General features: G+C 63.5%; 53 protein-coding genes (2 of these 53 running past the window's edge). 33 read left to right on the forward strand and 20 right to left on the reverse strand.

The window, feature by feature from the left end; translation table 11 throughout:
• A protein-coding gene (locus tag ACIPZ8_RS19840) for a nitrous oxide reductase family maturation protein NosD (protein WP_400726527.1) crosses the window boundary here: on the reverse strand, positions 1-135 show its 5' end (the start). 1,335 nt of this gene lie to the left of the window's left edge; the window shows 135 of its 1,470 coding nt (coding positions 1-135); it begins with the start codon at positions 133-135; its stop codon lies beyond the left edge, outside the window.
• Positions 136-357: 222 nt separating this feature from the next.
• Here ACIPZ8_RS19840 and ACIPZ8_RS19845 point away from each other — a divergent pair, with 222 nt between their 5' ends.
• The 3 genes from ACIPZ8_RS19845 (at position 358) to def (ending at position 2,169) form a co-directional block, all read left to right on the forward strand.
• Positions 358-537: a CsbD family protein gene (locus ACIPZ8_RS19845; protein WP_274906786.1), complete on the forward strand. Its 180-nt coding sequence runs from the start codon at positions 358-360 to the stop codon at positions 535-537.
• 145 nt (positions 538-682) lie between these two features.
• Complete coding sequence (locus ACIPZ8_RS19850; RefSeq protein WP_400726530.1) at positions 683-1,636, forward strand: YihY/virulence factor BrkB family protein; 954 nt, start codon at positions 683-685, stop codon at positions 1,634-1,636.
• A complete protein-coding gene (gene def / locus ACIPZ8_RS19855) occupies positions 1,633-2,169 on the forward strand; it encodes a peptide deformylase (protein WP_400726533.1) in 537 nt (178 codons plus the stop codon). Before ACIPZ8_RS19850 ends, def begins: the two co-directional genes overlap by 4 nt.
• Here def and ACIPZ8_RS19860 read toward each other — a convergent pair.
• Positions 2,124-2,573 (reverse strand): GNAT family N-acetyltransferase, encoded by a 450-nt coding sequence (locus ACIPZ8_RS19860; protein WP_400726535.1) that lies wholly within the window; start codon positions 2,571-2,573, stop codon positions 2,124-2,126. The two genes, def and ACIPZ8_RS19860, sit on opposite strands and share 46 nt — an antisense overlap.
• A 276-nt stretch (positions 2,574-2,849) precedes the next feature.
• Here ACIPZ8_RS19860 and ACIPZ8_RS19865 point away from each other — a divergent pair, with 276 nt between their 5' ends.
• A complete protein-coding gene (locus ACIPZ8_RS19865; protein WP_054885703.1) occupies positions 2,850-3,107 on the forward strand; it encodes a DUF2790 domain-containing protein in 258 nt (85 codons plus the stop codon).
• Between the two features lie 65 nt (positions 3,108-3,172).
• Here ACIPZ8_RS19865 and ACIPZ8_RS19870 read toward each other — a convergent pair whose 3' ends face one another.
• Entirely contained in the window at positions 3,173-4,534 is a 1,362-nt protein-coding gene (locus tag ACIPZ8_RS19870) for a PLP-dependent aminotransferase family protein (RefSeq protein ID WP_400726537.1), read from the reverse strand.
• 76 nt (positions 4,535-4,610) lie between these two features.
• On the opposite strand from ACIPZ8_RS19870, the gene ACIPZ8_RS19875 reads away from it, so the two are divergent.
• The 7 genes from ACIPZ8_RS19875 (at position 4,611) to ACIPZ8_RS19905 (ending at position 9,444) form a co-directional block, all read left to right on the forward strand.
• Positions 4,611-5,570 carry a threonine dehydratase gene (locus tag ACIPZ8_RS19875; RefSeq protein ID WP_400726540.1) on the forward strand — a complete coding sequence of 320 codons (960 nt, stop codon included), beginning with the start codon at positions 4,611-4,613 and terminating at the stop codon, positions 5,568-5,570.
• Between the two features lie 78 nt (positions 5,571-5,648).
• Positions 5,649-6,296, forward strand: a complete 648-nt coding sequence (locus tag ACIPZ8_RS19880) for a LysE family translocator (protein WP_400726542.1) — start codon at positions 5,649-5,651, stop codon at positions 6,294-6,296.
• A 10-nt stretch (positions 6,297-6,306) separates the two neighbouring features.
• Complete coding sequence (locus ACIPZ8_RS19885) at positions 6,307-6,783, forward strand: GyrI-like domain-containing protein (protein ID WP_400726545.1); 477 nt, start codon at positions 6,307-6,309, stop codon at positions 6,781-6,783.
• A gap of 102 nt (positions 6,784-6,885) precedes the next feature.
• Positions 6,886-7,311: a YybH family protein gene (locus tag ACIPZ8_RS19890; protein WP_400726548.1), complete on the forward strand. Its 426-nt coding sequence runs from the start codon at positions 6,886-6,888 to the stop codon at positions 7,309-7,311.
• Between the two features lie 43 nt (positions 7,312-7,354).
• Positions 7,355-7,699: a YciI family protein gene (locus tag ACIPZ8_RS19895; protein WP_400726551.1), complete on the forward strand. Its 345-nt coding sequence runs from the start codon at positions 7,355-7,357 to the stop codon at positions 7,697-7,699.
• 21 nt (positions 7,700-7,720) lie between these two features.
• Positions 7,721-8,206, forward strand: coding sequence for an SRPBCC family protein (locus tag ACIPZ8_RS19900; RefSeq protein WP_400726554.1), 486 nt, complete (start codon positions 7,721-7,723; stop codon positions 8,204-8,206).
• Entirely contained in the window at positions 8,206-9,444 is a 1,239-nt protein-coding gene (locus tag ACIPZ8_RS19905; RefSeq protein WP_400726557.1) for an RNA polymerase sigma factor, read from the forward strand. The genes ACIPZ8_RS19900 and ACIPZ8_RS19905 overlap by 1 nt, the downstream gene beginning before the upstream one ends.
• Before the next feature lie 82 nt (positions 9,445-9,526).
• Here the strand turns inward: ACIPZ8_RS19905 and ACIPZ8_RS19910 are convergent, their stop codons facing one another.
• Positions 9,527-9,997: a MaoC family dehydratase gene (locus ACIPZ8_RS19910; protein ID WP_294338182.1), complete on the reverse strand. Its 471-nt coding sequence runs from the start codon at positions 9,995-9,997 to the stop codon at positions 9,527-9,529.
• Positions 9,998-10,031: 34 nt separating this feature from the next.
• A complete protein-coding gene (locus ACIPZ8_RS19915) occupies positions 10,032-10,976 on the reverse strand; it encodes a lysophospholipase (protein ID WP_400726560.1) in 945 nt (314 codons plus the stop codon).
• Between the two features lie 210 nt (positions 10,977-11,186).
• Here ACIPZ8_RS19915 and fadD2 point away from each other — a divergent pair, with 210 nt between their 5' ends.
• Together fadD2 and fadD1 are read left to right on the forward strand one after the other, a co-directional pair.
• Positions 11,187-12,875: a long-chain-fatty-acid--CoA ligase FadD2 gene (fadD2, locus tag ACIPZ8_RS19920; RefSeq protein WP_400726562.1), complete on the forward strand. Its 1,689-nt coding sequence runs from the start codon at positions 11,187-11,189 to the stop codon at positions 12,873-12,875.
• 295 nt (positions 12,876-13,170) lie between these two features.
• A complete protein-coding gene (fadD1, locus tag ACIPZ8_RS19925; RefSeq protein WP_400726565.1) occupies positions 13,171-14,868 on the forward strand; it encodes a long-chain-fatty-acid--CoA ligase FadD1 in 1,698 nt (565 codons plus the stop codon).
• A 63-nt stretch (positions 14,869-14,931) separates the two neighbouring features.
• Here fadD1 and ACIPZ8_RS19930 read toward each other — a convergent pair whose 3' ends face one another.
• Both ACIPZ8_RS19930 and ACIPZ8_RS19935 read right to left on the reverse strand, forming a co-directional pair.
• On the reverse strand, positions 14,932-16,239 hold the full coding sequence (locus ACIPZ8_RS19930) for an NAD(P)/FAD-dependent oxidoreductase (RefSeq protein WP_400726566.1): 1,308 nt from the start codon (positions 16,237-16,239) through the stop codon (positions 14,932-14,934).
• 30 nt (positions 16,240-16,269) lie between these two features.
• Positions 16,270-17,634, reverse strand: coding sequence for a glutamine synthetase family protein (locus tag ACIPZ8_RS19935; RefSeq protein WP_400726568.1), 1,365 nt, complete (start codon positions 17,632-17,634; stop codon positions 16,270-16,272).
• Positions 17,635-18,058: 424 nt separating this feature from the next.
• On the opposite strand from ACIPZ8_RS19935, the gene hrpA reads away from it, so the two are divergent.
• On the forward strand, positions 18,059-21,964 hold the full coding sequence (gene hrpA, locus ACIPZ8_RS19940; RefSeq protein ID WP_400726571.1) for an ATP-dependent RNA helicase HrpA: 3,906 nt from the start codon (positions 18,059-18,061) through the stop codon (positions 21,962-21,964).
• 215 nt (positions 21,965-22,179) lie between these two features.
• Positions 22,180-23,301 carry a beta-ketoacyl-ACP synthase III gene (locus ACIPZ8_RS19945; protein ID WP_400726573.1) on the forward strand — a complete coding sequence of 374 codons (1,122 nt, stop codon included), beginning with the start codon at positions 22,180-22,182 and terminating at the stop codon, positions 23,299-23,301.
• Between the two features lie 117 nt (positions 23,302-23,418).
• Here the strand turns inward: ACIPZ8_RS19945 and ACIPZ8_RS19950 are convergent, their stop codons facing one another.
• The gene (locus tag ACIPZ8_RS19950; protein WP_400726576.1) at positions 23,419-24,663 is read right to left on the reverse strand and encodes a putative porin; all 1,245 of its coding nucleotides are present in this window, start codon (positions 24,661-24,663) and stop codon (positions 23,419-23,421) included.
• 261 nt (positions 24,664-24,924) lie between these two features.
• On the opposite strand from ACIPZ8_RS19950, the gene ACIPZ8_RS19955 reads away from it, so the two are divergent.
• Complete coding sequence (locus ACIPZ8_RS19955) at positions 24,925-26,052, forward strand: GNAT family N-acetyltransferase (RefSeq protein ID WP_400726579.1); 1,128 nt, start codon at positions 24,925-24,927, stop codon at positions 26,050-26,052.
• 61 nt (positions 26,053-26,113) lie between these two features.
• On the opposite strand, the gene ACIPZ8_RS19960 is transcribed toward ACIPZ8_RS19955, so the two are convergent.
• The 4 genes from ACIPZ8_RS19960 to ACIPZ8_RS19975 form a co-directional block, all read right to left on the reverse strand.
• Positions 26,114-27,946 carry an ABC transporter ATP-binding protein gene (locus ACIPZ8_RS19960; protein ID WP_400726582.1) on the reverse strand — a complete coding sequence of 611 codons (1,833 nt, stop codon included), beginning with the start codon at positions 27,944-27,946 and terminating at the stop codon, positions 26,114-26,116.
• Between the two features lie 62 nt (positions 27,947-28,008).
• Positions 28,009-28,566: a peptidylprolyl isomerase gene (locus tag ACIPZ8_RS19965; RefSeq protein WP_400726585.1), complete on the reverse strand. Its 558-nt coding sequence runs from the start codon at positions 28,564-28,566 to the stop codon at positions 28,009-28,011.
• A complete protein-coding gene (locus tag ACIPZ8_RS19970) occupies positions 28,560-29,372 on the reverse strand; it encodes an alpha/beta fold hydrolase (protein ID WP_400726588.1) in 813 nt (270 codons plus the stop codon). Before ACIPZ8_RS19970 ends, ACIPZ8_RS19965 begins: the two co-directional genes overlap by 7 nt.
• A 13-nt stretch (positions 29,373-29,385) precedes the next feature.
• Positions 29,386-30,309 carry a LysR family transcriptional regulator gene (locus ACIPZ8_RS19975; RefSeq protein WP_186603403.1) on the reverse strand — a complete coding sequence of 308 codons (924 nt, stop codon included), beginning with the start codon at positions 30,307-30,309 and terminating at the stop codon, positions 29,386-29,388.
• 47 nt (positions 30,310-30,356) lie between these two features.
• On the opposite strand from ACIPZ8_RS19975, the gene ACIPZ8_RS19980 reads away from it, so the two are divergent.
• The 4 genes from ACIPZ8_RS19980 to ACIPZ8_RS19995 all read left to right on the forward strand — a co-directional run bounded on the left by ACIPZ8_RS19980 (position 30,357) and on the right by ACIPZ8_RS19995 (position 33,881).
• Positions 30,357-30,671 carry a 3-phosphoglycerate kinase gene (locus ACIPZ8_RS19980; protein WP_400726591.1) on the forward strand — a complete coding sequence of 105 codons (315 nt, stop codon included), beginning with the start codon at positions 30,357-30,359 and terminating at the stop codon, positions 30,669-30,671.
• Positions 30,672-30,781: 110 nt separating this feature from the next.
• Positions 30,782-31,381 carry an FMN-dependent NADH-azoreductase gene (locus tag ACIPZ8_RS19985; protein ID WP_085675798.1) on the forward strand — a complete coding sequence of 200 codons (600 nt, stop codon included), beginning with the start codon at positions 30,782-30,784 and terminating at the stop codon, positions 31,379-31,381.
• Between the two features lie 184 nt (positions 31,382-31,565).
• A complete protein-coding gene (locus tag ACIPZ8_RS19990) occupies positions 31,566-32,441 on the forward strand; it encodes a carboxylate/amino acid/amine transporter (RefSeq protein WP_400726594.1) in 876 nt (291 codons plus the stop codon).
• 78 nt (positions 32,442-32,519) lie between these two features.
• Positions 32,520-33,881 (forward strand): purine-cytosine permease family protein, encoded by a 1,362-nt coding sequence (locus ACIPZ8_RS19995; protein WP_400726596.1) that lies wholly within the window; start codon positions 32,520-32,522, stop codon positions 33,879-33,881.
• Positions 33,882-33,935: 54 nt separating this feature from the next.
• Here the strand turns inward: ACIPZ8_RS19995 and ACIPZ8_RS20000 are convergent, their stop codons facing one another.
• The gene (locus ACIPZ8_RS20000; protein ID WP_400726599.1) at positions 33,936-35,237 is read right to left on the reverse strand and encodes a mechanosensitive ion channel family protein; all 1,302 of its coding nucleotides are present in this window, start codon (positions 35,235-35,237) and stop codon (positions 33,936-33,938) included.
• Between the two features lie 105 nt (positions 35,238-35,342).
• Here ACIPZ8_RS20000 and ACIPZ8_RS20005 point away from each other — a divergent pair, with 105 nt between their 5' ends.
• Entirely contained in the window at positions 35,343-36,704 is a 1,362-nt protein-coding gene (locus ACIPZ8_RS20005) for a DEAD/DEAH box helicase (RefSeq protein ID WP_400726602.1), read from the forward strand.
• Between the two features lie 155 nt (positions 36,705-36,859).
• Here ACIPZ8_RS20005 and ACIPZ8_RS20010 read toward each other — a convergent pair whose 3' ends face one another.
• Positions 36,860-37,132 carry a hypothetical protein gene (locus ACIPZ8_RS20010; protein WP_400726605.1) on the reverse strand — a complete coding sequence of 91 codons (273 nt, stop codon included), beginning with the start codon at positions 37,130-37,132 and terminating at the stop codon, positions 36,860-36,862.
• A gap of 156 nt (positions 37,133-37,288) precedes the next feature.
• Between ACIPZ8_RS20010 and ACIPZ8_RS20015 the strand changes: the two genes are divergently transcribed.
• The 7 genes from ACIPZ8_RS20015 (at position 37,289) to ACIPZ8_RS20045 (ending at position 42,444) form a co-directional block, all read left to right on the forward strand.
• Complete coding sequence (locus ACIPZ8_RS20015) at positions 37,289-38,053, forward strand: SDR family NAD(P)-dependent oxidoreductase (RefSeq protein ID WP_400726608.1); 765 nt, start codon at positions 37,289-37,291, stop codon at positions 38,051-38,053.
• A 98-nt stretch (positions 38,054-38,151) separates the two neighbouring features.
• Entirely contained in the window at positions 38,152-39,384 is a 1,233-nt protein-coding gene (gene eutH, locus ACIPZ8_RS20020) for an ethanolamine utilization protein EutH (protein ID WP_400726611.1), read from the forward strand.
• 86 nt (positions 39,385-39,470) lie between these two features.
• On the forward strand, positions 39,471-40,271 hold the full coding sequence (locus tag ACIPZ8_RS20025) for a LuxR C-terminal-related transcriptional regulator (protein WP_400726614.1): 801 nt from the start codon (positions 39,471-39,473) through the stop codon (positions 40,269-40,271).
• A gap of 156 nt (positions 40,272-40,427) precedes the next feature.
• Positions 40,428-40,706, forward strand: a complete 279-nt coding sequence (locus ACIPZ8_RS20030; RefSeq protein ID WP_400726617.1) for a BrnT family toxin — start codon at positions 40,428-40,430, stop codon at positions 40,704-40,706.
• Positions 40,684-40,938, forward strand: a complete 255-nt coding sequence (locus ACIPZ8_RS20035) for a BrnA antitoxin family protein (protein ID WP_400726620.1) — start codon at positions 40,684-40,686, stop codon at positions 40,936-40,938. The genes ACIPZ8_RS20030 and ACIPZ8_RS20035 overlap by 23 nt, the downstream gene beginning before the upstream one ends.
• A 77-nt stretch (positions 40,939-41,015) precedes the next feature.
• The gene (locus tag ACIPZ8_RS20040; RefSeq protein WP_400726622.1) at positions 41,016-41,411 is read left to right on the forward strand and encodes a transcriptional regulator; all 396 of its coding nucleotides are present in this window, start codon (positions 41,016-41,018) and stop codon (positions 41,409-41,411) included.
• Positions 41,412-41,517: 106 nt separating this feature from the next.
• Positions 41,518-42,444 (forward strand): DMT family transporter, encoded by a 927-nt coding sequence (locus ACIPZ8_RS20045; RefSeq protein WP_400726625.1) that lies wholly within the window; start codon positions 41,518-41,520, stop codon positions 42,442-42,444.
• On the opposite strand, the gene ACIPZ8_RS20050 is transcribed toward ACIPZ8_RS20045, so the two are convergent.
• Positions 42,441-43,616, reverse strand: a complete 1,176-nt coding sequence (locus ACIPZ8_RS20050) for an MFS transporter (protein WP_400726628.1) — start codon at positions 43,614-43,616, stop codon at positions 42,441-42,443. The two genes, ACIPZ8_RS20045 and ACIPZ8_RS20050, sit on opposite strands and share 4 nt — an antisense overlap.
• 106 nt (positions 43,617-43,722) lie before the next feature.
• Between ACIPZ8_RS20050 and ACIPZ8_RS20055 the strand changes: the two genes are divergently transcribed.
• Positions 43,723-44,616: a LysR substrate-binding domain-containing protein gene (locus tag ACIPZ8_RS20055; protein ID WP_400726631.1), complete on the forward strand. Its 894-nt coding sequence runs from the start codon at positions 43,723-43,725 to the stop codon at positions 44,614-44,616.
• Positions 44,617-44,740: 124 nt separating this feature from the next.
• The gene (locus ACIPZ8_RS20060) at positions 44,741-44,869 is read left to right on the forward strand and encodes a PA1414 family protein (protein ID WP_256215799.1); all 129 of its coding nucleotides are present in this window, start codon (positions 44,741-44,743) and stop codon (positions 44,867-44,869) included.
• A gap of 64 nt (positions 44,870-44,933) precedes the next feature.
• On the opposite strand, the gene ACIPZ8_RS20065 is transcribed toward ACIPZ8_RS20060, so the two are convergent.
• Positions 44,934-46,313, reverse strand: coding sequence for a sodium:solute symporter (locus ACIPZ8_RS20065; protein WP_400726633.1), 1,380 nt, complete (start codon positions 46,311-46,313; stop codon positions 44,934-44,936).
• Between the two features lie 132 nt (positions 46,314-46,445).
• Positions 46,446-47,396 carry an agmatinase gene (gene speB / locus ACIPZ8_RS20070; protein ID WP_400726635.1) on the reverse strand — a complete coding sequence of 317 codons (951 nt, stop codon included), beginning with the start codon at positions 47,394-47,396 and terminating at the stop codon, positions 46,446-46,448.
• 225 nt (positions 47,397-47,621) lie between these two features.
• On the opposite strand from speB, the gene ACIPZ8_RS20075 reads away from it, so the two are divergent.
• From ACIPZ8_RS20075 to ACIPZ8_RS20085, 3 genes are all read left to right on the forward strand, one after another.
• On the forward strand, positions 47,622-48,515 hold the full coding sequence (locus tag ACIPZ8_RS20075) for a LysR family transcriptional regulator (protein ID WP_400726638.1): 894 nt from the start codon (positions 47,622-47,624) through the stop codon (positions 48,513-48,515).
• Between the two features lie 132 nt (positions 48,516-48,647).
• The gene (locus ACIPZ8_RS20080; protein ID WP_400726641.1) at positions 48,648-50,213 is read left to right on the forward strand and encodes a methyl-accepting chemotaxis protein; all 1,566 of its coding nucleotides are present in this window, start codon (positions 48,648-48,650) and stop codon (positions 50,211-50,213) included.
• A 154-nt stretch (positions 50,214-50,367) separates the two neighbouring features.
• Complete coding sequence (locus tag ACIPZ8_RS20085; protein WP_400726644.1) at positions 50,368-50,967, forward strand: tRNA-uridine aminocarboxypropyltransferase; 600 nt, start codon at positions 50,368-50,370, stop codon at positions 50,965-50,967.
• Positions 50,968-50,983: 16 nt separating this feature from the next.
• On the opposite strand, the gene ACIPZ8_RS20090 is transcribed toward ACIPZ8_RS20085, so the two are convergent.
• The 3 genes from ACIPZ8_RS20090 to ACIPZ8_RS20100 all read right to left on the reverse strand — a co-directional run.
• A complete protein-coding gene (locus ACIPZ8_RS20090; RefSeq protein WP_400726647.1) occupies positions 50,984-52,336 on the reverse strand; it encodes an HlyD family type I secretion periplasmic adaptor subunit in 1,353 nt (450 codons plus the stop codon).
• 9 nt (positions 52,337-52,345) lie between these two features.
• Positions 52,346-54,481, reverse strand: a complete 2,136-nt coding sequence (locus ACIPZ8_RS20095; protein ID WP_400726665.1) for a type I secretion system permease/ATPase — start codon at positions 54,479-54,481, stop codon at positions 52,346-52,348.
• A 75-nt stretch (positions 54,482-54,556) separates the two neighbouring features.
• Positions 54,557-55,076: the 3' portion of a TolC family outer membrane protein gene (locus tag ACIPZ8_RS20100; RefSeq protein WP_400726649.1), read on the reverse strand. It continues 854 nt past the right edge of the window; 520 of the gene's 1,374 nt are visible here — the last part of the coding sequence; the start codon falls outside the window, past its right edge; the stop codon is at positions 54,557-54,559.

Below are 55,076 nucleotides of genomic sequence, written 5' to 3' on the forward strand. Positions count from 1 at the left end.
GGCCCAGCGCAAGGTGCCGGGTTGGCCATCGTCGGCATAACGCTCGACCTTCAGGGTTTCGCTGGCCGGTGCGGCAGCCAGGGCAGGCAAGGGCAACAACGGCAACAAAGCCGCAAGCAGGGGCATCAGACGCATGGGGCAAATATCCGGAAACTGTTGTTTTTATACGCAGGTTGGCAGCGATTTTAGGGCAGCCGTCGGGCCTTGAGCAGTGAGCTTGGCCTAATCGGTGCGGTATTCGCCCGCTGATTCGCCGTTCGGCTTGGGCCAGGCAAATTGATTGAAACTCTTTCGCAAGGTCCCCAGTCCACCGACTGTCGACACGGTCCACGTGTCTCCATTTGCAGGAGATTTGCCATGAGCGGCACCAAAGACAAAGCAAAAGGCCTGGCCAACGAAGCAATTGGTAACGTCAAGCAGGGCATCGGCAAGGTCACCGATAACGACAAGCTGCGGGCAGAAGGCAAGGCCCAGGAACTCAAGGGCGAAGCGCAGCAGATCAAGGGTAACGTGAAGGATGCGGTGAAGAAGCCTTGATGTGAAACGGCCTGTTCCTGCCTCTTCCCGGGGCCGGAACAGGTTCAGGCATTTTCTTCTGGTATGTCCGGGAGCAGTACATCACCGGCGTGGTCTATTAGACTTACCCGTTGTACTCAAGAATCAAGCGGCGAAAGGAGACGCTATGATTTTCCCCGACCTGCGCGGCCTGCCCCTGCACCGCGTGCTGGTACGCACCGTCAAGGAATTCCTCGACGACGAGATGTCGACCTATGCGTCCGCGCTGGCCTACCAGATGCTGTTTTCGCTGTTCCCTTTCCTGCTGTTCCTGATCGCCCTGATCGGCTTCCTGCACCTGCCGGACTTCTTCTCCTGGTTGCGCCTGCAATCGGAACTGGTGCTGCCGCCTCAGGCGCTGGAGCAGGTGAACCCGGTCATCGACCAGTTGCAGCAGTCCAAGGGCGGGCTGCTGTCGGTGGGTATCGTCATCGCCCTGTGGACCGCCTCGGCCGGCGTGCGCCTGATGATGAGCGCCATGAATGCCGCCTATGACGTGCCTGAGGGGCGCCCGGTGTGGAAGCGTATTCCGCTGTCGATCATCTACACCGTCGGTATCGCCGGCATGCTGCTGGCAGCGGCCGCGTTGATGGTGCTGGGGCCGCAGGTGATGGAGTGGATCGCCTCCCAGGTCGGCCTGCAGGAAGTGATCGTCACTGTATGGACCGTGCTGCGCTGGCCGGCGATCATCATCCTGATGATGGTCGCGGTGGCGTTGATCTACTACGTGATGCCGGACGTGAAGCAGAAGTTTCGCTTCATCACCCCCGGTTCGGTGCTGGCGGTAGTAGTATGGATCATCGCCTCCCTGGGCTTTGCCTACTACGTCAAGACCTTTGCCGACTACAACGCCATGTATGGCAGCATCGGTGCGATCATCGTGCTGTTGCTGTATTTCTACATCTCTGCCGCCGTGCTGTTGCTGGGCGCGGAAATGAATGCAGTGATCGAGCACATGTCGAGCGAGGGCAAGAACCCGGGCGAGAAGGATTTCAAGGGCGCCAGACCCCAGGAAACCATCACCGTGCTCGGCCATGAACACCCGGTCGAGCCTGAACCGACCGAGCCGAACCCGCGATGATCCGTGACATTCTCAAGATGGGCGACGAGCGCTTGCTGCGCATCGCACCACCGGTGCCTGAACATCTGATCGGCAGCAGCGAACTGCAGCAGTTGATCGACGACATGTTCGAAACCATGCACCACGTCGGTGGCGTAGGCCTGGCCGCGCCGCAGATCGGTATCGACCTGCAACTGGTGATCTTCGGCTTCGAGCGCAGCGAGCGTTACCCGGATGCCGAGCCGGTGCCGCAGACCATCCTGCTCAACCCGGTGATCACGCCGCTGACCACCGAAGTCGAGGACGGTTGGGAGGGCTGCCTGTCGGTGCCCGGCCTGCGTGGTGTGGTGCCGCGCTTCAAACACATCAGCTACGAAGGCATCGACCCGCAGGGTAATCCGATCAACCGCTTTGCCGATGGCTTTCATGCGCGGGTGGTGCAGCACGAGTGCGACCACCTGATCGGCCGCCTGTACCCCTCGCGTATCCAGGACTTTGCCCGGTTCGGCTACACCGATGTGCTGTTCCCCGGGCTGGATGACAGCGACGACTGAGGCCGCACCATGGCCAGCAGGTTTTTGCTGCGCTGGTAGCGTTGCAGGCGCGAGGCCAGGGCTTCGGGCAGGTGCTCAGTGATGCTGAAGCCAAGGCGCTGGTAGTAGGCCGTGAGGTCGGGGTGGCAGAACAGCCAGGTCGGGCCACTGTGCCCGGCCAGCGCCGCCTTGACCAACTGCGCGGCAATGCCACGCTTGCGCTGCTGCGGGGCGACGAACAGGCCGGTGAGCCAGTGGCCGTCGGCGATGGCACTGAGGCAAAGGCCGGCAACGATGCCGTCGCTGCGTGCCACCCACGATTCACCATCATTGGCTGCGCGCATGCGCGAACCCTGCTGTTTGTAGAAGTGCTCGAGCAATCGGCGTTCGGGGCCGGTGAGCAGGGCGCAATGCAAGGAATTCATGGGGTATACCTGGAACGGATGGCTCTAGCCCGGTAATTTCAGGCCATCGAGCCGTTTGGCTTTGTCGCAGATTGTTGCAAATCCTGCAAGGGTGAATGTCCGAGTTCAGGGTTCAACTATTCCCGGCCAGGAGTAGAATTTTACCTATTCCCACTGGCAGTAGACGAAGCGGGATCGGTACTTCGTGTCATCTTCGCAGTTGATGACAACTTCTCCGCGCCATTGACGGCATCAGAAGTCACGCGATCAGCTGGATTGCTTTAAAGGCCAAACCCCATGAAACCATTACTGATTCTTGCACTGGTCGGTATGTCCTCGTTCGCCCTCGCCGATGAGGCCAAGCCGGTCTCCAGCGAGCCTGTGGCCCAGCAGTACGACTATTCCATGAACCTCGACATCAAACGGGTGATCAACCTGTCGACCATCCCCAATGTCTGTGAAGTGGTGCCTGCGACCATGACCTATGAAGACCATCATGGCCAGGTGCATACCATTCAGTACCGGGCGATGGGCGAAGGTTGCCAGCAGGGTTGATCGTCCTACGTCAGCGGCCTCTTCGCGTTGAGCCGTAGCGAAGAAGCTGCTTTCGTCCCGCCGGTTCAGCGGCCCGACAATACCTTCTGTACTACCTCCAGGCCTTGTTTCAGTTCAGCCCGGCTACCTGCTGCCGACAGGCTGATGCGCACGGCCTGCACTTCGATCGCGCCAATGGCAAACACACTGGCCGGGACGATTTCCACACCTTGCTCGCGACATTGCCTGACCACCGCCTCGGCCCCCTGCGGCGTGCCCAGCCACGCGTGGGGCGAAGGTTGCCCGGTATTGTGCAATCCATCACCCAGCAGTCTGCGTGCCAGGCGCCATCGCTCGGTAATTTCCGTTTTCTGCCAGGCAAGCCGCTGCGCAGCGGTGCCGTCCTCGATCCATTGGCACGCGATATCCAGGCTCAATGGCGACACCGACCAGTGGCTGGCCTGGGCATGCGGGTCAACCTGTGCCAGCAGCTTCGGGTTGGCCGCAATCCATCCCAAGCGCAAGCCAGCAGCCACCGTCTTGGACAGGCTATTGATGTAGACCGCTTGATCGCCCAGTAGCGGATAGAGCGGCGCTTGGTCGCTGAATGCGCCATACACATCATCCTCGATCAGCAACAGCCCCAGGCGTTTGACTACCTCAGCAATGGCCGCGCGGCGAGTATCCGTCATGCAGGCACCTGTGGGGTTGTGCAGGGTCGGTGTGGTCACCAGCACGCGGGCACCGCTGGCGCGCGCCACACGGTCCAGGTCATCGGGCCGCAGGCCTTGGTTGTCCAGTGCCACACCATGCACGGGCAGACGCAGTTGCCGACAGGCCGCCTTGATACCCGGTGCGGTCAGGGCCTCGAGCATGACCGGCTCGCCAGCCTGACAGAACGACTGCAGCACCAGTGCCAGCGCTTGCTGGGCTCCGCCACACAGCAACAGCTCGTCCGCTGAAAGAGCCAGGCCGCGGTTGGCCATCCACTGGGCGCCGCGAATCCGCCCTTGCAGCAACTGCTCGGGGCCCAGGTAATGATCGAGCAAGTTGCTATCGGGGCGTTTCAGCAGGCTGCGCAAGCTGTCTTGCAAGTCATGATTATGCGGATCGGCTACCGGAACGTTGGTCGACAGGTCGATCAGCGGGCGCTGCCCGTCGTGATGCTTGATGCGAAACAAGGTCGCTTCCTTGCTGCCCGCCAGCACGTAAGTGCCTCGGCCCACTTCGCCAGCCACAAGGTGGCGCGCGGCCGCTTCGCGGTAGGCCTGCTGGGTGGTACTCGGGTTGAGGCCCAGTTTCCAGGCCAGCCGGCGTTGCGGGGGCAGGCGGTCACCCACCTTGAGGACGCCGCTTTCGATGGCGTGGGCAATCGCATCGACCAAGGCCAGGTATCGGGGTTGGTCATCGTCGACCAGCTGCGGGATCCACACGAAATTGCTACCCATGCAATATAAGGTTGTACCCATACAATGCCCGGCGCTTAGGATCGGATCAACCACCTACCGAAGAGGGATGATCGCCATGTTCGACCTTGTTGCCCTGCGCGAAGCCGCCGATTTCGTTCACCAGCACGTGCCGCCGACACCTCAGCGCATCTGGCCGCTGCTGGCCGAGCGGGTGGGCTGCAAGCTTTGGGTCAAGCACGAAAACCACGCCCCCACCGGCGCCTTCAAGGTGCGCGGCGGGTTGGTGTATGTGCGTTCGCTGCTGGCCGCCGGCAAGCCCCCGCGCGGGCTGGTCACCGCCACCCGTGGCAATCACGGCCAGAGCATGGCGCTGGCTGCGAGCCAGGCCGGTGTGCCGCTGGTGATCGTGGTGCCCGAAGGCAACTCGAAAGAGAAGAACGCCGCCATGCGCGCGCTTGGCGCCGAGCTGGTGGAGCATGGTGTCGACTTCGACGTGGCCCGGGAAGAGGCGGCCCGCCTGGCGGATGAGCTGGGCTATGACATGGTGCCGTCGTTTCATCCTGAACTGGTGCGCGGCGTGGCCACCTATGCCCTGGAGCTGTTCGAGGCCGTGGCCGACCTGGATTGCGTGTACGTGCCGATCGGCATGGGCTCGGGCATCTGCGGGCTGATTCAGGCGCGCAACCTGCTGGGGCTGAAGACCGAAATCGTCGGCGTGGTGTCCAGTGCGGCCGATGCCTATGCGCAGAGTTTCGAGCAGGGCCGCATCGTCACCACGGCCACCGCCGATACCTTTGCCGACGGCATGGCCTGCCGGGTCCCGCACCCGGATGCCTTTGCCCTCGTTCGCGAGCATGCCGCGCGCATCGTGAGGGTCACCGACAGCGAAGTGGCAGCGGCCATGCGCATCTATCATGAAACCACCCATAACACCGCTGAAGGTGCCGGTGCTGCGGCGCTGGCGGCGTTGCTGCAGGAGCGCGAGCGCCAGGCCGGCAAGCGCGTGGCCGTGGTGTTGAGCGGAGCAAATGTGGATCGCGAGCGTTATGCGCAGGTGCTGGCAAACAGCAACTAACTTGAGGCGTTGCCCTTCCAATCCCTGGATTACTCGTGGCAGGCTCTACGGCGCCAGTTAGCCTGCCATGAGTAGTCCATGCCATTTTCCAACGGTTTCCTCCTCAGCCTGTCGTTGTGCCTCGATATCGGCGTGGCCAACATCGCCATGATCACCCTGGCCATGCAGCGTGGCTTCCTCCAGGGTTTCTGGCTCGGCCTGGGGACTTGCGTGGGCGACCTGATCTACGCCATTGCGGCGCTTGCCGGCATGACCGTGCTGCTGCAGTTCGACAGCGTGCGCTGGACCTTGTGGCTTGGCGGTTCGGCGTTGCTGGTGTGGTTCGCCATCAAGATGCTGCTGGCCGCCTGGCGTGGCGGGCATATGCAGGCCAGCGCGCAGGTGGTGGTGGAGTCGGGCTGGCGCGAGTTTCTGCGGGGCATCTTCCTGGCCATGTCGTCGCCCAGCGCCATCCTCTGGTTCGCCGCGGTCGGCGGCGTGCTGATATCCCGCGCTGGCGGTGGCAGCCTGCTGGACGCCGGGCTGTTCCTGGGTGGCTTTTTCGCCGCCGGGATGCTCTGGTGCATGGGCATTTGTGGCATCGCCAGCCATGGCGGGCGCTTGCTGGGGGACCGTCTGCTGACCTGGTCGTACCTGCTGTCGGCGGCGATTTTCTGCTATTTCGCGGTGTATGTGATCATCTCGGGCTACCGTGAATTCATTCTCGCCAGCGCACCGCTTACCTGAGGCAACGGTCATGACCCTGCAACCCATCTCCCCAGTGCGTTACGAAGACGGCCGCAGGCTCAACCTGGCCGGTTTTGCCGAACGTTTCAGCATGAGTGACCTGAGCGGGTTGCCGTTGCTCTGGCAACGCTTCGCTCCGCACCTTGGGCATGTGCCCGGGCAGCACGATCATGACAGTTACGGTGTCTGCTACAACCCCGACGCGCAGGGCGGGTTCGACTACCTGGCAGGTGTGGAAGTCCATGCCGGCCAACCCTTGCCCGACGGGTTCAGTGCCTTGACGCTGGCCCCGCAGCATTACGCAGTGTTCGAGCACCATGGCAGTTTGCAGTGCCTGAAGGCAACCTTCGATGGCATTTTCCGGTGGCTGCCACAGTCGGGTGAGCAGCAGGCCGATGCGGCCCTGTTCGAGCGCTACCCGGCAGGGTTCGATCCTGCCGACCCTCAGGCGGTCATGGAGATCTGGATTCCTCTGCAGCGGAAATAATTCCGCCAGCCTGTCGATCTATGCGACTACCGTTCGACCATGAGCTGAAGGTACACGACATCCTTGTACCGAAACGCTCATGAGCGATCGGAGGAACACCCGATGAACACGGCAGCCGAAAACGAAATCCGTCAGCTGATCGAACGCTGGATGCAGGCCGTGCGTGACCGTGACATCCCGGCCATCACCGCGCCCTACGCCGACGACATCGTCGCCTTCGATGCCATCCAGTCACTGCAGTTCAAGGGCAAGGCCGCCTACCAGGCCCATTGGGAAATGTGCATGAGCATGTGCCCCGGGCCCATGGTCTTCGAGCTCGCCCAGCTGACCGTGCATGCTGACGGTGAGCTGGGCCTGGCTCACTGGCTGAACCGCTGTGGCCCTGGCGATGACGAAAGCCAGTGCGGCTTCATGCGCGCCACCGTCGGTTACCGCAAGGTCGGCGGCCGGTGGCAGGTGATCCACGAACACTGGTCGGCGCCCTTCGACATGGAAACCCAGAAAGCACTGTTCGATCTCAAGCCTTGATCGGCTATCGCCAAATGCACGTTGCCAACGCCTGGAGACGACCATGAAATACCTGTGCCTGGTCTATTGTGACGAAGGGCTGCTGCACAGCCTGCCCGACAGCCCGGAAGACGCCGAATGCATGGCCTACGCCGAATCGCTGCAGAACTCCGGGCGCATCATCGCGGCCGAGGCGCTGAAAACCGTGCAGACCGCCACCACCGTGCGCATGCGCGGTGGGCGAATGAGCATCACCGATGGTCCGTTCGCCGAAACCAAAGAGCAGCTCGCCGGTTTCTACCTGGTCGATGCCCGTGACCTCAACGAGGCGCTGACCATCGCCAAGGGCATTCCGGCGGCGCGGGTCGGCAGCGTGGAAGTGCGGCCGGTGCGCGAACTGCAACCCTGACAGCAACGGAGAACAACAAGCATGACCCTTGCCCAACCCGCGCACGCGCAGCACGAGCTGTCCATCAGCCGCCTGATCGATGCCCCGCCTGCCAAGGTGTTCCGTGCCTGGACCGAGCCCGAATGGCTGATGCAGTGGTGGGGGCCGCACGGCATGACCACCCCGGAATGCGAGATGCAGCTGTGGGTCGGCGGCCTTTTCCGCACCCTCATGCGTGCCCCGGATGGCTCCGAGTACCCGACCCAGGGCGTGTTCCTGGACATTGCCGCCCCGCGCCGGCTGGTGTTCACCGATGCCTTCGGGCCGGGGTGGGTGCCGTCGGACAAGGCCTTCATGACTGCAGTGATCAGCTTTGATGAAGAGCACGGCAAGACCCGCTACACCGCCCGTGCCTGGCACTGGAACGCTGCCGACAGCCGCGCCCATGAAGAAATGGGCTTCCATCAGGGCTGGGGGGAGAGCCTGGACCGCCTGGTGGAGGTCGTGACCCAGCGGATGCCTGACTGATGGCGGAGCTGGCGCAGGTACGTGCCGAAGTCGAAGCGGTGTACCGGCGTGATTCGCGGCGCATCCTGGCGACGCTGATCCGCCTGCTGGGGGATTTCGACCTGGCAGAGGAGGCCCTGCACGATGCCTTCTTCATCGCCGTCGAGCGCTGGCAGCGCGATGGCATCCCGGACAACCCGCGGGCCTGGCTGGTCTCCACCGGGCGGTTCAAGGCGATTGACGCATTGCGCCGGCGTGCCCGCTTCGACCGCTCCCAGGCTGACCTGATCATGTTGATCGAAGGCCAGGGGCAGGACCCCAGCAAAGAAGAATTGCTCGCCGACGATCGCCTGCGGCTGATCTTCACCTGCTGCCACCCGGCCCTGGCGGCCGATGCCCAGGTGCCACTGACCTTGCGCGAAGTCTGCGACCTGACCACCGAGCAGATCGCCCGGGCCTTTCTGCAAAGCCCCGCGACCATCGCCCAGCGCATCGTCCGCGCCAAGGCCAAGATTCGTGATGCCGGCATTCCCTATCAGGTCCCGGAGCTGCATGAGCTGCCCGAGCGCCTGGAGAGCGTGCTGCGGGTGATCTACCTGGTTTTCAACGAAGGCTATTCGGCGTCTTCGGGCGAGGCATTGCTGCAGCAGGAGCTGAGTGACGAGGCGATCCGCCTCGGGCGCCTGCTGGTGCAACTGCTACCGGATGCCGAGGCGGTGGGTTTGCTGGCGTTGATGCTGTTGCAGGCATCGCGGCAGCGCGCGCGCAGCGATGCCGAAGGCAATCTGGTGCTGCTTGACCAGCAGGATCGCAGCCTGTGGGACCGTGAGCAGATCGCCGAAGGTTGCGAGCTGGTGCGCCTGGCCTTGGGCAGCCGGGCTTTTGGTGCCTACACCGTGCAGGCGGCGATCGCGGCGGTGCATGCCGAGGCAGCGACGGCTGAAGAGACCGATTGGGCGGAAATTGTCGGGCTGTACGATGTGCTGCAGCGGCACTGGCCGTCAGCCGTGGTGGCGCTCAACCGGGCGGTGGCGCTGGCCAAGCGCGACGGGGTGCAGGCGGGGCTGGACGCGGTGGAGGGGATTCTGGCGGCGGGGGAGTTGCGCGACTATCACCTGGCCCATGCGGCGAGGGCAGAGATGCATCAGCAGTTGGGGAATGTCGATGAGGCACGGGTGGCCTGGCAACAGGCGCTGGAGTTGACCCGGCAGGAGCCGGAGCGGCGGCATATCGAGCGGCGGTTACGCGAACTGAAGTGATAGCTTTTTGCGGCCCATTCGCGGGCAAGTCGGATCGCCGAACCGCCGCTCCGACTTGCCCGCGATGAATCCAGCGCCAATGTCAGCTGGCGACGAAGTTCGGCGGCGATACCAGCTCGACGGTCTGTTGCTTGCGCGGCGCCAGGATCTCGGCCACGCCCTCGACCACCAGCTCATCGTTCTGGTTGTACACGTTGGTGGCGATACGCACCTTGAACTTAGGCAGTTTCTCGAGGATTTCCAGGCGCACGGTCAGGGTGTCGCCGATCTTCACTGGCTTCTGGAAGCTCATCTGCTGGCCCAGGTAGATGGTGCCAGGGCCAGGCAGGGTGCAGGCCACTGCGGCGCTGATCAGGGCGCCGCTGAACATGCCGTGGGCGATGCGCTCGCGGAACATGCTCTTGGCGGCAAATTCGGCATCCAGGTGCACCGGGTTGTGGTCACCGGACATGGCGGCGAACAGCTGGATGTCACGTTCTTCGACGGATTTCTCGTAGGTGGCCTTCTGGCCGACTTCAAGGGCTTCGTAAGGCGTGTTGGTGACCTGGGTCATCGGGGCTTCCTTAAGGGGCGGGCGAGGGCGCCTATCATTCACTGCGAGCAGGGCGGCCAAGGGCCAGTGCTTGCTCCAGCCAAGCGAGGATATCAGCGGTGACCTCGTCGCGGTTGAGTTCGTTGAGTACTTCGTGCCGGGCCTCAGGATAGACGCGCAGCTGTACATGTCGATTGCCGGTCGCGCGAAGGGCGTCGGCCAGATGGGTGAGACGCTTGCCGGCACTCACCGGATCACATTCACCGCCAATCACCAGCATGGGCAGGTTCGGGTCGATCTGCGCGAGGTTGTGCGCCTGGCTGATTTGCGTCAGCCCGTGCAGCAGGTCGAGCCACAGCTGGTTGCTGCAGCGAAAGCCGCACAGCGGATCGTTGACGTACTTGTCCACTTGCGCCGGGTCACGGCTGAGCCAGTCGAACGCCGTGCGGGTGGGCTTGAAGGCGTTGTTGAACGAGCCGAACGACAGCCACTCGATCAGTGCGCTCTTGCCCAGTGGCCCCTGGCGCCAGGCTTCCAGCCGGGCAATCAGGCGCGCCGCCCGATACAACGTGGCGGGTTGGAAGTTGGAGCCGCTGAGGATCGCCCCCTGCAGGCTGGCGCTGTGGTGGGTGAGGTAGGCCTGGGCAATGTAGCTGCCCATGCTGTGGCCGAACAGGAACAGCGGTGTGCAAGGAAACTGCTGGCCGATGTGCTGGGCCAGCAGGCCAAGGTCGTTGACCACGGCATTCCAGCCATGTTGCCGGGCGAACAGGCCGAGGCTGCCTTGCTCGGCGGTGCGCCCGTGGCCGCGCAGGTCCGGGGCCAGCAGGGCGTAGCCGGCATCGCTGAGGGCCTGGCCCAGACGCTGGTAGCGCCCGGCATGCTCGGCCATGCCATGGGCCAGCAACACCACGGCCTTGACCGGTGTGGCCGGCAACCATTGGTGCACGTACAGCCTGCAATGCTCGCTGGCAGGCAGCCAGAAGGCGTCATGGGGCATGGCGAATCCTTTGCGCGAAGGTGACCCGCACAGTGTATGCACAACCGGTCGAATTGCAGGAAGGGCACAAATAAGATTCACAATGTTAATGGCGGCACTTGGCGTATATGCCACCTCGGGCATACCTGCTAACGTCGGTTCAACGCCTTTTTGCCATCAGGCAAACGGGACAAGGAATTCGTACGGGCTCAGGCAGAGGAACAATAATAAATGCAAGCCGACTTCTGGAATGACAAGCGCCCCGAAGGCGTGCCTTCCACCATCGACCTTCACGCATACGCTTCGGTCGTCGAGGTGTTCGAACGCTCCTGCAAACGCTTTGCCGAGCGTCCGGCGTTCAGCAACCTGGGCCTGACCCTGAGCTACGCCGAGCTCGAACGCCACTCGGCAGCTTTCGCCGCCTGGCTGCAGCAGCACACCGACCTCAAACCGGGTGACCGCATCGCGGTGCAGATGCCCAACGTCCTGCAATACCCCATCGCCGTGTTTGGCGCCCTGCGTGCCGGGCTGATCGTGGTCAACACCAACCCGTTGTACACCGAGCGCGAAATGCGCCACCAGTTCAAGGATGCCGGGGCCCGGGCACTGGTGTACCTGAACATGTTCGGCAAGCGCGTGCAGGAAGTGCTGCCCGATACCGGCATCGAGTACCTGATCGAGGCGAAGATGGGCGACCTGCTGCCCGCAGCCAAGGGCTGGCTGGTCAATACCGTGGTCGACAAGGTCAAGAAGATGGTCCCGGCCTACCATCTGCCCCAGGCCATCCCGTTCAAGCAGGTACTGCGTGAAGGCCGCAGCCTGGTGCACAAGCCGGTGCCGCTCTCGCTCGATGACATCGCCGTGCTGCAGTACACCGGCGGTACCACGGGCCTGGCCAAGGGGGCCATGCTCACGCACGGCAACCTGGTGGCCAACATGCTGCAGGTGCTGGCCTGCTTCTCCCAGCACGGCCCGGACGGGCAGCGGCTGATCAAGGAAGGCCAGGAGGTGATGATTGCACCGCTGCCGCTGTACCACATCTATGCCTTCACCGCGAACTGCATGTGCATGATGGTCACCGGCAACCACAACGTGCTGATCACCAACCCGCGCGACATCCCGGGCTTCATCAAGGAGCTGGGCAAGTGGCGTTTTTCGGCATTGCTGGGCTTGAACACCTTGTTCGTCGCGCTGATGGACCATCCAGGTTTCCGTCAGCTGGACTTTTCGGCACTGAAAGTCACCAACTCCGGCGGCACGGCGCTGGTCAAGGCCACTGCCGAGCGTTGGGAAGCACTCACCGGCTGCCGTATCGTCGAGGGCTATGGCCTGACCGAAACCTCGCCGGTGGCCAGCACCAACCCCTACGGCAAGCTGGCGCGGCTGGGTACCGTGGGCATCCCGGTGGCGGGCACGGCATTCAAGGTCATCGATGACGACGGCAATGAACAGCCACTGGGTGAGCGCGGCGAGTTGTGCATCAAGGGCCCGCAAGTGATGAAGGGCTATTGGCAGCAGCCGGAGGCCACGGCGCAAGCGCTGGATGGCGAGGGCTGGTTCAAGACCGGCGATATCGCGGTGATCGACCCGGACGGCTTCACCCGCATCGTCGACCGCAAGAAGGACATGATCATCGTCTCCGGCTTCAATGTGTATCCCAACGAAATCGAGGATGTGGTGATGGGCCATCCGCAGGTGGCCAACTGTGCGGCCATCGGCGTGCCGGACGCGCGTTCGGGGGAAGCGGTGAAGCTGTTCGTGGTAGCGCGTGAGGGTGGGGTGAGCGTCGAAGATCTGAAGGCATACTGCAAGGCCAACTTCACCGGCTACAAGGTGCCCAAGCACATCGTGGTGCGCGAGTCGCTGCCGATGACACCGGTGGGCAAGATCTTGCGGCGCGAGTTGCGCGATATCGCTTGATGACGGGTCTGCTTCTTCGCGGGCTTGCCCGCGAATGCCTTGAACAGCTCTAACGTGTGATTTACAGCCCGACTTGCGACATTTTGGTCAATTACTCTAAAAATGACTTGTATCGTTCATTGAGTCATTTTAGTGACTAAGAGGACTGTTTTGGCCCCTAGGCGACCCCAATCAAAGCTGTTACTCTCGGCGCGCTTCCAGATGATTCGGTTTGCAACGAACCGCCATCGCATATCAATAATAAGCGCATCGACGCGTGAATCGAACTTCGCTGTTGCTGAAGGAGTGGGCTTCCATGATCGAAAATTTTTGGAAGGATAAATACCCAGCCGGGATTACGGCGGAAATCAATCCTGACGAATTCCCCAATATCCAGGCGGTACTCAAGCAATCCTGCCAACGCTTTGCCAATAAACCGGCCTTTAGCAACCTGGGCAAGACCATCACCTACGGCGAGCTCTACGCGCTGTCAGGCGCTTTCGCGGCCTGGCTGCAGCAGCACACCGACCTCAAGCCGGGTGACCGCATTGCCGTCCAGCTGCCCAATGTCCTGCAATACCCGGTAGCCGTATTTGGTGCCATGCGCGCCGGCCTGATCGTGGTCAACACCAACCCGCTGTACACCGTGCGGGAGATGGAGCACCAGTTCAACGACTCCGGCGCCAAGGCCCTGGTGTGCCTGGCCAACATGGCGCACCTGGCCGAGAAGGTGGTGCCCAAGACCCAGGTCAGGCACGTCATCGTCACCGAAGTGGCCGACCTGCTGCCGCCGCTCAAACGCCTGCTGATCAACAGCGTGATCAAGTACGTGAAGAAAATGGTGCCGGCCTACAACCTGCCGCGCGCCGTGCGCTTCAACGATACCCTGGCGCTGGGCAAGGGCCAGCCGGTCACCGAAGCCAATCCGCAAGCCAACGACGTGGCGGTGCTGCAGTATACCGGCGGTACCACCGGCGTGGCCAAGGGCGCGATGCTGACCCATCGCAACCTGGTGGCCAACATGCTGCAGTGCCGGGCACTGATGGGCTCCAATCTGCAGGAAGGCTGCGAGATCCTCATCACCCCGCTGCCGCTGTACCACATCTATGCCTTTACCTTCCATTGCATGGCGATGATGCTGATCGGTAACCACAACGTGCTGATCAGCAACCCACGCGACCTGCCGGCCATGGTCAAGGAACTGGGCAAGTGGAAGTTCAGTGGTTTCGTCGGCCTCAACACGCTGTTCGTTGCGCTGTGCAACAACGAGGCATTCCGCGCCCTGGATTTCTCGGCGCTGAAGATCACCCTGTCCGGTGGCATGGCCCTGCAGCTGAGCGTGGCCGAGCGCTGGAAGAGCGTCACCGGCTGCGCCATCTGCGAAGGCTACGGCATGACCGAGACCAGCCCGGTGGCGGCGGTGAACCCGGCCGAGGCCAACCAGGTGGGCACCATCGGCATCCCGGTGCCATCGACCCTGTGCAAGGTCATCGACGACGCAGGCAACGAGCTGCCGCTGGGCGAAACCGGCGAGCTGTGCGTCAAGGGCCCGCAGGTCATGAAGGGCTACTGGCAGCGTGAAGACGCCACTCGCGAGATCCTCGACAGCGAAGGCTGGCTGAAGACCGGCGACATTGCGCTGATCCAGCCAGATGGCTATATGCGCATCGTCGACCGCAAGAAGGACATGATCCTGGTCTCGGGCTTCAACGTGTACCCCAACGAGCTGGAAGACGTGCTCGCTGCCTTGCCGGGTGTGCTGCAGTGCGCGGCCATCGGTGTGCCGGACGAGAAGTCGGGTGAAGTGATCAAGGTGTTCATCGTGGTCAAGCCGGGCATGACCGTGACCAAGGAGCAGGTGATGGAGCACATGCGTGCCAACGTCACCGGCTACAAGGTGCCGCGTTACATCGAGTTCCGCGACGCGTTGCCGACCACCAACGTCGGCAAGATCCTGCGCCGTGAACTGCGTGATGAAGAGCTGAAGAAACAGGGCTTGAAGAAGATCGCCTGAACAAAGCCTGCGCTGTCGTTGTAGGAGCGCCCCGGCAAGGCCGCTCCTACAGAGACCGCGCTATCAGCGCAGTTTTTCCAGCATCTGGTAGTACCACATCCCCGCCGCCAGCAGCGGATTGCCCAGCAAGTCCCCCATCGGCACTCGCACGTGCTTGCACTGCGCGAAGGTGTCGAACTTCTCCAGCGTGCCGGTCAGTGCCTCAGCCATGATCTCGCCCATGATGTGGCTGGTGGCGATGCCGTGCCCGGAATAGCCCTGGCAGTACCACACGTTGTCCGACAGCTTGCCCAGTTGCGGGATGCGGTTGACCACGATGCCCATCGCGCAGCTCCACTGGAACTCGATCGGCACGCCCTTGAGCGCCGGGAAGGTGCGCTCGATGCACGGGCGCAGCTCGCCTTCGATATCACGCGAATCCTTGCCCGAGTAGTTGGCGCCGCCGCCGAACAGCAAGCGCTTGTCGGCCGTCAGGCGGTAGTAGTCGAGGACGAAGCGGCAGTCGTACACCGCCAGGTCCTGCGGGTTGATCTGCTCCGCCAGTTCGCCCAGCGGGGCGGTGGTGACGATGCCGCCCATGGCCGGGAAGATCTTGCCCTTGAGCTGGCGCTTTTCCAGCTTGTGGTAGACGTCACCGGCGAGCATCACCTGGCGTGCTTCGACCCGACCGTGGGCGGTGACGACCGCCGGGCGCGGGCCATGGACGATGTCCAGCACTTCGGAGTTCTCGAAGATCAACGCGCCCAGGCTGTGGGCGGCGCGCGCTTCGCCCAGGCACAGGTTGAGCGGGTGCAGGTGCAGGTTACGCAGGTTCTTCAGCGCGCCCAGGTACAGCGGGCTTTGCAGGTGCTCGGCGACACCGTTGCGGTCGAGCAACTGTACCTGGTCGCCCATTCCTCGGCGTTCGGCTTCGGCCTGGAAACTGCGCAACTCCTCCATGTGTGAAGGTTTCATCGCCGCGTGCAGGTGGCCGCGCTTGAGGTCGCAGTCGATGCCATAGCGCTCGACCCTTTGCTCGATGACCTGGTGGCCACGCCAGCGCAGGTGCCAGATGAAATCATCGACCTCGGCGCCCAGGTGGTTGCGCATCTGCGTGCGCATGGCCTCGTCACCCGACAGGCTACCGGTGACCTGCCCGCCGTTGCGCCCGCTGGCACCCCAGCCGATACGGTTGGTCTCGACGATCGCCACCTTCAGGCCGCGCTCGGCCAACTCCACCGCAGTGGCCACGCCGGTGAAACCACCGCCGATGATCGCCACGTCGACCTGCACTGTGCCCTTGAGCTGCGGGTACTCGGTGTGGTCGTTCAGCGAGGCGCTGTAATAGGACGGCGCGCGCTGGGCCAGGCCGTTGTTCAATGCTGCGTTCATGGGTGTTCCTTGTTCTGAATGGGGTAAGGCTCAGGCCTGGTGCAGGTACCAGCGCCAGTCCTGTTCACTGACTTCGGCCATGAACTGGCGGTACTCGGCGCGCTTGACCTTCAGGTAGACGCCGAGGAACGCCTCGCCGAGCGCTTCCCGCGCCCACTGCGAACGCTCCAGTGCATCGAGGGCGGTCAGCCAGTCGGTGGGCAGGTGCTCGGTGGCCTGGGCATAGCCGTTGCCTTCGACCGGCGCACCTGGGTCCAGCTGCTCGCGGATGCCACGATGGCTGGCGGCCAGGATGGCAGCGGCAGCCAGGTACGGGTTGGCATCGGCGCCACAGATGCGGTGCTCGACATGCCGGCTGTTGGCCGGGCCGCCGGGGACGCGCAGGCTGACGGTGCGGTTGTCGACACCCCAGGTCGGCGCCAGCGGGGCATAGCTGTTGGCCTGGAAGCGACGGAACGAGTTGGCGTTGGGGCAGAACAGCAACAGCGAGTCGCGCAGGTGGCGGAGCATGCCGGCAACCGCCTGGCGCAGCAGTGGCGTGCCCGCTTTGTCTTCGCTGGCGAACAGGTTGTTGCCGGCGCTGTCGGCCAGGCTCAGGTGCATGTGCATGCCGGTGCCGGCCAGTTGTGCGAACGGCTTGGCCATGAAGCAGGCCTGCATGCCGTGGGCATGGGCCACGCCCTTGACCAGGCGCTTGTAGCGCACAGCCTGGTCCATTGCTTCGAGGGCATCGCCATGCTCCAGGGTGATTTCCACCTGGCCCGGGGCGTATTCCGAGATCGCCGTGCGTGCCGGAATGCCTTGGGCCTTGCAGGCGGCATACAGGTCGGCGAGGAAGGGTTCGATCTGTTCCAGTTCGCGCAGGCCGTAGACCTGGGTAGTGCGCGGCCGGCCACCGTCGTTGTCCAGTGCCGGTTGCGGACGGCCCTGGGCATCGCGCTGCTGGTCGAGCAGGTAGAACTCCAGCTCGCAGGCCATCACCGGGTGGTAGCCGTCAGCCTTCAGCGCTTCGATGGTGCGCAGCAATACATGGCGCGGGTCGGCGACACTGGCTGGCAGGCCTTCGCTCGGGTGCATGCTGACCTGCACGGCGGCCGTTGGCACACGGCGCCAGGGCAGGCGCACCAGGCTGCCTTCCAGCGGGTAGGCGCGGCAGTCGATATCGCCGACATCCCAGACCAGGCCGGAGTTTTCCACGTCGTCGCCATTGAGGGTGAGGCCGAGGATGGTGCTGGGCAGCGGGCGGCCGCTCTGGTACACCGCCAGCAGTTCCTCGCGATGCAGCAGCTTGCCGCGTGGCACACCGTTGGCGTCGAGGATGAACAGTTCGAACAGTTCGATATCAGGGTTTTCTGCCAGGAAACGGCTGGCGTGTTCTACAGGTGCAAAGTGCATGATGGATTCGCTCACAGGCGCACGGGACCGGCGCGCAGGCGCGGTCCAGCTGAGTCAAACGGCCGTACGGCGGCCGGGTCTGGTCACAAAGGCGTGAGCGGGAAATCCGGTGGGCGTGCGTGGCGGCAGTGCCACAGGGCCCAGAAGGCGAGAATGACATGGACCAGCGGATTTTCACCGGCGCGGGACCGGGCCTTCGCTAGCGAAGGGCGGGACGACGGTGGGGCGATGGTCTGGACGGGAGTCATGCCTTTGATACTCACATGCGGCGTAAGGTTGATTAAAGCAGTGAATGGCAACGTTCACATCGCTCCTGGCTAAACATTTGTCCAGCCAGCAGAGAGCCGGCAAATCTGCGACAATCGCGCATCCTTCGAATGCCGATCATGAAAAAGCAGGCCCACCTGCATCACTAAAAAGCCCCATGACTGACCAAGCCATCGACAAACTGCTGCAAAACCTCGACCACGCCATGATCGCCGAGCGCCATCGCCTGCGCCGGCAGCTGCATGAGCTGCGCAAGCGCCCCGACGAGGCCAAGCTGGCGCAATGGGTGGAAAAGGTCCAGGCATCCTGTGCCCAGGTCACCGCACGCCAGAACAGCGTGCCGCAGATCCGCTACGACGACAGCCTGCCGATCGCCGCCAAGCGCGACGAGATCAAGAAAGCCCTGGCGGAAAACCAGGTACTGGTGATCGCTGGCGAAACCGGTTCGGGCAAGACCACCCAGTTGCCGAAGATCTGCCTGGAACTGGGCCGCGGCAGCCATGGCCTGATCGCCCATACCCAGCCGCGGCGGATCGCCGCCCGCAGCGTTGCCGCCCGGGTTGCCGAAGAACTCGGCACGCCGCTGGGCGGGCTGGTCGGCTACCAGGTGCGTTTCGAAGACCAGAGCGATGCCAACACCCTGGTCAAGCTGATGACCGACGGCATCCTGCTGGCCGAAACCCAGCACGACCGCTTCCTCGAACGCTACGACACGATCATTGTCGACGAAGCCCACGAGCGCAGCCTGAACATCGATTTCCTGCTCGGCTACCTGAAAACCCTGCTGCACCGGCGCCCGGACCTGAAGCTGATCATCACCTCGGCGACCATCGACCTGGAGCGTTTTTCCAAGCACTTCGACAATGCGCCGATCATCGAGGTGTCCGGCCGTACCTTCCCGGTGGAAACCTGGTACCGCCCGCTGACCAGCGAGCAGGACGAGGAGGGCAACCAGGTCGAGGATGACCTGACCGTCGACCAGGCGATTCTCGCCTCCCTCGACGAGATCGCCCAGCACGAACGCAGCGTGGGCAAAGGCCCCGGCGATGTGCTGGTGTTCCTCCCCGGCGAGCGGGAAATCCGCGATGCCGCAGAGATCCTGCGCAAGGCGCAACTGCGCCACACCGAGATCCTGCCGCTGTATGCGCGCCTGTCGCCGGCCGAGCAGCAGCGTATCTTCCAGTCGCACACCGGGCGCCGCGTGGTGCTCGCCACCAACGTTGCGGAAACATCGCTGACCGTGCCCGGCATCCGTTATGTGATCGACACCGGTACCGCGCGCATCAGCCGCTACAGCTACCGCGCCAAGGTCCAGCGCCTGCCGATCGAAGCCGTGTCCCAGGCCAGTGCCAACCAGCGCAAGGGCCGCTGCGGCCGGGTCGAGCCGGGTATCTGCATTCGGCTGTACAGCGAAGAAGACTTCAACGGCCGCCCGGCCTTCACCGACCCCGAGATCCTGCGCACCAACCTGGCGGCGGTGATCCTGCAGATGCTGCACTTGCGCCTGGGCTCGATCGACGCCTTCCCGTTCATCGAGCCGCCGGATGGCAAGGCCATCAGCGACGGCTTCAACCTGTTGCAGGAACTCTCGGCGGTCAACCGCGAGAATCAGCTGACGCCGATCGGGCGCCAGCTGGCGCGCCTGCCGATTGACCCGCGGCTGGGCCGTATGCTGCTCGAGGGCGCCCGTCAGGGCAGCCTGCAGGAGGTGCTGATCGTCACCAGCGCATTGTCGGTGCAGGACCCACGCGAGCGCCCGCCGGAGCGCCAGCAGGCTGCCGACCAGGCCCATGCCCAGTGGAAGGACGCCGATACCGACTTCGCCGCGCTGGTCAATCTGTGGCGGGGTTTCGAAGAGCAGCGCCAGGCGCTGACGGCCAGCCCGCTGCGCAACTGGTGCCGCAAGAATTTCCTGAACTATCTTCGCCTGCGCGAGTGGCGCGATGCCCATCGCCAGCTGTCGCTGATCTGCCGTGAGTTGCAGCTGCCGGTCAACAAAGAGCCGTCCGACTATCAGAAGGTGCACAAGGCGATCCTCAGCGGCCTGCTCAGCCAGATCGGCCAGAAAACCGAAGAGGGCGATTACCAGGGAGCCCGCCAGCGGCGCTTCTGGGTGCATCCGTCTTCGGGCATTGGCCGCAAGCGCCCGCAGTGGGTGATGGCCGCCGAGCTGGTGGAAACCACCAAGCTGTATGCACGCATGGTCGCCAAGATCGAGCCTGACTGGATCGAGCCGCTGGCGACCCACCTGATCAAGAAGAACCACTTCGAGCCGCACTGGGAGAAGAAGCGCGGGCAAGTGGTGGCCTATGAGCAGATCACCCTCTACGGCCTGATCCTGGTCGGCCGTCGCCCAGTGCACTTTGGCCCGATCGACCCGGTTACCTCGCGTGAGCTGTTCATTCGCGAGGGCCTGGTTGGCGGTGAAATCCAGTCGAAGGCCAAATGCCTGGCCGCGAACAAGCGCCTGCTCGAAGCGCTCGACGAACTGGAGGCCAAGGCCCGTCGGCGCGACATTCTGGCCGATGAAGAAACCCTCTACGCCTTCTACGAAGCACGCCTGCCGGCGGAAATCCATCAGACCGCGACCTTCGATGCCTGGTACCGCATGACCAGCCAGAAGGACCCGAACCTGCTGATCATGCGCGAGGAAGACGTGCTGGCCCGCGAGGCCAGCGAAGTCACTGCCGCGCAGTACCCGGACAGCATGCAGGTGGGCGAACTGCGCCTGCCGCTGACCTACCACTTCGAGCCGGGTCACCCGCGTGACGGGGTGACCGTGCGGGTGCCGGCGCCGCTGTTGCCGAACCTGCCTGGCGAGCGCCTGGAATGGCTGGTGCCGGGCCTGCTGGAGGCCAAGTGCGTGGCCCTGGTACGCAACCTGCCCAAGGCGCTGCGCAAGAACTTCGTGCCGGTGCCCGACTTCGTCAAGGCCTCGCTGGCGCGCATGACCTTCGGCCAGGGCGCGCTGCCCCAGGCCTTGGGCCAGGAGTTGCTGCGCATGACTGGCGCGCGGGTTTCCGATGAGGCCTGGGCCGAGTCGGTCAACCTGGTCGAAGGCCACCTGCGCATGAACATCGAAGTGGTCGATGGCCAAGGCAAGTTCCTCGGCGAAGGCCGCGACCTGGCCGAGCTGACCGCGCGCTTTGCTGCCGCCAGCCAGGCGGCGTTGGCCGTGCCGCGTACCGAGAAGAGCGAGCAGCCGGTGCAGGCCAAGGCCTTCAGTGAGGTCAAGCAGACCGCCCAACAGAAGATCGCCGGCCTGTCGATGACCGTGTACCCGGCGCTGGTCGAAGAAAACGGCACCGTGCGCGAAGGGCGTTTCTCGACCCAGGCCGAAGCCGAGTTCCAGCACCGTCGCGCCTTGCAGCGCCTGTTGTTGCAGCAGCTGGCGGAGCCCGCCAAGTTCCTGCGTGGCAAGCTGCCGGGGTTGACCGAGCTGGGCCTGTTGTACCGTGAACTGGGCCGGATCGAAGCACTGGTCGAAGACATCCTGTTGGCCAGCCTCGACAGCTGCATCCTCGACGGTGAAGCCACGTTGCCGCGTGACGGTGCAGCCCTGGCCGGGCTGGCCGAGCGCAAGCGTGGCAGCTGGGCCGAGCATGCCGAACGCCTGGCCCGCCAGACGCTGGAAGTGCTGAAGCTGTGGCACGGTTTGCAGAAGCGCTTCAAGGGCAAGATCGACCTGAGCCAGGCGGTGGCGCTGAACGACATCAAGCAGCAGCTGGCCAACCTGGTCTATCCGGGCTTCGTGCGCGAGACCCCTGCCGTGTGGTTCAAGGAGTTGCCGCGCTACCTCAAGGCGGTGGAATTGCGCCTGGAAAAACTGGGCGCCCAGGTGCAGAAGGACCGCGTGTGGAGCGGCGAGCTGGGCAACCTGTGGGCGCAGTACAAGGCGCGGGCCGACAAGCATGCCCAGGAAGGCAAGCGCGATGAGCAGCTGGCCTTGTACCGCTGGTTGCTGGAGGAGTATCGGGTGTCGCTGTTTGCCCAGCAGCTGGGCACCAAGATGCCGATTTCCGACAAGAGATTGAGCAAGCAGTGGAGCCAGGTGGAAGGATAAACTTCCGCAGATGTGGCAATATTGATGCAATTTGAGCCGCTTTGCGGCTCATCGCGGGTAAACCCGCTCCTACAGGGATTGCACACGTCCGTAGGAGCGGATTTATCCGCGATCGAGGGCACAGCCCTCGCCGTGAAATTGGTACTAAAGTGCCATTATTCTGTCATATTCCCAGCCAGCGCCTATGGCGATGGCCTTTGAGCAGAGGATCGATCGTGCATAACGTCGTGATCAGCGGCACCGGCCTGTATACCCCGGCCCAGAGCATTTCCAACGAAGAACTGGTGGCCTCCTTCAACGCCTGGTCGCAGCAGTACAACCAGGACAACGCCGCCGCCATCGAGCGTGGCGAGATCGAGGCGGCACCGCTGTCCGACGCCGCCTTCATCGAGAAGGCCTCGGGCATCAAGAGCCGCTTCGTGATGGACAAGGCCGGCATCCTCGACCCGCAACGCATGAAGCCACGCCTGCCGGAGCGTTCCAATGACGAGCAGTCGATCCTCTGCGAAATGGGCGTGGCCGCTGCACGCCAGGCGCTGGAACGCGCCGGTCGTACTCCGGCGGATGTCGACGGCGTGATCGTGGCCTGCTCCAACCTGCAGCGCCCTTACCCGGCCATCGCCATCGAAGTGCAGCAGGCGCTGGGTATCGACGGCTTCGCCTTCGACATGAACGTGGCTTGCTCGTCGGCCACCTTCGGCATCCAGACCGCTGCCAACAGCGTGCAGCTGGGCCAGGCCCGGGCGGTGCTGGTGGTCAGCCCGGAGATCTGCACCGGGCACCTGAACTTCCGTGATCGCGACAGCCACTTCATCTTTGGTGATGCGGCCACTGCAGTGCTGGTCGAACGTGCCGACCTGGCCACTTCGGCACACCAGTTCGACATCGTGGGCACCAAGTTGCAGACCTCGTTCTCCAACAACATCCGCAACAATTTCGGCTTCCTCAACCGTGCGGCGGAAGAGGGGATCGGTGCGCCGGACAAGCTGTTCGTGCAGGAAGGGCGCAAGGTGTTCCGCGAAGTCTGCCCGATGGTCGCCGAGCTGATCGGCAAGCACCTGGGCGAGAACGAGCTGCAACCTGCTGACGTCAAGCGCTTCTGGCTGCACCAGGCCAACCTGAGCATGAACCACCTGATCGTCAAGAAGCTGATGGGGCGTGAGGTGAGCGAAGAAGAGGCACCGGTGATTCTCGACCGTTATGCCAATACCAGCTCGGCAGGGTCGGTGATTGCCTTCCACCTGTACCAGGATGACCTGGCGCAGGGGTCGCTAGGGGTGTTGAGCTCCTTTGGTGCCGGGTATTCGATTGGTAGTGTGATTCTGCGCAAGCGCTGATCTCTAGATTGCTGGGGCTGCAAGGCAGCCCCAGCTTTCTAACAGGCAAAAAAAGGCGGGAAATGCCGGATGGGGTCGGCATTTCCCGCCTCAGCGTGAAGCAGAGGAGTGTGTCGCTTAGAACTTGGCTTCCAGGTCCACCTGCAGGGTGTCTACGCTGGCGTTGCTGTCCGGCAGGTTGGAGTAGTCGGTCTTGGCCATCATGTAGGCCGCACCGAGGGTGAAGTTCTTGTCGATTTCGTAACCGACCTTGAACTTGTGGCCGCGCGAACCGGTGAAGCCGTTACCGAAGTCAGAGTCGGTGAACAGGCTGACTACGCCGTTACGCTGCACGTCGCGGTAGTTGTAGTCCAGGCTCCAGGCGCCGATCTTGGATTTCAGGCCGGCCAGCCAGGCGGTGTCCATGCCATCGGTGCTTTCGGTGTTCTTGACGTACTGGCCGTAAGCCGACAGTGGGAGGGCGAAGCCGGTGAAGTCGACTTGGCCGAAACCTTCAACCAGGTTGAACTCGTCGGTGGTGTTACCCAGCGAACGCAGCAGTGCCGAGGCCTTGTCGTTGTCGTAGCCGTAGAGGCTGGCACCGACGGTGACCTTGACGGTGTCAGCCGCGTTGAACTTGGTACCCAGCTGGGCCGCGTACAGCTGTGCGTCGTGCTTGTACTGCACGCCGTCGCCGTCGACGTTGTCCTTCAGGTTGTAGTGGCCGATGCTGCCGAACACTTCGGCCGGGCCGGCGTTGGTCTTGTAGGTGACGGCCACGCCTTCCGGGTTGATGTCGCTATCCCAGATGATGTCGCCCATGCTCACCCATGGCTGCAGCATCTTGCCGCCGATCAGGTGCAGGTTAGGCACGGCAGTCGGGTGCCAGTCGAGGTAGGCCAGGTCGACCCACAGGGCTTTCTTCTCGAAGTAGTTGTCCAGGCTCTGGTTGGTCGAGCGGGCGTCGGCGCTGCTGCCGGTGGCCACACGCACGCCAGCATCAACCTGCGGGTTGATCTCGCTGTAGAAGCCGACACGGGCACGAACGCGCTCGCGGTCCTGGTTAGGGCTGCGGGAGATCGGGTTGTCGACGTTGACGTCTTCGTAACGCAGGCGCACATCACCCTTGATCTGGGTCTTGGCGGCCCATGCCACTTTTTGTTCGAAGGAGCTCATCCGGTCGGACTGAGCTTTCTGAGCGGCCTTTTCCTTGGTTTCCTGAGCCAGGTCGCCCTGCAGTTCGTTGTACTGCGCCTGGTTGATCGAGCCATTGGCGCGGAGCATTTCGAGCAGCTTGGCGTCGACGGCAGCACTGGCCGGAGTACTCATAGCCAGCATCATGCCGGTGAGGCTCACTCCGGTAAGTGTAGAAACAAGACGCATAAGGTTCTCCCTACTTGAAAGATTTGGGGAGGCTCAGCGCCCGCCCCCATGTTGGCATGTCTTCGGAAAGGGCCTGACTAGACAGGTTCTGGGGTTCCGGAAAACAGGCGCAAGTATTGCGGGGGCCAATGACAGATTAATGTCTAATTAGTGGCACTGCTGTTAAGTAATTGAGAATGAAAGGCGAAACGGGCCGATCCGCATTTGAGCGACGGGCCTCTGTTCGCCGATACTGATGGCCTTGAACAGCGAGTCGAAAACGTGACCAGTCTCTACAGCCTTGCCCACTTGCGTGACCTGCCAGCGGCGACCTGGGATGCCCTGGTCCCCCCCGGCCAACCGTTCCTGCGCCATGCTTTTCTCAGCGCCATGGAAGACAGCGGCAGTGTTGCCCGCAACACCGGCTGGGCATCCGAACACCTGGTGCTGGAGCGCGACGGGCAGGTACGTGCGCTGCTGCCGGCGTATCGAAAATGGCATTCGTATGGCGAGTACGTGTTCGACCACGGCTGGGCCGATGCCTGCGAACGCGCCGGCATCGCCTACTACCCCAAGCTGCTCGGTGCCGTGCCGTTCAGCCCGGTCAGCGGGCCGCGCCTGCTGGCGGCCGACCCTGCCGATGGCCTGCTGGTGCTGCAGGCATTGCCCGAGTATCTGGGCAAAGCCGGGCTGTCCGGGGCGCACATCAATTTCACCGACCCACAACTGGATGCGCAGATGGCGGGTTTGCCGGGCTGGATGGAGCGATTGGGTTGTCAGTTCCACTGGCGCAATCACGGTTATCGCGACTTCCAGGACTTTCTCGACAGCCTCAGCTCACGCAAGCGCAAGCAAATGCGCAAGGAACGTGAGCAGGTGGCCGGGCAGGGCATCGATTTTCGCTGGTATCGCGGTGATGAGCTGGACGAGGCGCAGTGGGACTTTGTTTTCCTCTGTTATGCCAACACCTATGCGGTGCGCAGGCGCTCCCCCTATCTGACCCGGGAATTCTTCAGCCTGCTGGCCGAGCGCATGCCCGAGGCGATACGGGTGGTGATGGCGCGCCAGGGCGGGCGTGATGTGGCCATGGCCTTGAGCCTGGTCGGCGGCGACAGCCTGTTTGGCCGCTACTGGGGCTGCCTCGATGAGTTCGACCGGCTGCATTTCGAGACCTGCTTCTACCAAGGCATGGACTTCGCGATTGCCGAAGGGCTGCAGCGTTTCGATGCCGGGGCGCAGGGCGAACACAAGCTGATTCGCGGGTTCGAGCCGGTGCTGACGCGCTCGTGGCATTACCTGCTGCACCCGGGTTTGCGGCGGGCGGTGGAGGATTTTCTGCAGCAGGAGCGGGAAGGGGTAAGGGGGTATGCCGAGGAGGCCAAGGGGATGCTGCCTTACCGCAAGGATTGAGATCTCCGATAGCTGTTCCGGCCTCTTAGCGGGTTTACCCGCGAAGAGGCCGGAACAGGACTCAGTCGACCCCGACAAAGCCTCCGGTCTGGTGATGCCACAAGCGGGCATACAACCCCCGCTGTTCCAGCAGCTCACTGTGGCTGCCACTCTCGACGATCCGCCCCTTGTCCAGCACCACCAGGCGGTCCATCCGGGCGATGGTCGACAGTCGGTGGGCGATGGCGATCACCGTCTTGCCCTGCATCAAGGTCTCCAGGCTTTCCTGAATGGCCGCCTCGACCTCCGAGTCCAGCGCCGACGTGGCTTCGTCCATGATCAGGATTGGCGCATTCTTCAGCAGCACCCGGGCAATCGCGATGCGCTGGCGCTGGCCGCCTGACAGTTTCACACCACGCTCGCCGACATGGGCATCGAAGCCGGTGCGGCCCTGGGCATCCGACAACTGCGGAATGAACTCGTCGGCCCGCGCCCGGCGCACGGCTTCGCGCAGCGCCGCGTCACTGGCGCCAGGGCGGCCATACAGCAGGTTGTCGCGGATCGAACGGTGCAGCAGCGAGGTGTCCTGGGTGATCATGCCGATCTGTGCGCGCAGGCTGGCCTGGCTGACCTCGGCGATGTCCTGGCCGTCGATCAGGATGCGCCCGCCCTGCACGTCGTACAGGCGCAGCAGCAGGTTGACCAGAGTCGACTTGCCGGCGCCGGACGGGCCGATCAGGCCGATCTTCTCACCCGGGCGGATGTCCAGGTTGAGCCCTTCGATCACGTTGGCGGCCTTGCCATAGTGGAAGTCCACGTCATCGAAGCGCACGGCGCCGCGGCTGACCTTGAGGGGCGGCGCCTGGGGCTTGTCGGTGACGGTGACCGGCTGGGCGATGGTCTGCAGGCCGTCCTGGACCATGCCGATGTTCTCGAAGATGCCGTTGACCACCCACATGATCCAGCCCGACATGTTGACGATGCGGATCACCAGGCCGGTGGCCAGGGCGATGGCACCGACGGTGATCAGCGACTGGCTCCACAGCCACAGCGCAAGGCCCGTGGTGGTGACCACCAACAGGCCGTTGAGGGTGGTGATGACCACGTCCATGCTGGTGACCACGCGCGAGGCCAGCTGGGTTTTCTCGGTCTGTTCGCGGATCGCTTCGCGGGCGTACTGCTGTTCATGGTCGGTGTGGGCGAACAGCTTGAGGGTGGCGATGTTGGTGTAGCCATCGACGATCCGCCCCATCAGTTTGGAGCGGGCGTCGGAGGAAATCACCGAGCGCTCCTTCACCCGCGGCACGAAGTAGTACAGCGCGGCGATGTAGCCGACGATCCACACCAGCAGCGGCAGCATCAGGCGCCAGTCGGCCTCGGCGAACAGCACCAGCGAGGTGATGGCGTAGATCAGCACATGCCACAGCGCATCCACCGCCTGCACGGCAGAGTCGCGCAGCGAGTTGCCGGTCTGCATGATGCGTTGGGCGATGCGCCCGGCGAAGTCGCTCTGGAAGAAATTCAGGCTCTGCTTGAGCACATAGGTGTGGTTTTGCCAGCGGATCAGGCTGGTCATGCCGGGGTTGATGGTCTGGTGCACCAGCAGGTCGTGCAGGCCGAAGAACACCGGCCGCAGCAGCAGGATCACCACCAGCATCCAGATCAGCTCGCCGCTGTGTTCGCTGAAGAAGTTGGCGTTGGGTGTGCCCTGGGCCAGGTCGATGATGCGGCTCAGGTAGCTGAACATCGCCACTTCGATCAGCGAGGCGAACAGGCCCACCACCAGCAGGGCGAGAAAGCTCGGCCAGACCTGGCGCAGGTAGTACAGGTAGAACGGCCAGACCTGGCCGGGCGGCGACTCGCTGGGCGCGTCGCGGAAGATGTCGATCAGTTGCTCGAAACGGCGGTACAGCATGGGTGACAAGACTCCTGTGCTACCCGACCCCGGAAGGTTTCACGTCCCTGTGAAACCGGCGGTCAGTCGATGCGTTTGGCGGACTTGATGAACACCGGGTCGGTCGGCACGTCGCGCATGCCCTTCTTCACGGTGGTAGGCGAGTTGACGATCTGGTCGACCACTTCCATGCCCTTGGTCACTTTGCCGAACACGGCGTAACCGGCGTCGCGGCCCGGGTTGAGGAAGTCGTTGTCGGCGACGTTGATGAAGAACTGGCTGGTGGCCGAGTTCGGGTTGGAGGTGCGCGCCATCGACAGGGTGCCGCGGGTGTTCTGCAGGCCGTTGCTGGCCTCGTTCTTGATCGGGTCCTGGGTGTCTTTCTGCACCATCTGGTCAGTAAAACCGCCGCCCTGGACCATGAACCCCGGGATCACCCGGTGGAAGATGGTGTTGTTGTAGAAGCCGCTGTCGACGTACTGCAGGAAGTTCTTGGTGCTGATCGGTGCCTTCTCGGCGTTGAGCTCGATTTCGACCTGGCCGAAGCTGGTGTCCAGCAGAACGTGCGGGGTCTTGTCGGAGGCCATGACGCTGGTGGCGAAGGCGACCGAGCAGGCGGTGAGCAGGAGTTTTTTCAGCATGGGCTCAATGATCCTTGAGAGGTGGAAGCGGCTGCGAGGAACTGCAGCAGTGTCTGGTTGAAGACCTCGGGTTGATCGAGGGGTGTAGCGTGCCGGGAATCGTCGATGACCACCAGCCTGGCGTGGGGCATCAGGGCGACGTAGCGCTCTTTAAGGTGTATCGGGGTGTAATCGTGGTCTGCGGCAATCACCAGCGTGGGACAGCGGATCTGCCCGATGCGTTCCTGCACGCCCCAGTCGACGATGGCGTCGAAGCTCTTGAGGTAGGCGGGCTTGTCGTTGCGTGCCCAGCGTTCGGCCATCTTCTTGCGCAGCTCGGCTTGTTCGGGCTTGGGGAACAGCCTGGCAGCCAGGCCCTGGCCGACGGTCTCGACGCTGAGGATGCGCGCCAGGCCCCAGCGCTTGAGCCACCACAGCCAGTCGCTGCGGGTACGGCGCTTGACCTCGGGGGCGCTGTTGACGATGCACAGGCTGCGCAGCCAGTGCGGGTGGTCCACGGCGAACTGGAACCCGACCATGCCGCCCATGGACAGGCCGACGAAGTGCACCGGGCCGGTCTGCAGGTGTTCGAGCAGGGCCAGCAGGTCTTCGCTGAAGGTGGCGATCTGGTAACCGTCGCGGGGCTTGTCGGAGCGGCCGTGGCCGCGGATGTCCATGAGGATCACCCGATAGTGGCGGCTCAGCTCGGGTACCTGCAGCTCCCAGTCCTGGCTGCTGGAGCCGAGACCGTGCAGCAGCACCAAGGGTTCGCCCTGGCCATATTCCTGATAATGCAGCGAGCATCCTTCATGTTCGAAATAGGCCATGGGCGCGGTCCTCTCAGGCTTGTGGGGGGGCTGCGAAGGGCACGTCCAGTGGCGCGGTGTCGAAATTGCGCAGCAGGTCGATGAGAATCTGCGTGGCCGGGCCCAGGGTCTTCTCTTTGCTCGAATAAAGGTAGAACAGTGGGTGGCGACTGCCACCCTGATCGAGCGGCAGCGGCTTCAGCACGCCGTCGCGCAGCTCGCGCTCGATCATGTGCCGTGGCAACCAGGCAAAGCCCAGGCCGCTGCCGACGAAGGTGGCGGCGGTGCCCAGGCTGCCGACCGTCCAGCGCTGCTCGGCGCCTAGCCAGCCGACATCGCGTGGCTGGGCGCGGCCGGAGTCGCGGATCACCACCTGCAGCTGGCTTTCCAGGTCCTGGAAGGTGATCTCCCGGCCCAGGCGGTGCAGGCTGTGCTCGGGGTGGGCGACGGCGACGAACTCCACCGAACTCAGCTCGGTGCCCAGGTAACCGCCGATGCTGTAGCTGCTGATGGCAAGGTCGGCAATGCCTTCGTGCATCACTTCCTCGACGCCCGACAGCACCTCTTCACGCAGGCGCACCCGACAACCGCGGCTCTGCGGCATGAACGCAGCCAGGGCGCGCACAAGGCGGGCACTGGGATAGGCGGCATCGACCACCAGGCGTACCTCGGCCTCCCAGCCTTGCTCCATGTGATGCGCCAGGTCTTCCAGCTGGCTGGCCTGCTTGACCAGGTGCCGCGAGCGGCGCAGTAGCACATTGCCGGCTTCGGTCAGCACGGCCTTGCGGCCATCGATGCGCAACAGCGGCACGCCCAGTTGCTCCTGCATGCGCGCCACGGTGTAGCTGACCGAAGACTGCGAGCGGTGCAGGGCTTCGGCGGCCTGGGCAAACCCGCCATGGTCGACCACTGCTTGCAGGGTCCGCCATTGATCCAGGGTCACGCGCGGCGCTTTCATGTTTGGCTCCTGTTGTCCTAAGCTGCGCTCTTTCAAGGAGAGCGCCCATGAAGAAATGTTGTGCGGCAATTTTGCTGTGCCTGCCCCTTGGGGCCATGGCTTACCCCATCGACGTGGAGAAGGAACTGACCGGGGTCAAGCTGGACTACACCACCTATGACACGGCCTACGACATCGGCTCCATTACCCTGAACAACTATGGGCAAGTGCCGGCAGCCTGCAAGGTGACCTTCCGTAACGGGCCCGAGGCGCCTCGGGTGCGCCGGGTCAACGTGCCGGCTGGCAAACGCGTCGATGTGACGGCCAATTTCAATCGGCAGATCATCAAGCTGCGCATCGCGCTGGACTGCAAAGCGCAATAAAACGGATTAATCGATAGATTGAACCCACTTTTTACGCTTTTTTATCGATAGGTCAAGCCTTAATCTCACCTCCATCGAATCGCAACCCTTTTTGCCGATGGAGGCACCTCATGTCCCGCGTACTGATCATCGAAAGCAGCGCCCGCCAACAGGATTCCGTTTCTCGTCAATTGACCCGTGACTTCATCCAGCAGTGGCAAGCGGCGCACCCGGCTGACGCGATCACCGTGCGTGATTTGGCGGTGAACCCTGTGCCACACCTGGATGCCAACCTGCTCGGCGGCTGGATGAAGCCTGAAGAACAGCGCAGCGCCGCCGAACTGGAGGCCCTGGCCCGTTCCAACGAGTTGACTGATGAAGTGTTGGCAGCCGACGTGCTGGTGATGGCCGCGCCGATGTACAACTTCACCATCCCCAGCACCCTCAAGGCCTGGCTGGACCACGTGCTGCGCGCCGGCATCACCTTCAAGTACACCCCGACCGGCCCGCAAGGCCTGCTCACTGGCAAGCGCGCCATTGTCCTGACTGCCCGTGGCGGCATCCATGCCGGTGCCACCAGCGACCACCAGGAACCGTACCTGCGCCAGGTGATGGCCTTCATCGGTATTCACGATGTCGACTTCATCCATGCCGAAGGCCTGAACATGAGCGGCGAGTTCCACGAAAAGGGCCTTAACCAGGCCAAGGCCAAGCTGGCTGCGGTGGCCTGAGGGTCAACGAATTCCCATCCCTGACACCTGTTCTTGCTCCTTTGGGTGTACCTGCCCGGCCTGATGGCCGGGCTTTTTTATGCCTGGTTTTCTTGTGTTGCCTGTGCCGGCCCCACATTCCTCATGGTTGAACTCACTTGCCGCAACCCGCTAAGGTCGCGCCCTTGATCCACGAGAGGCAACCATGGGCTACCTGATAATCGTCGCGCTGATCCAGGCGTTTTCCTTCAGCCTGATCGGCGAGTACCTGGCCGGGCACGTCGACAGCTATTTCGCCGTGCTCGCGCGCGTGGTGCTGGCCGGCCTGGTGTTCCTGCCGCTGACCCGCTGGCGCCAGGTCGAGCCGCGCTTCCTGCGCTCGATGCTGCTGATCGGCGCGCTGCAATACGGCATCACCTACGTCTGCCTGTACCTGAGCTTCCGCGTGCTGACCGTGCCGGAAGTGCTGCTGTTCACCATCCTCACGCCACTGCACGTGACCTTGATCGAAGATGCCCTGAACCGCCGCTTCAACCCCTGGGCGCTGCTCGCGGCCCTGGTGGCCGTGGCGGGAGCCGGGGTGATCCGCTTCGACAGCATCAGCGGCGATTTCTTCATCGGCTTCCTGCTGCTGCAACTGGCCAACTTCACCTACGCCGCCGGCCAAGTGCTGTATCGCCACCTGGTCGCCCGCAACCCCAGCGACCTGCCGCACTACAAGCGTTTCGGCTACTTCTACCTGGGCGCGCTGATCGTGGTGCTGCCGGCCTTCCTGCTGTTCGGCAATGCCCAGCACTTGCCGAGCACCGACGTGCAGTGGCTGGTGCTGCTGTTCCTCGGCCTGTGCCCGACGGCCCTGGGCCTCTACTGGTGGAACAAGGGCGCGTGCCTGGTCTCTGGCGCCACGCTGGCGGTGATGAACAACCTGCATGTGCCGGTCGGGTTGCTGCTCAATTTGCTGATCTGGAACCAGCACGAGCCATTGGGCAGGCTGCTCATCGGCGGGGCGGTGATCCTGGCGTCGGTGTGGATGAGCCGCCTGGGTAGCCTGACGTTATCAGGCAAGGCATGGCGCAGCTAGCTAAGACGCGTTCGTTAATGAACCCAAACTTGGCCGATGCCTACCCGATAATCATGAAAATAAAATCGGGAGACCGGCGTGAAGCTAGAAACGCGAAGTATCGAATTCGTCCCACACGCTGAGCGTTATGGCACGCCTAAACGATTGTTCACCATCTGGTTCAGCTCCAATTTCCAGATAACCGCACTGATGGTCGGCACCCTGGGCGTTGCGTCGGGGCTGAGTTTTGCCTGGACCTTGCTGGGCCTGTTGGTGGGGAACCTGATCGGCACTGTGTTCATGGCCGCGCACTCCGCCCAGGGGCCGCATCTGGGCGTGCCACAGATGATCCAGAGCCGGGCCCAGTTCGGGGTCCATGGTGCGGCGCTGCCTTTGCTGGTGATGGTCACGGCCGCTGTACTGTTCCTCGCCGCCAGCGGCGTGCTGATGCGCAATGCCGTGCAGGCGCTGGTGCCCATGAGCGACGACCAGGCCATCGTGGTGGTCGGTGTGCTGACCTTCCTCATCGGTTTTGTCGGTTACGAACTGATCCACCGTCTGGGGGCGTGGATGAGCCTGCTGTCCACGCTGGTGTTTGCCGGCGCCCTGGTGCTGATTCTGCTGCACCCCGGCGACATGGCTGGCACAACGGCAGTGACTACCGGCTTTTCATTCACCGCCTTCAACCTGATCGTGGCGCAGGCCGCCTCCTGGACGTTGGGCTATGGCCCCTATGTGGCGGATTATTCGCGCTACCTACCGGCCAGCGTCAACCCGCGTGCCACGTTCTGGGCCACCTATTGCGGTTGCGCGCTGGGCTCCTTCGCCATGATGGCGTTGGGCGCGCTGGTGGCCGTGCAATTGCCCTCGGCACTGGGGCATGACCCTGCGACGGCGATTGCCGGGTTGTTTGGCCCGTGGGCCCCGTTGGCACTGGCCGTGATTGCGCTGGGGGTGATCCAGTACAACGTCCTGTGCCTGTACAGCGCCTACATGTCGTCGGTCACGATCTTCGGTGCCTTCAGGACCATCAGGCGCGTGACCGCAACTGCCAAAGCGCTGGTGATGGCTGGCTTGACTGCTGTGGCAACGCTGATTGCCATCGCGACTCAATACAATTTCGATACGTTCTTTGCCGACATCCTGATCGGCCAGCTGTACCTGTTGATCCCCTGGAGCGCGATCAACCTGGTGGATTACTACTGGGTGTGCCGGGGCCAGTATGACGTGGGAGCGTTGTACGACGCCAAGGGGCGTTACGGCTGCTTCAATCGTCGAAGCCTGGCGGTGTATGCCGTGTCGATCATCGGCACCATCCCGTTCATGAAACTGTCGTTCTACACGGGCTTCGTGGCCGAGTGGCTGGGGGCGGATATCAGCTGGGCGATGGGCTTGATCCTGGCCGGCGCGCTGTACTGCATGGTCAATGCCCGCGAAAGCAAACCGCTTTTGGCAAGCTAGGCAGCTGAAGCGGATTATGAGAGGGGAAGGGGCTGCAACGCAGCCCCGGTAATCTCAAGCTTCGTTCATTGCCTCAAGGCGACGCGGCATTGGCTCGGGGGCCGCACGCTCCGCCAGCCCTGCGCGCATGTCACTGCCACTCGGCTGCTGGTACAGGCTCAAGCCGAATTCCGGCAACACCGCCAGCAGATAATCGAAGATATCCCCCTGAATCCGCTCGTACTCCGCCCACACCGTGGTGGTGGTAAAGCAATAGATCTCGAGCGGCACACCTTCAGCCGTGGTCTGCATCTGCCGCACCATGCAGGTCATGTTCGGGTGCACATTCGGGTGGTTCTTCAGGTAAGCCAGGGCAAACGCCCGGAACGTGCCGATATTGGTCAGCTTGCGGCGGTTGGCCGACAGCTCGGGCACTGGCCCTAGCGCCTCGTTCCAGGCCAGCAGTTCCTGGCGCTTGCCGGCCAGATAATCGCCCAGCAGGCTCACCTGAGTCAGGCGCTGCTCTTCGTCCGGGGTGAGAAAGCGCACGCCAGCGGCGTCGATGAACAGGCTGCGCTTGATCCGTCGCCCGCCGGACTGCTGCATGCCGCGGTAGTTGCGGAACGACTCGCTCATCAGGCGCCAGGTGGGGATCGAGACAATGGTCTTGTCGAAGTTCTGCACCTTGACCGTGTGCAGGGTGATATCGACCACATCACCATCGGCGCCCACCTGCGGCATCTCGATCCAGTCGCCCACGTGCAGCATGTCGTTGCTGGTCAGCTGCACACTGGCAACGAACGACAGCAGTGTGTCCTTGTACACCAACAGCAGCACCGCCGACATCGCACCCAGGCCCGACAGCAGCAACAGCGGCGAGCGGTCGATCAGGGTGGCGACGATGACGATCGAGGCGAAGATCCACAGCATCATCTTGGCCAGCTGCACGTAGCCCTTGATCGAGCGGGTGCGGGCGTGTTCGGTGCGCGCGTAGATGTCCAGCAGGGCATCGAGCAGGCACGACAGGGCCATGGTCATGAACAGCAGGGTAAAGGCCAGGGCGACGTTGCCGAGGAAGTGCTGGGCGGTGTCGGACAGTTCCGGCACCAGTTTCAGGCCGAACTGGATCACCAGCGACGGGATGGTCTGGGCCAGGCGGTGGAACACCTTGTTGTGGCGCAGGTCGTCGAGCCACTTCAGTGCCGTCTGCCGGGCCAGCAGGCGGGCGCTGTGCAGCACCAGAAAGCGCGCCAGGCGGCCGAGTACCAGGGAAATCAGCAGCAGCACGGCCAGGCCGATCGAGGCATGCAGGAGTGGATGTTGGTCGAGGGTGCCCCACAGGTCGAGGCTGTCACGCCAGATGCGTTGGATGTCCATAAGCTTGAAACCGGTCTTTTACAGCGAAACGAGGTGCCATTAGAGCGCGGAAGCCGACAAAGTTGCCAAAAGAAATTCGGCTAAGGCGGCAGAAAACGTTACCCTATGCAACTGAATTTCCCGCACTTGCCTGAGGTTACCTCCGTGTTCTCCCAATTCGCCCTGCATGAACGCCTGCTTAAAGCCGTGGCCGAGCTTAAATTTGTCGAGCCAACCCCGGTGCAGGCCGCGGCCATCCCCCTGGCCCTGCAAGGGCGCGACCTGCGTGTGACCGCGCAGACCGGCAGCGGCAAGACCGCGGCGTTCGTCCTGCCGCTGCTCAACCGCCTGGTCGACCTGAAAGGCGGGCGCGTCGAGATCCGCTCGTTGATCCTGCTGCCGACCCGCGAGCTGGCCCAGCAGACCCTCAAGCAAGTGCAGCTGTTCTCGCAGTTCACCTACATCAAGGCGGGCCTGGTCACCGGCGGTGAAGACTTCAAGGAACAGGCCGCCATGCTGCGCAAGGTGCCGGACGTGCTGATCGGCACCCCGGGCCGCCTGCTCGAGCATCTCAACGCCGGCAACCTCGACCTGTCCCACGTGCAGGTGATGATCCTCGACGAAGCCGACCGCATGCTCGACATGGGCTTCGCCGAAGACATGGAGCGCCTGTGCAAGGAGTGCGAGAACCGCGAACAAACCCTGCTGTTCTCTGCCACCACGGGTGGCGCGGCCTTGCGCGACATCATCGGCAAGGTCCTGAAAGACCCTGAGCACCTGATGCTCAACAGCGTCTCGCAGCTGGCCGAAGGCACCCGCCAGCAGATCATCACCGCTGACCATGATCAGCATAAAGAAGCCATCGTGCAGTGGCTGCTGGCCAACGAGACCTTCGACAAGGCAATCATCTTCACCAACACCCGCGCCCTGGCTGATCGCATCTACGGCCACCTGGTGGCCAAGGACGTGAAAGCCTTCGTGCTGCACGGCGAGAAGGACCAGAAGGACCGCAAGCTGGCTATCGAGCGCTTCAAGCAGGGCAGCTCCAAGGTGCTGGTGGCCACCGACGTGGCGGCCCGCGGCCTGGACATCGACGGCCTGGACCTGGTGATCAACTTCGACATGCCACGCAGCGGCGACGAATACGTGCACCGCGTCGGCCGTACCGGCCGTGCCGGCGGCGAAGGCCTGGCGATCTCGCTGATCACCCACAATGACTGGAACCTGATGTCCAGCATCGAGCGCTACCTCAAGCAGCAGTTCGAGCGCCGGGTGATCAAGGAAGTGAAGGGCACTTACAGCGGGCCGAAGAAGGTCAAGGCTTCGGGCAAGGCGGTGGGTGCCAAGAAGAAGAAGGTCGACAAGAAGACTGGCGATAAAAAGGCCGCTGCCAAGCGCAAGCCGACCGCCAAACCACGGCCGAATGCACCATTGGCCAGCTCCGATGGCCTGGCGCCGCTGAAGAAGCGCAAGCCGGCTGCTGAATAAGCTTGACGCAGATCCTGTAGGAGCGGCCTTGTGCCGCGAAAGGGCCGCAATGCGGACCCCTGCCAGATATGTCATTGCGAATATCGCGGGGCTGCTTTGCAGCCCTTTCGCGACACAAGGCCGCTCCTACAAGGCGAGCGCCAGCCGGAAGCACATCATTCCGCTTTTTTCTCCGCTTCCTTCAAATCTTTGATCCGCTTGTCGATCAGCTGACACTTGTCGGGCAAGTCCTTGCTTGCCGTCCCCAGCTCCATCCCCTGGAGCTCATCATTGATCTCCTTGGCCTTCTGCGGGTTCTGTTCGGTCAGCTGACTGGCCAACCCGGCCAGCTCCTCTCTTTTCTGTGTCGCTTCCTCCGGTGTGCAGGCCCAGGCGGGCAGGGCACAGCACAGGGCGGTGGCACAGGCGATGCGCAGCAGCGGTTTCATCCTTTCTACCTCCGGCGGTATTGATGCCCGGTGGAGACGCGCGCGCGGCGGTTGGTTCAGCGTCTGCGACCGGCGGCTATACCCCTGGGTATATTTACCGCAGCCATCCTCGGCTCTAGTTTGAGGCCACAACCACAACAACCGAGGAACACACCCATGGATCGATTGAAAGGCAAGGTGGCACTGATTACCGGCGGCGCAGGCGGTTGTGGCCTGGCTGCTTCGGAGCTTTTCGCCGCCGAGGGTGCCAAGGTGGTGATCCTCGACTTGCCCACCAGCCAAGGCGAAGCCGTGGCTGCACGCATCAATGAAGGTGGCGGTCAGGCACTGTTCGTCGCCGCCGATGTGTCGCAGGCCGACCAGGTGCACCGTGCCGTGGCCCAAGGCCAGGCGCATTTCGGGCCGATCACCGTGCTGATGAACCACGCTGGCATCATCGCCGCTGGCCCGTTCCTGGAAACCAGCGAAGCCGACTGGGACCGGCTGATGAGCATCAACGTCAAAAGCATGTTCCTGGTCACCAAGGCCGTATTGCCGGGCATGCTTGCCGCCGGTGGAGGCAGCGTGATCTGCACCTCGTCGATTTCCGCCGTTGTCGGCACGCCGATGGAGGTGCTGTATTGCACCACCAAGGGCGCCTGCCACATGTTCGCCCGCGCCCTGGCCGTGGAGTACCGCGACCAGAACATCCGCAGCAACGCCATTTGCCCGGGCTTCATCGGCACCGCCCATGGTCGCCGCGAGCTCGACCTGCTGCGCGGTTATGGCGTGGATGCCTCCGATGAGGCGATCAAGACCATGCAGGGGCGTTTGTGCGACCCGAGCGAAGTGGCCAACGCCGCGTTGTTCCTGGCCAGCGACGAGTCGAGCTTCGTCAGTGGCTCGCACCTGTTCGTCGACAACGCCTACACCGCCATGTGATGCCCGGCCGGCAGCCCGCTGCCGGCCTTCAACAAGAACGATATGCAGCACCCTTCAATTCTGCCCCCAAGCCAATTCCAACAAGACAGAGGCAGCAGATGGAAAACATAGGCACTTACGTCATCTACGTGATCATGGTGTGCGCCGTGATCGGCGCGATCGCCTCGATCGTCAACGCAGAATCCGAGCTGGCCAAGGAATTTACGGCCGGCCTGCACAGCATCGGCCCGATCTTCATCCCGGTGGCCGGGATCATGGCCGCCATCCCGTTCATTTCCAGCTTCATCAGCCACGTCATCGGCCCACTGTTCCTGGCCATGGGCGCCGACGCCGGTATCGCCGGGCCGATCTTCATCGCTTCGGACCTGGGCGGTTACCAGCTGGCCCAGGCGCTGTCGCACAGCCCGGAGGACTGGATCCTCGGCCTGATCACCGGCTTCCAGTGCGGTTCGACGGTGATCTTCGTCATTCCGGTGGGCCTGGCCATGCTCAACAAGGCCGACCACAAGTACATGGCCCTGGGCATCATGGCCGGGTTGCTGAGCATCCCGATCAGCATCGTGTTCATCGCCATGGGCATGCAGGCCATGGGCCTGGGCGTGCGCCCGGACATCGCCACGGCTGGCGCCGCGACCCAGGCGCTGCACTTCACCTTGCCGACCCTGCTGCGCAACCTTTCGCCGCTGATCCTGTTCTGCGTGGCGCTGGCGGCAGCATTGCGCTACTTCCCCAACCTGATGGTCAGCCTGTTCCTCAAGCTGGGGCAATTGATGTACGCGGCAGTGACGCTGGTGCTGGTGGCCTCGATCGTCGAGTACTTCACCGGTGCGTTCACCTCGCTGTTCGGTGGCTGGGGCTTTGCGCCGATCATTGCCGACAAGGCCGACCAGTTCCGGGCGCTGGAGATCGCCGGTTATGTCGGCATCATGCTTTGCGGCGCGTTCCCGATGGTCTACCTGATCAAGCGCTTCCTGTCGCGGCCGATCGAGAAAGTGGCGTCGAAACTGGGCCTGTCGCCTGTGGGGGCCGCCGGTATCCTCGCGGCTTCGGCCAACATCCTGGCGATGTTCCGTCTGGTGGCCGACATGCCGCCGAAGGACAAGGTGCTGGTGATCGCCTTCGCCGTATGCGCAGCCTTCACCTTCGGTGACCACCTGGCCTACTCGGCCAACTTCCAGCCGACGCTGATCGGGCCGCTGATCATCGGCAAGCTCGCCGGCGGCCTGCTGGGCATGGCGCTGGCTTACTGGCTGGCGGTGCCCAAGGCGCTGGAACTGGGCCGCCAGGAGGAAGACGCCGGCCTGCTGCCTGCCAGCCCAGCGTTGCACTGACAAGTCCTGTCGTCGTTCAATGCCGCTCGGGCTTTCAAAGCCGGGCGGCATTCGCGTTTTCCTCCCACTCCGCACAGGCCTTTGCAATGAACAGCGACAACGCCGACCGCCTGGGTGCGGTCATCCGCAGCATCGGTAGCGACACCCTGGGTCCGGCCCTCGACGCTGCGCTCAAGGGCGTGGTCGATTTCGACATGAGCTGTGCCTACCTGTTCCGCTTCAACCAGCCGGCGCTGCTGATTCACGACGGCTACTACCAGCGCGTGGCCGAGCGCACGCTCAAGGCTTATTTGCGCGGTGGTTACCTGCTCGACCCGTTCTATGTCGCCTGTACCAACAACCACCCGTCCGGCTTGTGGCGCATGAGTGAACTGGCCCCGGACAGCTTCTTCGCCTCGGGCTTTTCCATCTCCCATGACATCCACCCCTGCGTCTCCTCGCACCACGGCAGCCTGATCGAGGAAATCGGCTTCATCGTCCCGGTGCGGCCACGTACCGCGCTGGTGTACTCGCTGATGCGCGGCCTGGACAAGGGCGCGTTCGAGGTTGAAGAAGCGCAGCGCCTGGCGGCATTGACACCGGTGATCGATGCCATTTTCAGCCAGCACCTGCGCCTGGCCCACGCCGATGACCTGGCCGACCCGCAGGAGTCGGACAGCCAGCTGGAAGATGCCTTCGTCGACATCCTTCAGGGCCAGCTGACCGAAACCCAGCGGCATGTGGCCAAGCTGATCCTGCAGGGGCACAGCAGCCAGTCGATATCCCGTGAGCTGGGAATCTCCGAAGGCACAGTGAAGGTGCATCGGCACAACATCTGGCAGCGGTTGGGGATTGCCGGGAATGCGGAGTTGTTCAGGTTGTTCATCAATTATCTGGTCAAGCAGTGACGGGGTCGCCCCAGCCGGTTCGTTAGGCTGCTTCCGCTTCATGTTGTAGTCCTTTTCCCAAAGCCTCCTGGCGCTGTTGAAGGGCGAGCGATTGCCCTCTAGTCTCGCCCTCAAACAGGAGGTATCGTATGTACAGATGTAAATACGGAGCGTCCCATGTTCTTTGAGTGGGACGAAGCGAAGAACCAGATCAACATCCGCAAGCACGGCATCGATTTCTGCGATGTTCCGGATATGTTCAATCACCCGATGCTGATTCGTCGGGATGATCGTCCGGACCACGATGAAGAGCGCTGGGTCAGCCTTGGCTGGTTGAAGTGCCTGATAGGCGTTGTCGTGTACACGGAAAGGCAGGGTGATGTCATTCGCATCATCTCCGCGCGAAAAGCCACCAGATGGGAGGCCAAACATTATGACCAAAGCATCGAAAACTGACTGGGGTCGCCTGGCTCGACAGAGCGACAAGGATATCGATACCTCTGATATCCCCGAGCTGGGAGAAGATTTTTTCCGCGAGGCCGAACTGCGAGTTCCAGCCAAGCAGACGGTTACCATTCGCCTGGACTCCGATGTTCTTGCCTGGTTCAAGGAGCAGGGCGCGGGTTACCAGACACGGATCAACCAGTTGCTGCGGCAATACATGCAGGCGCAACAACGCCAGCGCTGAGTTCTTTCTGAACGCTCGACACTTTCAGCGGGTCCCAACCTGTGTACCCCCTTCGTCCACAGCAGGAGGCCATCTCCATGAGCAGCACCTACGACTGGGACCTGATCGAGCGTTTGCTGCACGAGGTGCAGAACGGCGCCGGTCACAGCTTCACGCCACGCCCCTATGCCGAGCAGCACGCTGCGGCGCTGGCCGCCAAGGGCCAGCCAGTGGGTGACATTGACCACCTGAAAACCCGCGCCTGCGAGTACGAAAAGCTGCTGTTCGAGCGCGGCTTCATCGAGAGCCGACCGCAGGAGGATGGCGGCAACGGCGAGAATTTCGTGCTCACCGAGCGCGGCTCGCGTTTGCTCAGCCTGATCGACAGCAGCATCCCGGGCTTCGAGCACCCGCGTCAGGTGCTGGATGACCAGGAAGATGCGCTGGACGAAACGACCTTCGACCAGGTGTCGGCCAAGGCGCAGATCGCTTGAGGTCGTTTTGAGGCTGGCAAGGGCAGGCCAGGAAACCCGATAATCGGTTTTCCTTGACCACTGCCGAGCCCTTGCCGATGCCCTTCACCACCCCAAAGGCCCGCCCATGAGCGCGGCCCGCAAGAACCCCGACGCCTTTGCCTTCCAGGTGATGCTGGGCCTGTGCCTGATCTGGGGCTGCCAGCAGGTGCTGATCAAGACCGCGGCGGTGGATATCGCGCCGGTGATGCAGGCCGCCCTGCGCAATTGCATCGCTGCTGTGCTGGTGGGATTGATGATCTGCTGGCGTGGTGGCTGGGAACAGGTGGGGAACACCTGGCGGGCCGGGCTCGTGGCCGGCGGGTTGTTCGGGCTGGAATTCCTGTTCATCGCCGAGGGCCTGAAGCTGACCTCGGCGGCGCACATGTCGGTGTTCCTCTACACGGCGCCGGTGTTCACCGCACTTGGCTTGCACTTCATGCTACCCAGCGAACGGCTGCGGATGCTGCAGTGGCTGGGGATCTTGCTGGCCTTTGCCGGGATTGCGATGGCATTCGCGGGGGGTATGTCGTTCGCCGAGATGGATGGGCGCATGCTGCTGGGCGATGCCTTTGGCGTGCTCGCCGGGCTGGCCTGGGGCGCGACCACGGTGGTGGTACGTGGCTCGCGCCTTTCCGAAGCACCGGCGACCCTGACCTTGTTCTATCAACTGGCGGTGGGGTTTGCCGGGTTGCTGTTGATCGCCCTGCTCAGCGGGCAGATCGGCGATGTGACCTTGACGCCGCTGGCGGTGGGTAGCGTGCTGTTCCAGGGGATCGTGGTGTCGTTCGTCAGTTACCTGACCTGGTTCTGGTTGTTGCGCAAGTACCTGGCCTCCAACCTGGCGGTGTTTTCGTTCATCACGCCGCTGTTCGGGGTGACGTTCGGCGTGGTGTTGCTGGGTGAGCCGTTGAGTGCGAATTTCGTGATCGGTGCATTGATGGTATTGCTCGGCGTGATTCTGGTAAGTGCCGAGCCCTGGGTGAAGCAGCAACTGCGCAAGTGGGTAGGTTAAGCGGTGGTCTGCGGTGCAGCCTGGCAACCCTGAAGGCTGCGCCCGCCGGTCAGCACAAGCATGCCCGCCACTCCCAGGCCGATGGCAGCCAGCACCAGTGCGGGTTGCAAACTCCCGCTGTAATGGTTGCTCAACGCCGCCAGCAACGGCCCACTCAGCTGCCCCAGGGCAAAGCACGCGGTCAGCAGCCCGGCATTGCGCTGCGTGGCATGGGGCGCCAGTTCCCGCGAGCGTTGCATCACCAGCTGCATGCAAGCCAGAAAGGGCCCGCCGCACAGCACGACGCCCAGTGCCAGGCCAACACCCCCGCCCATCAGGCAGGCCAGTACGCCCAAGCCTTGCAACCACAGGGTAACCGTCAACCAGGCCGAAGTGCGGCCTGCCCGGCGCAGGCTCACCAGCACCACACCGAGCGCCGCGGCCAGGCCGAACGCTGGCCAGAACAGGTCGGCCATCCAGTTGCCGCGAAACTGCTGGTTGGCCATCTGCGACAGGAAGGTCGCCGGCAGGATGTAGCCCACGCCGTAGAGGGCATAGACCAGGCCCAGGCGACCAATGCCGACGCTGCGGGTCGAGCCCTGCTGTGAGGCGACAGCGGGCACCACGGCAGGTTGCAGGGCACGAGGTAGCCAAGGGCGCACGGCCAGCAGCATGACCAGGGCCGCAACGGCATAGACCAGCCAGAGTGCCGCCGAGCCGAGGCCGAGCAGATGCGCAATCAGTGCCAGCAAACCGGTCAGCGCAATGCCCAGCCCAGGCCCGGCGAACACCATCGCCCCAAGGCGCTGGCGGTTGTGGGCATTGGCCACTTGCTGGCTGAGGCTGGTGATCATCACCAGCACCCAGGCACTGGCCACACCGGTCCCGAAGCGCAGCAGCAAATGGCTCCAGAAGCCGTCCGCAGCCCAGGAGGCCAAGGTCAGCAGCACGCACAACCACAGGCCCCCGTGCAGGCGCAGTTTCACCTGGTTCGGCCGACGGGCGTACATGGCGTCCACCGCGCCGAGTAAGTAGCCCAGGTAGTTGGCTGCCGCCACCAGCCCGGCGGCGGTCAGGTCGAACTGGCCTTCGGCGATCAGTTGCGGCAGTTGTGGGGTAAGGGCGAAGCGGCCAATGCCCATGGCCATCATCAGGGCTAAGGCGCTGGCCAGCAATTGAGCGAACGGCGACATGAGGACTCTCCTGCGCGAATCAATGCGATGGATGGCAGGTTATGGCGAGTTGACTTTCAATAAAATTGAATAATGATGATCAAGTTGTTCTGTTTTGGAGAATGTCATGGAGTTCAGTCAACTGCGCATCTTCCAGGCGGTCGCCGAGGAGGGCTCGGTAACCCGCGCCGCCGAGCGGCTGCACCGGGTGCCGTCGAACCTGTCGACGCGCCTGCGCCAGCTCGAGGAGCAACTGGGGGTGGAACTGTTCCTGCGCGAGCGCCAGCGCCTGCAGCTGTCACCCGCCGGCAAGGTGCTGCTGGATTACGCCAGCCGTCTATCGGCACTGCGTGACGAGGCCGTGGCGGCGGTGCAGGGCGGCCAGCCGGCCGGCGACTTCGTGCTGGGCACCATGTACAGCACTGCCGCGATCCACTTGCCGGCGCTGCTGGCGCGCTATCACCAGCAGTACCCGGCCGTGAGCCTGCAGGTACAGGCGGCACCCAGCGGCGACCTGCTCGAGGGCCTGCTCAGCCATCGCCTGGATGCGGCACTGGTGGATGGCCCGCCAAGCCTGGCCGGGCTGGATGGTGTGCCGCTGTGCGATGAAGTGCTGGTCTTGATCACCAGCCCGGAGCACCCGCCGGTGCGCAGTGCCAGGGACGTGGCGGGCAAGGCAGTGTTCACCTTCCGCCAAGGCTGTTCCTACCGGATGCGTCTGGAGGCCTGGTATGCCCATGACCACACGCCGATGGGGCGAGTGATGGAGATCGAGTCGTACCAGAGCATGCTGGCCTGCGTGATTGCCGGCGCGGGGGTGGCCTTGATGGCGCAATCGATGCTCGATAGCCTTCCTGGGCGTGACCGCGTGCACGCTCATCGCTTGCAGACGCCCTTCGATCACGCGGAAACCTGGTTGATGTGGCGACAGGGGATGCGTGGGGCGAATTTGCAGGCCTGGATCGACATGCAACAAAGCGAAACGATTAACCAGTCGTCGGAATGCGCCGTTTCCGCTTGATCCGCGTCAAACTAGCCCATATCTGTAGGAACAAGAGCATGCGTAGTACAGGACATAGGGCTATGATCTGTATGAAACATCGCAGGATTGAATTGCCGTGAGGCTGACCCGTCAAGGGGGCATTATGAAAAACCAAATGTTCAACTGGCTCCACGACCTGGCCGTCGCTTTGGGGCTGATTCCACCACCCTTGCAGCCGGTGCCGATCCCGACTGATGAAGAGCAGCGCAAGCGCCAGCCGCGTCGTCGCTGAAATGCAAAAGGCCGCAGCATCTGTCAGATGCTGCGGCCTTCTTGTTTCTGCTTATGTGGGCTGATCAGGCCAGCTTCACTTCAGCCACTGGCTTGCGCGACAGCACGCTCACCAGCACGAAGCTCACCAGGCCAACCGCCAGGCTGTAGTAGATCGGCGTGTTGGCATCCAGCCCGTCCTTGAACATGAAGAACAGTGCGGTGGCAAAGCCCAGCGACATGCTGGCGATGGCGCCTGCGGTGGTGGCGCGCTTCCAGAAGATCGCACCGATCAGCGGGATCAGCATGCCGCCAACCAGCAGGTTGTAGGCCAGGGTCAGGGCACTGATCACATCGTTCACCGCCAGGGCGATGCCCAGCACCGCCAGGCCGGTGAGCAGGGTGAACAGGCGGCTGACGCCCAGGCTCGACTGCTTGCCGCCACGCAGCTTGGGCAGCAGGTCTTCGGTCAGGGTGGTCGAGGCCGCCAGCAGGCCGGCACTGGCAGTCGACATCATGGCCGCCAGGGCTGCCGCCATCAGCAGGCCACGAATGCCTTCCGGCAGCTGGCCTTTGATCATTTCGGCAAAGGCATTGTTCGGGTTGGCCAGGTCCGGCATCAGCACATGCGCAGACATGCCGATCAGGGCGCACGCCAGACCGTACAGGACGCAGTACACACCTGCGGTGGTGCCGGCGCGCTGGCAGACCTTCTCGTCACGGGCAGTGAACACCCGCTGCCAGATGTCCTGGCCGATCAGGATGCCGAAGAAGTAGATCAGGAAGTAGGTGATGATGGTGTCCCAGCCGATGGTGGTCCAGCTGAAGCTGGCCGCCGGCAGCTTGGCTACCAGGGTGTCCCAGCCACCGGCCTTGTACAGGCACACCGGCAGCAGGATGAACATCAGGCCAACGGTCTTGATGACGAACTGGACGATGTCGGTGAGGGTCAGCGACCACATGCCGCCGATGGTCGAATACACCACCACCACACCGCCGCCGAGCAGCAGCGACGCCCAGAACGGCAGGTCGAGCAGCACTTGCAGGACGGTGGCCATGGCCAGGGTCGAGGTCACGCCGATCATCAGCGCATAGGCCAGCATGATGGCCGCGCTGGCCTGGCGGGCCATGGGGTTGTAACGGCGTTCCAGCACCTGGGTGACGGTGAAGATCTTCAGGCGCAGCAACGGTTTGGCGAGGAACAGGTTGAGGGCGATAATGCCCAGGCCCAGGGCTGCGCACAGCCAGAAACCAGAGATGCCGTGGACGTAGCCGAGGCGTACGGTGCCGACGGTGGAGGCGCCGCCGAGCACGGTGGTAGCCATGGTGCCCATGTACAGGGTCGGGCCGAGGTTACGCCCGGCCACCAGGTAGTCTTCCTGGGTTTTCGCGCGCCGCATGCCATACCAGCCCAGCCCTAGCATGCCGACGGTATAGATCATTACAACAATGATGTCCAAGGCCATTGGGGGTCTCCCGATTATCTTTATTATGGCGAGATCGACCGCCCAGGCGTGTTCACGGCGCCCGGCGGTCTTGTCTTGTGTTGGCGGGCCTCTATGGCCCTCCCTCATGGCTCCTGCCGGGGTGCAGCGGTATCAGCGACGCACGACGCCCGGCAGCACGCAGAGCATCTCGAACAGCAGGTTGGCGCCGAGCAGCGAGGTATTGCCGGTGGTGTCGTAAGGCGGGGAGACTTCGACCAGGTCACAGCCGATCAGGTCCAGGCCGTGGCAGCCGCGAATGATCTCCATCGCCTGGATGGTGGTCAAGCCGCCAATTTCCGGGGTGCCGGTGCCTGGGGCCCAGGCCGGGTCGATGCCGTCGATGTCGAACGACAGGTACACCGGGCCACCGCCGACCTTTTCGCGTACTTCGGCCATCAGCGGTTCCAGCGACTTGTGCCAGCACTCTTCGGCCTGCACCACGCGGAAGCCCTGACGGCGGCTCCAGTTGAAGTCGTCGGCGGTATAGCCCTGGGCGCGCAGGCCGATCTGCACCACACGGTCGCAATCGAGCAGGCCTTCTTCCACGGCGCGGCGGAAGGTAGTGCCGTGGGCGATCTTCTCGCCGAACATGTGGTCGTTGACGTCAGCGTGGGCGTCGATGTGCACCAGGCCGATCTTGCCGTGCTTCTTGTGCAGGGCGCGCAGGATCGGCAGGGTGATGGTGTGGTCGCCACCCAGGGTCATCGGGATGACGTTGTGTTCGAGGATCTCGTCGTAGGCTTCTTCGATGATGCGCACGGCGTCGAGCAGGTTGAAGGTGTTGATCGCCACGTCACCGATGTCGGCCACCGACAGCGAGTCGAACGGGGCGGCACCGGTGGCCATGTTGTACGGGCGGATCATCACCGATTCGGCGCGGATCTGGCGCGGGCCGAAACGGGTGCCGGAGCGCAGCGAGGTGCCGATGTCCAGCGGTACGCCGATGAACGCGGCGTCCAGGCCTTGGGCACTTTGCAGGTGGGGGAGACGGAGCATGGTGGCGATGCCGCCGAAACGCGGCATTTCGTTGCCGCCCAGTGGTTGGTGGAGAACTTTGTCCACGGTGGGCCTCATCAGTCGGTCGATTGTTCTGTTTGTTCGAACCTGTGCCGCCGCACGCCTTTGAAGTCTGGATACGCTGGCGGGCAGGGACATTTCGGCCAAGTCTGCGCAAGGTAGTGCGTGGAAAGAATCGCTACCGGCAAATACTTACTTCAGGAATTTCTGAACTAAAGGCGGCAGGAGCGGTTAGACTGCGCGCCAATACCCCTGCGGAACCGTTGCATCATGGCCTCGACCTTGCCCGACCTGAAACTGCTGCGCATCTTCGTCAGCGTGGTGCGCCACCAGGGGTTCGCCAATGCCCAGCGCGAGCTCAACCTGTCGACCTCGGCCATCAGTACCTACATGAGCCAGCTCGAAGGCACCTTGGGTATCGTCTTGTGCCACCGCGGCCGCGGCGGCTTCAGCCTGACCAGCAAGGGCGAGCTGTTCCACCAGGAGACGCTGCGCCTGCTGGCCGAGCTGGATGGTTTCGAACAGTACGCCGCAGCGCTCAAGGGTGAATTGCGCGGCACCCTCAACCTCGGCGTGATCGACTCCACCGTAGGCGATCAGGCTCTGCCCTTGGCCGAGGCCATCGGGGCCTATAGCCAGGAACACCCGGCGGTGCACCTGCACCTGTCGGTGTCCAGCCCCTACGAGCTGCAGCTCGGTGTGCAGGACAACCGTCTGGACCTGGCCATAGGTGCGTTTTCCTCGCGCATGAGTGGCTTGCTTTATCAGCCGCTTTACCGCGAGCAGCATTGGCTGTACTGCAGCAGTCGCCACCCGTTGTTCGCCGAGCGGCGCATCCCCGAGCAGGTTGTGACCCAGCAGCGCATGGTGGGGCGGGGCTACTGGAGCCAGGCCGAACTGGCCAGGCATGGCTTCAAGCACAGTGCGGCCACGGTGGAGAGCATGGAGGCGCAACTGATCCTGATTCTCTCGGGCGCCTACATTGGCTACCTGCCGGAGCACTACGCCCAGGCTTGGGTCGACAAGGGTGACCTCAGGGTGCTATCGCCGGCCACTTTCGGTTATCAGGCGCCTTTCTCGTTGATCATCCGCAGGGGGCGTAGTCGTGAGCCGCTGATTCAAACATTCCGGGACTTGCTCAAGAGCCAGTTGTATGTCGGTTGACGGTTACACTTTTGTAGGACAATCCGACTGGGTGCTCTAAATTAATTTTCCTTTTGGCCGCTAACCTCCCCACGCTCTGCTAGATATTTAGTTGCGCTGATCCTAACTCCCATCTTCGAAGGACCGTTCAAGATGCGCATGAACTTGCCCGTCACTGAGCACGAAAGAACTTTTTCCGGCGATCAGCGCCTGATTTCCACCACGGACCTCAACAGCCGCATCACCTACTGCAACGATGCCTTCGTGGCGATCAGCGGCTTCACCTATGACGAACTGGTCGGCCAGCCGCACAATCTGGTGCGTCATCCCGACATGCCTGCGGCGGTTTTCGGGCATATGTGGGAGACCATCAAGCAAGGCAAACCCTGGATGGGCGTGGTCAAGAACCGCGCCAAGAACGGCGATTACTACTGGGTCAGCGCCTATGTCACGGCGATCTACGAAAATGGCCGTATCAGCGGCTACGAGTCGGTGCGCTCGGTACCGACCTGCGAGCAGATCCGCCGTGCCGAGGCACTTTACGCGCGCCTGCGCGCAGGCAAGTCCCCGGCGCCCTGGGCGGCCCGGTTCGGGCGCGGCCTGGGCCGTGGCGGGCCATTGATCGGCGCGGGGCTGCTGGCGGCTGCCGGTTACCTCTGGCTACCACCCTACGCGGCGCTGGGCCTGTTGATGGCCAGCTTGCTGGTGGCCTGGTACCTGATCGAACAGCGGCAGGATCGGGCGATCCGGCGCACCCTCGACGAACACCCCAAGGCGTTCACCAGTCCCCTGGTGGCCCTGACCTACAGTGACAACCCTGGCCTGCAGGGCCAGCTGGACCTGGCCATCATCAGCGAAGAGGCGCGCCTGCAGACCGCGCTCACCCGCCTGGTGGATGCCGGCGTCGGGGTGAAGTCGCGCGCCGCGCAATCGGCCGACTTGTCCGATGCCCAGGCACAGATGCTCGACCGTCAGCGCAGCGAGACCGACCAGTCGGCCACGGCCATCGCGCAGATGGCCGCGACCATCCAGGAGGTCACCCACAACGTGCAAAGCACCGCCCATGCTGCAGGTGATGCCGACCAGCTGGCCCAGCAAGGCAGCGAGCTGGCGCAGCAGAGCCTGAAGGCCATGGGCAGCATGAGCGAGGCAGTCAACGACATCGGCCAGGCGGTCAACGCCCTGGCCGAGCAGACCCAGTCGATCGGCAGCGTGGTCGATGTGATCACTTCGATTGCCGAGCAGACCAACCTGCTGGCGCTCAACGCCGCCATCGAGGCGGCCCGGGCCGGCGAGCAGGGCAGGGGCTTTGCCGTGGTCGCCGACGAGGTGCGCTCGCTGGCTCAGCGCACACGCTCTTCCACCGACGAGATCCACCAGATCATCGCCTCGCTGCGTGCCGGCGCCGAGCGGGCGGTGAGCACCGCAAGCCGCGGCGAGCAGATCTCGCGGGACAGCGTGCACAGCGTCGAGGCGGTGCAGGCAGCGCTGGCCGGGATCGCCCAGGCGGTCAGCCGCATCACCGGCATGAGCCAGCAGATGGCCACGGCGTCGGAGCAGCAGAGCCATGTGGCCGAGGACATCAACCAGCAGATCGTGCGCATTGCCCAGCTGTGCGACCAGAGCGCAGGGCAGGCCAAGCAGGGGGCCGAGATCAGCCAGGACCTGGAGCGGATGGCCGAGTACCTGCATAGCCTGGCAGAGCGGTTTAACCGTTGAGGCCGTTGGGGCTGCTTCGCAGCCCATCGCCGCGGTTCATCGCCACGACAAGCGCGGCTCCTAACCTGTGGGAGCCGCGCTTGCCGGCGATGGCCCGCAAAGCGGGCCCAAACTTCCGGCCTGTGGCAAAATTCTCCCACCAACGGAGAACCCCATGCCCAGACCCCGCTGCGAGCGCTGCCAGCGCCCGCTCGACCATTGCCTCTGCCCACTGATCCCCAGCCTCGACAGCCGCACCCGCGTGGTCCTGCTGCAGCACCCCAGTGAGACCGCACACGCGCTCAATACCGCACGCCTGGCTGCCTTGGGCCTGGTCAATGCCGAGCTGCGGGTTGGCGAAGTGTTCGCTGATCTTGCCGAGCTGTTGGCGACTCCAGGCTATCGTCCCGTACTGCTGTTCCCCGGCGAGCAGGCACAAGCGCTGACAGCCTACGGCGAAACGGACGACAAGCCGTTGATGTTGATCGTCCCCGACGGCACCTGGCGCAAGGCACGCAAGTTGCTGTACCTGAACCCGCTGCTGGAGGCGCTGCCCAGGGTGACACTGGCGCAAGTGGCACCCTCACGCTACCGCTTGCGCAAGGCGCCGGAGCCGGGGGCGGTATCGACCATCGAGGCAGTGGTGCAAGCGTTGAACGTGATGGAGCAGCCATCGAACTTCGATGATTTGCTGAAACCGTTCGAGGTATTGATCGAAGGGCAGATCAAGGCCATGGGCGCCGAGACCTTCAACCGAAATCATGGTAAAGGCTGAGGCCAGCACAGGATACTCACCTTTCCCTCAGTGCCTCGGTCCGTGCCTTGAGCACCGGCTTGAGCAGATAATCCAGCACACTCTTCTGCCCGGTGATGATATCCACCGTGGCCACCATCCCGGGGATGATAAGCAACGGCTTGTTGTCTCCACCCAGGTGGTTCTTCTCGGTCCGCACCTGGATCAGGTAGAACGCATTGCCTTTGTCATCGGTGACGGTGTCGGCGCTGATCAGTTCCAGCTTGGCCTTGAGCCCGCCGTAGATGGTGTAGTCATAGGCACTGAACTTGACCATCGCCGGTTGCCCCGGGTGCAGGAAGGCCACGTCCTGCGGGCGCACCTTGGCCTCGATCAGCAAGTTGTCCTCGATCGGCACGATCTCCACCAGATCGCTGCCGGGCTGCACCACGCCACCGATGGTATTGACCTTGAGCAGCTTGACGATGCCGCGCACTGGTGACACGACGGTGGTACGGTTGACCCGGTCGTCGATGGCGATGCTGGTGGCGGTGATCTTGGACAGCTCGGTGCGCTTGTCATTCAGTTCCTTGGCCGCGTCCGAGCGGAAACTGGCATCGGACTCTTCGATCTTGCTCTTGATCTCGGCGATCGCCGCCTCGGCGCGGGGGATGGCCAGGCTGGTGGCATTGAGCTGGCCGCGGGCTTCCACGGTGCGTTGCTTGAGGCGCAGGATCTCCACCGGGGAAATGGCGCCTTTGCTCACCAGCGGCGCCGACATGTCCGTCTCCTGCTGCAACAGCGCCACGGCCGAGCGGTACTGATCGACCTTGGAGCGGAACTCGGCGAGCTCCTGGTTCTTCTGCCGCAGCTGTTCGTTGAGGGTCTGTTTTTCGCTGGCCAGGCGCCGTTGGCGCGAGCCGTACAGGGCGATCTCGTCTTCGGCGACCTGGGGCGCCTTGGCGCGCACTTCGTCCGAGAGCACGAACGGGCGGCCTTCGGCTTCCGCCGACAGGCGCTCGACCTGGGCGGTCAGGGCATAGCGGTCGGCTTCGCTTTCGCCTTTGTTGGACTTGAACCGGGTGTCGTCCAGGCGCAGCAGGGTAGCGCCTTTCTCGACCATCTGGCCTTCACGCACGAAGATCTCGGTGACGATACCGCCTTCGAGGTTCTGCACCACCTGTACCTTGCTTGACGGGATCGCCTTGCCTTCACCGACCGTCACTTCGTCGAGCACCGCCAGGCTGGCCCAGACCAGCGCCACCAGCAGCAGCGCCGCGGCCAGCCACACGGTCAGGCGCGACAGGCGCGGCGAGTCCTGCAAGGTGGCGCCGGCCAGTTCCGGCATGTAGTCGCGTTCGGCCCGTTTGTCGGCGCCATGGCTGCTGCGTACGCTTTGCATGAGAGGCATGGTGAGCTCCTACAGGGCCGAGCCGATACGGCCCTTGCGCAGGGCGTCGACAACCGCATCCTTCGGCCCGTCGGCGACGATCTTGCCGTTGTCGAGCACCACCAGCCGGTCGACCAGGCTGAGCATCGAAGTGCGGTGGGTGACCAGCAGCACGGTCTTGCCCGGCACCCAACTCAGCAGGCGCTGGCGCAGTTGCTCTTCGCTGCTGTTGTCCATGTGGCTGGTGGGTTCGTCGAGGATCAGGATCGGCGGCTCCAGCAGCAGCGCGCGAGCCAGCAGCACCGCCTGGCGCTGGCCGCCGGAGAGCAACTGGCCGCGCTCGCCCACCGGGCGGTCGAAACCGTTCGGGTGTTGCCGGGCCAGTTCGCTGACGCCGGTCAGTTCGGCCACTTCGAGCATGCGCGCATCGCTGATGTGGCGCGCGCCCAGGGTCAGGTTGTCGCGCAGGCTGCCAGCCAGCAGTGGCAGGTCGTGGGCCACGTAGCCGATCTGGCTGCGCAGGTCGGCGATGTCCAGCTGGCGCAGGTCGAGGTTGTCGAGCAGCACCTGACCTTCGTCGGGGTGATGGAACCCCATCAGCAGGCGCCCGAGGGTGCTCTTGCCCGAGCCGCTGCGGCCGATGATGCCGATACGTTCGCCAGGGGTAATGGCCAGGTTCACATCCTGCAGCGCCGGGCTGGTCTGCCCCGGGTAGCGGAAGCTGACATGGCTCAGGGCCAGGGCGCCTTTAAGCGTGGTGTGCTCCAGCGCCTGTTGATCGAGCTGACGCTCCTGAGGCAGGGCCATCAGCGCGTCGGTGCTGCGCATGGTCAGCTGCGCCTGTTGGTAGCGAGTGATCAGCCCGGCGATCTGGCCGAGCGGGGCGAGCACCCGGCTGCCGAGCATGTAGCTGGCGACCAGGGCACCGACGCTGAGGTTGCCGGCGATGATGCTGTACACCCCGGCAACGATGGTCGCCATGCCGCAGAACTGCTGGATGAACAGCGTGCCGTTGCTGGCCAGCGAGGACAGGTTGCGGGCGTGGGCATCGAGGCGGGCGATGGCGGCGTTGGTGTGCTCCCACTGATACTGGCGTTCGCTTTCGGCGCCGCAGGCTTTGAGGGTTTCCAGCCCGCCCAGGGTTTCGATCAGCAAGGCCTGGCGCACGGCACCGAGGCTCAGGCTTTTCTGCACGGTGTCGCGCAGGCGGGCCTGGATGATCAGGGCAAAACCCACGGCCAGCGGGAAGGCGATCAGCGGGATCAGTACCAGCCAGCCACCGAGCAGGCCGATCACCAGCAGCATCAGGGCCACGAAGGGCAGGTCGATGATGCTGGTCAGGGTAACGGCGGTGAGAAATTCACGCAGGCCCTGGAAGTCGTGGATGCTCTGGGCGAAACCACCGATGGTGGCGGGCTTGGCCTTCATGGCCATGCCGGTGATGCGCTCGAACAGGGTGGCGGAGAGGATCAGGTCGGTCTTCTTGCCGGCCTGGTCCAACAGGTGGGCGCGGACCATGCGCAGCACCAGCTCGAAGGCGGTGCCGATGAACAGGCCGGCGACCAGCACCCACAAGGTCGACAGCGCCTGGTTGGGCACCACGCGGTCGTAGGTCTGCATGACGAACAGCGGCACCATCAGGCCGAGCAGGTTGATCAGCAGGCTGGCCAGCAGGGCGTCGCCATACAACCAGCGGGAATGGCGCAGGGTGTCGCGGAACCAGGCGTTGACCCGCGGCAACAGCGGTGAGCGCACGTCTTCCAGGGTATGCCGTGGGCGGGCGAACAAGGCATGGCCGCTGTAGGCTTGCTGCAGCGCTTCACGCTCGACCCATTGCTCGCCCCCTTCGGCTTCGCAGGGCAGGATCAGCGCACGGCCATCATCGCCCCAGCGTTGCAACACCGCGCTGCGGCCATTGTCGAGCAACAGCAGCACGGGCAGGTTGAGCGCCGAGATGTCCTCCAGCGCCCGCACCAGCACCCGCGCTTGCAGGCCGGCGCGGGCTGCGGCCCGGGGCAGCAGGTCGGCGCCCAGGCGCTGCTGGGCCAGGGGCAGCCCGCTGCACAGGCTGGCGCGGCTGGCCGGGCGGCCGTGCAGCCGGCACAGGATCAGCAGGCCATCAAGCAGCGGGTCATCGACATCCGGGCGCGGTTGCGCGCTTTGCATACTGGTCACGATGGCCTACTCCCGCCAGGGTGAATGGGTTGCTGTGCAGGCGATCCGTGCCAGTGCGTGCGACGTTCAGCGCATGTCGGGCAATCTGGCTTCGTTGCGGACCTCGTTGTTGGCGATAGCCTCTGGTGGGAGTGAAATGCGTTGCTTGCTCAACAGTTCACCCATGGTCGCCAGTACCCGGTACATCGAAAACTCTTCGGTGTAACGCACTTCGGTGTAGCGGCGGTTGGCGTTGTACAGCTCGTTTTCACTGTCGAGCACGTCGAGCAGTGTGCGCTGACCCAGGCCGAACTGGTCCTGATAGGCCGCGCGCACACGCTGGGTGGTTTCGGCGTACTCACGTGCGGTCGGGGTCTGCTTGCGGGCGTTGTTCATGGCGTTCCAGGACAGGCTGAGGTTTTCGGTCAGCTCGCGCAGCGCATTGTTGCGGATGTCCAGGGCCTGGTTGATCTTGTGCGCGTCGGATTGCAGCCGGGCCTTGTCACTGCCGCCACGGAAAAGGTTGTAACTGAGCTCGACGCCGGCCTGCCAGTCGTTGTTGGCGTGGCCTTTTTCACCGCCGATGTTGTTGTTGGCGCCGGTGGCC

The organism is Pseudomonas sp. NPDC089422, from assembly GCF_044749405.1.
GTDB lineage: Bacteria > Pseudomonadota > Gammaproteobacteria > Pseudomonadales > Pseudomonadaceae > Aquipseudomonas.

What these genes read in the sequence shown, in the direction of transcription:
- ACIPZ8_RS19895 (WP_400726551.1), top strand. Translation starts at nt 7,355, where the DNA reads ATGAAATACCTGTGCCTGGTCTATTGTGACGAAGGGCTGCTGCACAGC.
- ACIPZ8_RS20050 (WP_400726628.1), bottom strand. Translation starts at nt 43,616, where the DNA reads ATGTCGCCGTTCGCTCAATTGCTGGCCAGCGCCTTAGCCCTGATGATG.
- ACIPZ8_RS19885 (WP_400726545.1), top strand. Translation starts at nt 6,307, where the DNA reads ATGACCCTGCAACCCATCTCCCCAGTGCGTTACGAAGACGGCCGCAGG.
- ACIPZ8_RS20085 (WP_400726644.1), top strand. Translation starts at nt 50,368, where the DNA reads ATGCCCAGACCCCGCTGCGAGCGCTGCCAGCGCCCGCTCGACCATTGC.
- ACIPZ8_RS20000 (WP_400726599.1), bottom strand. Translation starts at nt 35,237, where the DNA reads ATGGACATCCAACGCATCTGGCGTGACAGCCTCGACCTGTGGGGCACC.
- ACIPZ8_RS19845 (WP_274906786.1), top strand. Translation starts at nt 358, where the DNA reads ATGAGCGGCACCAAAGACAAAGCAAAAGGCCTGGCCAACGAAGCAATT.
- ACIPZ8_RS19910 (WP_294338182.1), bottom strand. Translation starts at nt 9,997, where the DNA reads ATGACCCAGGTCACCAACACGCCTTACGAAGCCCTTGAAGTCGGCCAG.
- ACIPZ8_RS20025 (WP_400726614.1), top strand. Translation starts at nt 39,471, where the DNA reads ATGAACAGCGACAACGCCGACCGCCTGGGTGCGGTCATCCGCAGCATC.
- ACIPZ8_RS19930 (WP_400726566.1), bottom strand. Translation starts at nt 16,239, where the DNA reads ATGAACGCAGCATTGAACAACGGCCTGGCCCAGCGCGCGCCGTCCTAT.
- ACIPZ8_RS19900 (WP_400726554.1), top strand. Translation starts at nt 7,721, where the DNA reads ATGACCCTTGCCCAACCCGCGCACGCGCAGCACGAGCTGTCCATCAGC.
- ACIPZ8_RS19985 (WP_085675798.1), top strand. Translation starts at nt 30,782, where the DNA reads ATGTCCCGCGTACTGATCATCGAAAGCAGCGCCCGCCAACAGGATTCC.
- ACIPZ8_RS20010 (WP_400726605.1), bottom strand. Translation starts at nt 37,132, where the DNA reads ATGAAACCGCTGCTGCGCATCGCCTGTGCCACCGCCCTGTGCTGTGCC.
- ACIPZ8_RS20080 (WP_400726641.1), top strand. Translation starts at nt 48,648, where the DNA reads ATGCGCATGAACTTGCCCGTCACTGAGCACGAAAGAACTTTTTCCGGC.
- ACIPZ8_RS19975 (WP_186603403.1), bottom strand. Translation starts at nt 30,309, where the DNA reads ATGAAAGCGCCGCGCGTGACCCTGGATCAATGGCGGACCCTGCAAGCA.
- ACIPZ8_RS20055 (WP_400726631.1), top strand. Translation starts at nt 43,723, where the DNA reads ATGGAGTTCAGTCAACTGCGCATCTTCCAGGCGGTCGCCGAGGAGGGC.
- ACIPZ8_RS20030 (WP_400726617.1), top strand. Translation starts at nt 40,428, where the DNA reads ATGTTCTTTGAGTGGGACGAAGCGAAGAACCAGATCAACATCCGCAAG.
- ACIPZ8_RS19960 (WP_400726582.1), bottom strand. Translation starts at nt 27,946, where the DNA reads ATGCTGTACCGCCGTTTCGAGCAACTGATCGACATCTTCCGCGACGCG.
- ACIPZ8_RS19965 (WP_400726585.1), bottom strand. Translation starts at nt 28,566, where the DNA reads ATGCTGAAAAAACTCCTGCTCACCGCCTGCTCGGTCGCCTTCGCCACC.
- fadD1 (WP_400726565.1), top strand. Translation starts at nt 13,171, where the DNA reads ATGATCGAAAATTTTTGGAAGGATAAATACCCAGCCGGGATTACGGCG.
- ACIPZ8_RS19880 (WP_400726542.1), top strand. Translation starts at nt 5,649, where the DNA reads ATGCCATTTTCCAACGGTTTCCTCCTCAGCCTGTCGTTGTGCCTCGAT.
- ACIPZ8_RS20035 (WP_400726620.1), top strand. Translation starts at nt 40,684, where the DNA reads ATGACCAAAGCATCGAAAACTGACTGGGGTCGCCTGGCTCGACAGAGC.
- ACIPZ8_RS20045 (WP_400726625.1), top strand. Translation starts at nt 41,518, where the DNA reads ATGAGCGCGGCCCGCAAGAACCCCGACGCCTTTGCCTTCCAGGTGATG.
- ACIPZ8_RS19950 (WP_400726576.1), bottom strand. Translation starts at nt 24,663, where the DNA reads ATGCGTCTTGTTTCTACACTTACCGGAGTGAGCCTCACCGGCATGATG.
- eutH (WP_400726611.1), top strand. Translation starts at nt 38,152, where the DNA reads ATGGAAAACATAGGCACTTACGTCATCTACGTGATCATGGTGTGCGCC.
- ACIPZ8_RS20015 (WP_400726608.1), top strand. Translation starts at nt 37,289, where the DNA reads ATGGATCGATTGAAAGGCAAGGTGGCACTGATTACCGGCGGCGCAGGC.
- fadD2 (WP_400726562.1), top strand. Translation starts at nt 11,187, where the DNA reads ATGCAAGCCGACTTCTGGAATGACAAGCGCCCCGAAGGCGTGCCTTCC.
- ACIPZ8_RS19970 (WP_400726588.1), bottom strand. Translation starts at nt 29,372, where the DNA reads ATGGCCTATTTCGAACATGAAGGATGCTCGCTGCATTATCAGGAATAT.
- ACIPZ8_RS20005 (WP_400726602.1), top strand. Translation starts at nt 35,343, where the DNA reads ATGCAACTGAATTTCCCGCACTTGCCTGAGGTTACCTCCGTGTTCTCC.
- ACIPZ8_RS19860 (WP_400726535.1), bottom strand. Translation starts at nt 2,573, where the DNA reads ATGAATTCCTTGCATTGCGCCCTGCTCACCGGCCCCGAACGCCGATTG.
- ACIPZ8_RS19915 (WP_400726560.1), bottom strand. Translation starts at nt 10,976, where the DNA reads ATGCCCCATGACGCCTTCTGGCTGCCTGCCAGCGAGCATTGCAGGCTG.
- hrpA (WP_400726571.1), top strand. Translation starts at nt 18,059, where the DNA reads ATGACTGACCAAGCCATCGACAAACTGCTGCAAAACCTCGACCACGCC.
- ACIPZ8_RS20065 (WP_400726633.1), bottom strand. Translation starts at nt 46,313, where the DNA reads ATGGCCTTGGACATCATTGTTGTAATGATCTATACCGTCGGCATGCTA.
- ACIPZ8_RS19905 (WP_400726557.1), top strand. Translation starts at nt 8,206, where the DNA reads ATGGCGGAGCTGGCGCAGGTACGTGCCGAAGTCGAAGCGGTGTACCGG.
- ACIPZ8_RS19890 (WP_400726548.1), top strand. Translation starts at nt 6,886, where the DNA reads ATGAACACGGCAGCCGAAAACGAAATCCGTCAGCTGATCGAACGCTGG.
- ACIPZ8_RS20040 (WP_400726622.1), top strand. Translation starts at nt 41,016, where the DNA reads ATGAGCAGCACCTACGACTGGGACCTGATCGAGCGTTTGCTGCACGAG.
- ACIPZ8_RS19865 (WP_054885703.1), top strand. Translation starts at nt 2,850, where the DNA reads ATGAAACCATTACTGATTCTTGCACTGGTCGGTATGTCCTCGTTCGCC.
- ACIPZ8_RS20060 (WP_256215799.1), top strand. Translation starts at nt 44,741, where the DNA reads ATGAAAAACCAAATGTTCAACTGGCTCCACGACCTGGCCGTCGCTTTG.
- ACIPZ8_RS20090 (WP_400726647.1), bottom strand. Translation starts at nt 52,336, where the DNA reads ATGCCTCTCATGCAAAGCGTACGCAGCAGCCATGGCGCCGACAAACGG.
- def (WP_400726533.1), top strand. Translation starts at nt 1,633, where the DNA reads ATGATCCGTGACATTCTCAAGATGGGCGACGAGCGCTTGCTGCGCATC.
- ACIPZ8_RS19980 (WP_400726591.1), top strand. Translation starts at nt 30,357, where the DNA reads ATGAAGAAATGTTGTGCGGCAATTTTGCTGTGCCTGCCCCTTGGGGCC.
- ACIPZ8_RS19990 (WP_400726594.1), top strand. Translation starts at nt 31,566, where the DNA reads ATGGGCTACCTGATAATCGTCGCGCTGATCCAGGCGTTTTCCTTCAGC.
- ACIPZ8_RS20075 (WP_400726638.1), top strand. Translation starts at nt 47,622, where the DNA reads ATGGCCTCGACCTTGCCCGACCTGAAACTGCTGCGCATCTTCGTCAGC.
- ACIPZ8_RS19935 (WP_400726568.1), bottom strand. Translation starts at nt 17,634, where the DNA reads ATGCACTTTGCACCTGTAGAACACGCCAGCCGTTTCCTGGCAGAAAAC.
- ACIPZ8_RS20095 (WP_400726665.1), bottom strand. Translation starts at nt 54,481, where the DNA reads ATGCAAAGCGCGCAACCGCGCCCGGATGTCGATGACCCGCTGCTTGAT.
- ACIPZ8_RS19850 (WP_400726530.1), top strand. Translation starts at nt 683, where the DNA reads ATGATTTTCCCCGACCTGCGCGGCCTGCCCCTGCACCGCGTGCTGGTA.
- ACIPZ8_RS19875 (WP_400726540.1), top strand. Translation starts at nt 4,611, where the DNA reads ATGTTCGACCTTGTTGCCCTGCGCGAAGCCGCCGATTTCGTTCACCAG.
- ACIPZ8_RS19870 (WP_400726537.1), bottom strand. Translation starts at nt 4,534, where the DNA reads ATGGGTAGCAATTTCGTGTGGATCCCGCAGCTGGTCGACGATGACCAA.